Annotated in this window: 43 protein-coding genes and 1 pseudogene (1 of these 44 only partly in view); 36 read left to right on the top strand and 8 right to left on the bottom strand. The window is 70.2% G+C overall.

Annotated features, from left to right (window positions below):
* The 11 genes from ACSU1G_RS24210 to ACSU1G_RS24160 all read left to right on the top strand — a co-directional run.
* Positions 1-1,898, top strand: the 3' portion of a protein-coding gene (locus tag ACSU1G_RS24210; RefSeq protein ID WP_439282574.1) for a polyribonucleotide nucleotidyltransferase. It extends 379 nt beyond the left edge of the window; 1,898 of the gene's 2,277 nt are visible here — the last part of the coding sequence; its start codon lies beyond the left edge, outside the window; it ends in the stop codon at positions 1,896-1,898.
* A 152-nt stretch (positions 1,899-2,050) separates the two neighbouring features.
* The gene (locus tag ACSU1G_RS24205; RefSeq protein WP_439282573.1) at positions 2,051-2,539 is read left to right on the top strand and encodes a DUF2809 domain-containing protein; all 489 of its coding nucleotides are present in this window, start codon (positions 2,051-2,053) and stop codon (positions 2,537-2,539) included.
* Between the two features lie 10 nt (positions 2,540-2,549).
* Positions 2,550-3,863 (top strand): M16 family metallopeptidase, encoded by a 1,314-nt coding sequence (locus tag ACSU1G_RS24200; RefSeq protein ID WP_439282572.1) that lies wholly within the window; start codon positions 2,550-2,552, stop codon positions 3,861-3,863.
* A gap of 140 nt (positions 3,864-4,003) precedes the next feature.
* Positions 4,004-5,518, top strand: a complete 1,515-nt coding sequence (locus ACSU1G_RS24195; protein WP_439282571.1) for an alanine/glycine:cation symporter family protein — start codon at positions 4,004-4,006, stop codon at positions 5,516-5,518.
* 151 nt (positions 5,519-5,669) lie between these two features.
* Positions 5,670-9,392 carry a nitrate reductase subunit alpha gene (locus ACSU1G_RS24190; protein WP_439282570.1) on the top strand — a complete coding sequence of 1,241 codons (3,723 nt, stop codon included), beginning with the start codon at positions 5,670-5,672 and terminating at the stop codon, positions 9,390-9,392.
* Positions 9,392-11,131, top strand: coding sequence for a nitrate reductase subunit beta (narH, locus tag ACSU1G_RS24185; protein ID WP_439282569.1), 1,740 nt, complete (start codon positions 9,392-9,394; stop codon positions 11,129-11,131). Before ACSU1G_RS24190 ends, narH begins: the two co-directional genes overlap by 1 nt.
* The gene (gene narJ / locus ACSU1G_RS24180; protein ID WP_439282568.1) at positions 11,128-11,871 is read left to right on the top strand and encodes a nitrate reductase molybdenum cofactor assembly chaperone; all 744 of its coding nucleotides are present in this window, start codon (positions 11,128-11,130) and stop codon (positions 11,869-11,871) included. The genes narH and narJ overlap by 4 nt, the downstream gene beginning before the upstream one ends.
* Positions 11,858-12,646 carry a respiratory nitrate reductase subunit gamma gene (gene narI / locus ACSU1G_RS24175; protein ID WP_439282567.1) on the top strand — a complete coding sequence of 263 codons (789 nt, stop codon included), beginning with the start codon at positions 11,858-11,860 and terminating at the stop codon, positions 12,644-12,646. Before narJ ends, narI begins: the two co-directional genes overlap by 14 nt.
* An 11-nt stretch (positions 12,647-12,657) precedes the next feature.
* A complete protein-coding gene (locus tag ACSU1G_RS24170; RefSeq protein WP_439282566.1) occupies positions 12,658-13,923 on the top strand; it encodes an MFS transporter in 1,266 nt (421 codons plus the stop codon).
* Positions 13,924-13,933: 10 nt separating this feature from the next.
* A complete protein-coding gene (gene dapB, locus ACSU1G_RS24165) occupies positions 13,934-14,743 on the top strand; it encodes a 4-hydroxy-tetrahydrodipicolinate reductase (protein ID WP_439282565.1) in 810 nt (269 codons plus the stop codon).
* A 17-nt stretch (positions 14,744-14,760) separates the two neighbouring features.
* A complete protein-coding gene (locus tag ACSU1G_RS24160) occupies positions 14,761-15,204 on the top strand; it encodes a hypothetical protein (RefSeq protein ID WP_439282564.1) in 444 nt (147 codons plus the stop codon).
* 58 nt (positions 15,205-15,262) lie between these two features.
* On the opposite strand, the gene ACSU1G_RS24155 is transcribed toward ACSU1G_RS24160, so the two are convergent.
* Positions 15,263-16,486 carry a heparan-alpha-glucosaminide N-acetyltransferase domain-containing protein gene (locus tag ACSU1G_RS24155; protein WP_439282563.1) on the bottom strand — a complete coding sequence of 408 codons (1,224 nt, stop codon included), beginning with the start codon at positions 16,484-16,486 and terminating at the stop codon, positions 15,263-15,265.
* Positions 16,487-16,567: 81 nt separating this feature from the next.
* On the opposite strand from ACSU1G_RS24155, the gene dapA reads away from it, so the two are divergent.
* The 12 genes from dapA to dapF all read left to right on the top strand — a co-directional run bounded on the left by dapA (position 16,568) and on the right by dapF (position 29,786).
* Positions 16,568-17,479, top strand: coding sequence for a 4-hydroxy-tetrahydrodipicolinate synthase (gene dapA / locus ACSU1G_RS24150; RefSeq protein ID WP_439282562.1), 912 nt, complete (start codon positions 16,568-16,570; stop codon positions 17,477-17,479).
* Between the two features lie 14 nt (positions 17,480-17,493).
* Positions 17,494-19,179: a ribonuclease J gene (locus tag ACSU1G_RS24145; RefSeq protein WP_439282561.1), complete on the top strand. Its 1,686-nt coding sequence runs from the start codon at positions 17,494-17,496 to the stop codon at positions 19,177-19,179.
* 70 nt (positions 19,180-19,249) lie between these two features.
* Complete coding sequence (locus ACSU1G_RS24140; RefSeq protein ID WP_439282560.1) at positions 19,250-22,309, top strand: DNA translocase FtsK 4TM domain-containing protein; 3,060 nt, start codon at positions 19,250-19,252, stop codon at positions 22,307-22,309.
* A gap of 18 nt (positions 22,310-22,327) precedes the next feature.
* Positions 22,328-22,921: a CDP-alcohol phosphatidyltransferase family protein gene (locus tag ACSU1G_RS24135; RefSeq protein WP_439282559.1), complete on the top strand. Its 594-nt coding sequence runs from the start codon at positions 22,328-22,330 to the stop codon at positions 22,919-22,921.
* Positions 22,914-23,411 carry a CinA family protein gene (locus tag ACSU1G_RS24130; protein WP_439282558.1) on the top strand — a complete coding sequence of 166 codons (498 nt, stop codon included), beginning with the start codon at positions 22,914-22,916 and terminating at the stop codon, positions 23,409-23,411. The genes ACSU1G_RS24135 and ACSU1G_RS24130 overlap by 8 nt, the downstream gene beginning before the upstream one ends.
* Positions 23,412-23,640: 229 nt before the next feature.
* A complete protein-coding gene (locus tag ACSU1G_RS24125; RefSeq protein ID WP_439282557.1) occupies positions 23,641-24,093 on the top strand; it encodes a helix-turn-helix domain-containing protein in 453 nt (150 codons plus the stop codon).
* A 191-nt stretch (positions 24,094-24,284) separates the two neighbouring features.
* Positions 24,285-24,515: a DUF3046 domain-containing protein gene (locus ACSU1G_RS24120; protein WP_439282556.1), complete on the top strand. Its 231-nt coding sequence runs from the start codon at positions 24,285-24,287 to the stop codon at positions 24,513-24,515.
* A 219-nt stretch (positions 24,516-24,734) separates the two neighbouring features.
* Entirely contained in the window at positions 24,735-25,799 is a 1,065-nt protein-coding gene (gene recA / locus ACSU1G_RS24115) for a recombinase RecA (protein ID WP_439282555.1), read from the top strand.
* Entirely contained in the window at positions 25,799-26,362 is a 564-nt protein-coding gene (locus ACSU1G_RS24110) for a regulatory protein RecX (RefSeq protein WP_439282554.1), read from the top strand. Before recA ends, ACSU1G_RS24110 begins: the two co-directional genes overlap by 1 nt.
* A 9-nt stretch (positions 26,363-26,371) precedes the next feature.
* Entirely contained in the window at positions 26,372-27,886 is a 1,515-nt protein-coding gene (gene miaB, locus ACSU1G_RS24105) for a tRNA (N6-isopentenyl adenosine(37)-C2)-methylthiotransferase MiaB (protein ID WP_439282553.1), read from the top strand.
* 7 nt (positions 27,887-27,893) lie between these two features.
* Positions 27,894-28,823 (top strand): tRNA (adenosine(37)-N6)-dimethylallyltransferase MiaA, encoded by a 930-nt coding sequence (gene miaA / locus ACSU1G_RS24100; RefSeq protein ID WP_439282552.1) that lies wholly within the window; start codon positions 27,894-27,896, stop codon positions 28,821-28,823.
* 9 nt (positions 28,824-28,832) lie between these two features.
* The gene (dapF, locus tag ACSU1G_RS24095) at positions 28,833-29,786 is read left to right on the top strand and encodes a diaminopimelate epimerase (RefSeq protein WP_439282551.1); all 954 of its coding nucleotides are present in this window, start codon (positions 28,833-28,835) and stop codon (positions 29,784-29,786) included.
* Between the two features lie 4 nt (positions 29,787-29,790).
* Here the strand turns inward: dapF and ACSU1G_RS24090 are convergent, their stop codons facing one another.
* Positions 29,791-30,276 carry a hypothetical protein gene (locus ACSU1G_RS24090; protein ID WP_439282550.1) on the bottom strand — a complete coding sequence of 162 codons (486 nt, stop codon included), beginning with the start codon at positions 30,274-30,276 and terminating at the stop codon, positions 29,791-29,793.
* The gene (locus ACSU1G_RS24085; protein ID WP_439282670.1) at positions 30,273-30,902 is read right to left on the bottom strand and encodes a class I SAM-dependent methyltransferase; all 630 of its coding nucleotides are present in this window, start codon (positions 30,900-30,902) and stop codon (positions 30,273-30,275) included. The genes ACSU1G_RS24090 and ACSU1G_RS24085 overlap by 4 nt, the downstream gene beginning before the upstream one ends.
* A gap of 283 nt (positions 30,903-31,185) precedes the next feature.
* Between ACSU1G_RS24085 and hflX the strand changes: the two genes are divergently transcribed.
* Together hflX and ACSU1G_RS24075 are read left to right on the top strand one after the other, a co-directional pair.
* A complete protein-coding gene (gene hflX, locus ACSU1G_RS24080) occupies positions 31,186-32,733 on the top strand; it encodes a GTPase HflX (RefSeq protein WP_439282549.1) in 1,548 nt (515 codons plus the stop codon).
* Entirely contained in the window at positions 32,730-34,808 is a 2,079-nt protein-coding gene (locus tag ACSU1G_RS24075) for an ATP-dependent DNA helicase (RefSeq protein WP_439282548.1), read from the top strand. Before hflX ends, ACSU1G_RS24075 begins: the two co-directional genes overlap by 4 nt.
* Here ACSU1G_RS24075 and ACSU1G_RS24070 read toward each other — a convergent pair.
* Together ACSU1G_RS24070 and lexA are read right to left on the bottom strand one after the other, a co-directional pair.
* Complete coding sequence (locus ACSU1G_RS24070; RefSeq protein ID WP_439282547.1) at positions 34,805-35,713, bottom strand: hypothetical protein; 909 nt, start codon at positions 35,711-35,713, stop codon at positions 34,805-34,807. The genes ACSU1G_RS24075 and ACSU1G_RS24070 overlap by 4 nt on opposite strands.
* Before the next feature lie 4 nt (positions 35,714-35,717).
* Positions 35,718-36,452 (bottom strand): transcriptional repressor LexA, encoded by a 735-nt coding sequence (gene lexA, locus ACSU1G_RS24065; RefSeq protein WP_439282546.1) that lies wholly within the window; start codon positions 36,450-36,452, stop codon positions 35,718-35,720.
* A gap of 209 nt (positions 36,453-36,661) precedes the next feature.
* On the opposite strand from lexA, the gene ACSU1G_RS24060 reads away from it, so the two are divergent.
* From ACSU1G_RS24060 to ACSU1G_RS24020, 9 genes are all read left to right on the top strand, one after another.
* A complete protein-coding gene (locus ACSU1G_RS24060) occupies positions 36,662-37,021 on the top strand; it encodes a LysM peptidoglycan-binding domain-containing protein (protein WP_439282545.1) in 360 nt (119 codons plus the stop codon).
* Between the two features lie 95 nt (positions 37,022-37,116).
* Entirely contained in the window at positions 37,117-43,287 is a 6,171-nt protein-coding gene (locus ACSU1G_RS24055) for an Ig-like domain-containing protein (RefSeq protein WP_439282544.1), read from the top strand.
* Between the two features lie 69 nt (positions 43,288-43,356).
* A complete protein-coding gene (locus ACSU1G_RS24050; protein WP_439282543.1) occupies positions 43,357-44,475 on the top strand; it encodes a histidinol-phosphate transaminase in 1,119 nt (372 codons plus the stop codon).
* Between the two features lie 83 nt (positions 44,476-44,558).
* Positions 44,559-50,696, top strand: coding sequence for an Ig-like domain-containing protein (locus ACSU1G_RS24045; protein ID WP_439282542.1), 6,138 nt, complete (start codon positions 44,559-44,561; stop codon positions 50,694-50,696).
* Between the two features lie 55 nt (positions 50,697-50,751).
* On the top strand, positions 50,752-51,369 hold the full coding sequence (hisB, locus tag ACSU1G_RS24040) for an imidazoleglycerol-phosphate dehydratase HisB (protein WP_439282541.1): 618 nt from the start codon (positions 50,752-50,754) through the stop codon (positions 51,367-51,369).
* Positions 51,366-52,007 carry an imidazole glycerol phosphate synthase subunit HisH gene (gene hisH, locus ACSU1G_RS24035; RefSeq protein ID WP_439282540.1) on the top strand — a complete coding sequence of 214 codons (642 nt, stop codon included), beginning with the start codon at positions 51,366-51,368 and terminating at the stop codon, positions 52,005-52,007. The genes hisB and hisH overlap by 4 nt, the downstream gene beginning before the upstream one ends.
* Positions 52,007-52,162 (top strand): hypothetical protein, encoded by a 156-nt coding sequence (locus ACSU1G_RS24030; RefSeq protein ID WP_439282539.1) that lies wholly within the window; start codon positions 52,007-52,009, stop codon positions 52,160-52,162. The genes hisH and ACSU1G_RS24030 overlap by 1 nt, the downstream gene beginning before the upstream one ends.
* 30 nt (positions 52,163-52,192) lie before the next feature.
* Positions 52,193-52,984: a bifunctional 1-(5-phosphoribosyl)-5-((5-phosphoribosylamino)methylideneamino)imidazole-4-carboxamide isomerase/phosphoribosylanthranilate isomerase PriA gene (gene priA, locus ACSU1G_RS24025; protein ID WP_439282538.1), complete on the top strand. Its 792-nt coding sequence runs from the start codon at positions 52,193-52,195 to the stop codon at positions 52,982-52,984.
* Entirely contained in the window at positions 52,981-53,892 is a 912-nt protein-coding gene (locus tag ACSU1G_RS24020) for an SseB family protein (protein WP_439282537.1), read from the top strand. Before priA ends, ACSU1G_RS24020 begins: the two co-directional genes overlap by 4 nt.
* On the opposite strand, the gene ACSU1G_RS24015 is transcribed toward ACSU1G_RS24020, so the two are convergent.
* From ACSU1G_RS24015 to ACSU1G_RS24005, 3 genes are read right to left on the bottom strand one after another with little or no spacing between them, the layout of a single operon-like run.
* Positions 53,882-54,412: a MarR family winged helix-turn-helix transcriptional regulator gene (locus ACSU1G_RS24015; protein ID WP_439282536.1), complete on the bottom strand. Its 531-nt coding sequence runs from the start codon at positions 54,410-54,412 to the stop codon at positions 53,882-53,884. The genes ACSU1G_RS24020 and ACSU1G_RS24015 overlap by 11 nt on opposite strands.
* Positions 54,387-55,067, bottom strand: coding sequence for a CE1759 family FMN reductase (locus tag ACSU1G_RS24010; RefSeq protein WP_439282535.1), 681 nt, complete (start codon positions 55,065-55,067; stop codon positions 54,387-54,389). The genes ACSU1G_RS24015 and ACSU1G_RS24010 overlap by 26 nt, the downstream gene beginning before the upstream one ends.
* Positions 55,064-56,248: an LLM class flavin-dependent oxidoreductase gene (locus ACSU1G_RS24005; RefSeq protein ID WP_439282534.1), complete on the bottom strand. Its 1,185-nt coding sequence runs from the start codon at positions 56,246-56,248 to the stop codon at positions 55,064-55,066. The genes ACSU1G_RS24010 and ACSU1G_RS24005 overlap by 4 nt, the downstream gene beginning before the upstream one ends.
* A gap of 129 nt (positions 56,249-56,377) precedes the next feature.
* Between ACSU1G_RS24005 and ACSU1G_RS24000 the strand changes: the two genes are divergently transcribed.
* On the top strand, positions 56,378-56,950 hold the full coding sequence (locus ACSU1G_RS24000; protein ID WP_439282533.1) for an LURP-one-related/scramblase family protein: 573 nt from the start codon (positions 56,378-56,380) through the stop codon (positions 56,948-56,950).
* Positions 56,951-56,989: 39 nt separating this feature from the next.
* Positions 56,990-57,671 (top strand): annotated as a pseudogene (locus ACSU1G_RS23995) (MFS transporter); the annotation flags it as partial.

Below are 57,671 nucleotides of genomic sequence, written 5' to 3'. Positions count from 1 at the left end.
CGATCGCCCCGGACGAGGTCTATGACACGGTGGCCATCAACGCCGCCTCCATGTCCACCCAGCTCTCCGGCCTGCCCTTCTCCGGCCCGATCGGCGGCGTGCGCGTGGCCCTGATCGACGACGGCACCGGCAACCGCCAGTGGGTGGCCTTCCCGAAGCACTCCCAGCTGAAGAACGCCGTGTTCAACATGGCCGTGGCCGGCCGCGTGTCCGGTGACGACATCGCCGTGATGATGGTGGAGGCCGAGGCCACCCCGGACTCCTGGAACCTCATCAAGGAGCAGGGCGCCACCGCCCCGACCGAGGAGGTCGTGGCCGAAGGCCTCGAGGCCGCCAAGCCGTTCATCAAGGCCTTGTGCGAAGCCCAGGCCGACCTGGCCCAGCGCGCCGCCAAGGCACCCGTCGAGGTGCCGATCTTCAAGGACTTCGAGGACGATGTCTCCGAGGCCGTGGAGCAGTTCGCCGGCGCCCGCCTGCAGGAGATCTACTCGATCGCCGACAAGCAGGAGCGCCAGAACGCGGACGACGCCTACCGCACCGAAGTCCTCGACGCCCTGGCCGGCGAGGGCACCCAGTTCGAGCAGCGCCGCGGCGAGGTCTCCAAGGCCTACGGCGCCTCGACCAAGAAGGCCGTACGCCAGTCGATCCTGACCAGCCAGGTCCGCATCGACGGCCGTGGCCTGACGGACATCCGCAAGCTGACCGCCGAGGTGGAGGTCCTGCCGCGCGTCCACGGCTCCGCCATCTTCGAGCGCGGCGAGACCCAGATCATGGGCGTCACCACGCTGAACATGCTCAAGATGGAGCAGCAGATCGACTCGCTGGCTCCCGAGACGCGCAAGCGCTACATGCACCACTACAACTTCCCGCCGTACTCCGTGGGGGAGACCGGCCGCGTGGGCTCGCCCAAGCGCCGCGAGATCGGCCACGGTGCGCTGGCCGAGCGCGCGATCGTGCCGGTCCTGCCGTCCCGCGAGGAATTCCCCTACGCGATCCGCCAGGTCTCCGAGGCTCTGTCCTCCAACGGCTCCACCTCGATGGGTTCCGTCTGCGCCTCGACCCTGTCCATGCTCAACGCCGGCGTGCCGCTGAAGGCCGCCGTGGCCGGCATCGCCATGGGCCTGGTCTCGGACACCGTGGACGGCCAGACGCGCTACGCGGCGCTGACGGACATCCTGGGCGCCGAGGATGCCTTCGGTGACATGGACTTCAAGGTCGCCGGCACCTCCGAGTTCGTGACCGCGATCCAGCTGGACACCAAGCTGGACGGTATCCCGGCCTCCGTGCTGGCAGCCGCCTTGACCCAGGCCCGTGAGGCCCGCCTGCACATCCTGGGTGTCCTGAACGCCGCGATCGACGCCCCGGACGAGATGAGCGAGTACGCGCCGCGTATCATCGCCGTCAAGATCCCGGTGGACAAGATCGGTGCGGTCATCGGCCCGAAGGGTGCCATGATCAACCAGATCCAGGACGACACGGGTGCGGACATCTCCATCGAGGACGACGGCACCGTGCTGATCGGCGCCACCGAGGGCTCCTCGGCCGAGGCGGCCCGCTCCGCGATCAACGCCATCGCCAACCCGCAGGTCCCCGAGGTCGGTGAGCGCTACCTCGGCACCGTGGTGAAGCTGACCACCTTCGGCGCGTTCGTGTCCCTCACCCCGGGCAAGGACGGTCTGCTGCACATCTCCGAGCTGCGCAAGATCAACGACGGCAAGCGGGTCGAGGACGTCGAGGACGTCGTCGAGGTCGGCCAGAAGATCCAGGTCGAGATCACCAAGATCGACGACCGCGGCAAGCTGTCCCTGGCCCCCGTGGTCGCGGACGGTGGAGCTGAGGGTTCTGCCGACGCCGCCGAGTCCGAGGGCGGCAACGCCGAGGACACCGAGGAGAACTGATCTCCCGGTAGCCGCACCCCGGCGCTGAGCCCTCAGCGCCACTGCCGGTGGCCCGTACCTCAAGGTACGGGCCACCGGCCGTTTAACGGGCACTGTCGATCGGGCCCCGTTTAATGGGGCGGGTGAACCCCACCCCGTCGTCGCCTGTGCCTGTGCCTGTGCCTGGGCCTGGGCCTGCGCCGCACCCCACCACAGGCCGGAGCGCCTCCGGGCCGGGCCGACGTCGGGCCCTCACCCGGCGCTGGACCCGGCGGCTGACGCTGGCCGCCGCGGCCGTGGCGACCGTGGGCCTGGGCCTCGGCGTGCGCTCCCTGGCCGACGGCGCCTGGGCCGGCCCCGCGGGCGACGTCCTGTATGCGGTGCTGATCTACCTGCTGGTGGCGTGGGCCGTGCCCCGGTGGACTCCACGGACGGTGGCCGGGGTGGCCGTGGTGCTGTGCTGGCTCATCGAGCTGTTCCAGCTGACCGGGGTGCCCCTGCTGATGGCCGAAGCGTGGTGGCCCGCCCGGCTGGTCTTCGGTACGGGCTTCGCCGGGGCGGACCTGCTGTCCTACGCCGCCGGGTGCGCGGCCGCCGGGGCCGGGGACGCGGCCTGGACCCGGTGGACCCGGTGGACCCGGCAGACCCGGCGGCGCTGGTAGTTTCGGGAGCATGACCCCCACGCTCCCCATCCCTGCCGACTTCACCGGAACCATCCAGGACGCGGGCCACGGTTCCGTGGTCAGACGCTCGGTCCTGCCGGGCGGTGTCCGGGTGCTCACGGAGTCGATGCCGGATCAGCGCTCGGTGACGATCGGCTTCTGGGTCGCCGTGGGTTCACGCGATGAGGCGGAGGGCGGGTTCGGCTCCACCCACTTCCTGGAGCACCTGTTGTTCAAGGGCACCCCGCGGCGTTCGGCCATGGACATCGCCACGGCCTTCGACCGGGTGGGCGGCGAGTCCAACGCCTCCACGGCCAAGGAGTCCACGTGCTACCACGCCAGGGTGCTGGACACCGACCTGCCCATGGCCATCGACGTCATCACGGACATGGTGACCTCGGCGCTGATCGATGCCGGGGAGCTGGAGACCGAACGCGGGGTCATCCTCGAGGAACTGGCCATGGACGCGGACGACCCGATCGACGTGGCCCACGAGGCCCTCGCGGCGACCCTGCTGGTGGACCACCCCCTGGGCCGGCCCATCGGCGGCACCCCCGAGGCGATCAACGCCGTCACCAGGGACCGGGTCATGGACCACTACCGCCACTGGTACCGGCCGGACGAGCTCGTGGTGACGGCCGCCGGAGGGCTGGACCATGAGGAGGTCTGCCGCCTGGTCCTGGAGGCCTTGGGACGTTCCGGATGGGACCTTCCGGAGGGTTCGGCGCCGGCGCCCCGGCGCAGCCACCTCTACGCCGGGGCGGGGATCTCCGAAGGCGTGCACCCGATCGTGCGCCCGGTGGAACAGACCTCCGTCCTGGTGGGCGGGCGCTCCATGCACACCCTGGATCCCGATCGCTTCGCACTGGCCCTGATGAACTCCGCCCTGGGCGGGGGGATGAGCTCCCGGCTGTTCCAGGAGATCCGGGAGAAGCGGGGGCTGGCCTACAACACCTACTCGTTCCACGCCGGGTACTCGGACGCCGGATACTTCGGCCTGTACGCGGGCTGCTCCCCGCGGAAGGCCGCGACCGTGGCGGACCTGATGGTCGCCGAGCTCGAGCGGCTGGCCGACCACGGCCTGACGGAGGAGGAACTGGACCGTGCCCGCGGTCAGCTCTCCGGTGGCACCGTCCTGGGCCTGGAGGACACGGGGTCCCGGATGTCACGGCTGGGCCGCGCCGAGATGGTCACGGGGGAGTTCGTGGACCTGGACGGGGCGCTCGAACGTCTGCACGCCGTGACCGCCCAGAACGTGCAGGAGGTGGCCCGGCGGATGGCGGAGTCACCCCGGGCCACGGTGGTCGTCGGCCCGGAGGACTGAGGCGACACGGCGTGTTGGACCCGCTGTTGCTTGACTCGGGGTGATGCGTGCAACATTCTGGACGACGTCGGTCCGTCAGGGTCGAACTGTTGCCCGAGGGGTCGGGCGCCGCATCGTGATGAGAAGGACCGGACACCGCCATGGATCAACTGCAAGTCGTGCTGGACAACATCGGCTCCTTCGTCTGGGGGCCGTTCTTCCTCATCCCGCTGCTGCTGGGGACCGGCCTGTACCTGACGATCCGGCTGGGGTTCCTGCAGTTCCACAAGCTCATCCCGGCCCTGAACCTCGGCATCATCCGCCGCCGGGACCCGGACACCGAGGGGGACATCTCCCAGTTCCAGGCCCTCACCACGGCACTGGCGGCCACGGTGGGCACCGGCAACATCGTGGGTGTGGCCACCGCCATCGGCATCGGCGGGCCCGGTGCCCTGTTCTGGATGTGGGTCACGGGCCTGCTCGGCATGGCCTCCAAGTACTCGGAGGCCTACCTGGCCGTCCGGTTCCGCACCACGGACGAGGCCGGTGACAAGTCCGGTGGGCCCCAGTACTACCTGCAGAAGGCCATCAAGGGTCCGTTCGGGAAGATCCTGGCGCTGACCTTCGCGATCTTCGCGTTCATCGCCTCCTTCGGCATCGGCAACATGACCCAGGGCAACTCCATCGCCGCCAACGTGGAGGGTTCCTGGAACGTGGCCCCGTGGGTCACCGGGATCATCCTGATGGTCATGACCCTGCTGGTGTTGGTGGGCGGCATCAAGTCCATCGGCAGGGTCACCGCCGGGTTCGTCCCGGTCATGATCGTGTTCTACGTGGCGGCATCGCTCTACATCCTCATCGTCAACATCGTGGACATCCCCGCCGCCTTCGCCCTGATCTTCACAGACGCCTTCAGCGGCACCGCTGCCGTGGGCGGCTTCACCGGATCCATCCTCATCATCGCCATCCAGTACGGCGTGGCCCGCGGCATGTTCTCCAATGAGTCCGGTTTGGGCTCCGCCGCCATCGCCGCCGCCGCCGCGCAGACCTCCCACCCGGTCCGCCAGGGCCTGGTGTCCATGACCCAGACCTTCATCGACACCCTGATCGTGGTGACCTGCACCGGCCTGGTCATCATCACCACCGGTGCCTGGAACGTCATCGACGAGGCCACCGGCGAGCAGATCTCGGCCGCGTTGATGACCGGCGAGGCCTTCTCCCACGGCCTGCCGGGGCAGTGGGGCCACTGGATCGTCACCATCGGCCTGATCATGTTCGCCTTCTCCACGATCCTCGGGTGGTCCTACTACGGCGAGCGCAACGTCGAGCGCCTGTTCGGCCAGCGGCTGGTGATGCCGTACCGCGTGGTCTTCTCGATCGTGGTGTTCATCGGGTGCACCGTGCCGCTGTCCATCGTCTGGAGCTTCTCGGATGTCATGAACGGACTGATGGCCCTGCCGAACCTCATCGGTCTGCTGGTGTTGTCCGGGCTGATCGCCCGCGAGACGAAGCACTACCTCAAGCACGATCCCAAGCTCGTGGCCACCACGGCGGAGATCGAGGCGTTCATGGTGGAGCGGCCGGGATGGGCGGATTGGAAGTCCGGGAACGTGGTCGGCTCATCGCGCACGCACACCGGCCGCACCACGGTGCAGCACACCCACACGTCGGATTAGCACATAGTCATGGTCTGAAATACCTTCAAAGTGAAGTGGCAAGCCCCTCATCCTTTCGGACCTTGAACGGAAGGTAAAGGTCTCAGCCCCGGCGATGGATTCCTGATAAAAAGGTCTGCCGCCGGGGCTCTTTCCTGCTTACAGTGGAAGCATGGCGACCGCAGTCAAGCCCGGTCTAGACGGCCCGGCATCCCAGGCATTGCTCAACATCGGCAAGTTCTTCACCCGGTGGGACGAGACCAAGGACGGCCGAGCGGTCTTCCGCGAGGGTGGCCGGGACGGTGACTCCTTCTACCGCAACCGGTGGAGCCATGACAAGGTGGTCCGCTCCACCCACGGGGTGAACTGCACGGGCTCCTGTTCGTGGAAGGTGTACGTCAAGGACGGCATCATCACGTGGGAGGCGCAGGAGACGGACTACCCCTCCGTGGGCCCGGACAGCCCCGAGTACGAGCCACGCGGCTGCCCGCGCGGGGCCGCCTTCTCCTGGTACACGTACTCGCCCACCCGGGTGCGTTATCCCTATGTCCGCGGCACCCTGTTGGAGATGTTCCGGAAGGCCAAGCGGGAGTATGGCGGGGATGCGGTGCTGGCCTGGCAGTCCATCGTCAACGATCCCGTCCAGCGCCGTGCGTATCAGCAGGCCCGCGGCAAGGGCGGTCTGGTGAGGGCCTCGTGGCAGGAGTCCATCGAACTCTCCGCCGCCGCGCACGTCCACACGATCAAGACCTACGGCCCGGACCGCTGCTCGGGTTTCTCCCCTATCCCGGCCATGTCCATGGTGTCGCACGCCGCCGGGTCCCGGTTCATGAACCTCATCGGCGGGGTGATGAACAGCTTCTACGACTGGTACGCGGACCTGCCCGTCGCCAGCCCCCAGGTCTTTGGCGATCAGACCGATGTCCCCGAATCCGGCGACTGGTGGGACGCCACCTACCTGATGATGTGGGGATCCAATGTCCCCGTCACCCGCACCCCGGACGCCCACTGGATGGCCGAGGTCCGCTACCGCGGCACCAAGGTGGTCTCCGTCAGCCCCGACTATGCGGACAACACGAAGTTCGCCGACGAATGGCTGCCCGCCCAGGCCGGCACGGACGCCGCGCTGGCCATGTCCCTGGGCCACGTGGTGCTCAAGGAGAACTTCGTCGACCGGCGGGTGCCGTTCTTCGAGGACTACGTCACCCAGTTCACCGACCTGCCCTTCCTGGTCACCCTCGATGAGCGCGAGGACGGCACCGTGGTGCCCGGCAAGTTCCTCATGGCCGCGGATCTCGGCGGGTCCGAGGCCGAGGCGGCGGACCCCCAGTTCAAGACGGTCCTGCTGGACCGCGACGCCGGAACCCCGGTGGTGCCGCAGGGCTCGGTCGGGTTCCGGTACAACGACCAGGACGAGGGGCGGTGGAACCTGGACCTGCAGGGCGTCCGGCCCTCGGTGTCGATCGCGGACACCACCGGGTACGACGGCGGCGTCAGCCCCGTCGCGCTGCCCGCCTTCACCGATGCGGACGGCGCCGGCTCGGTGATCCACCGGGGCGTGCCGGTCACCGTGGTCGCGGGGCGGAAGGTCACCACCGTCTTCGACCTGATGCTCGCCCAGTACGGTGTGGGCCGTCCCGGACTGCCCGGCCAGTGGGCCTCCGGCTACGACGACCCGCTGACGCCCTACACGCCGGCCTGGCAGGAGGACATCACCTCCGTGCCGGCCGAGGCCGCCATCCGCACCGCCCGGGAGTTCGCGAAGAACGCCGAGGAGTCGGGCGGGCGGTCCATGATCATCCTCGGGGCCGGCATCTGCCAGTGGTACCACGGGGACGCCACCTACCGGGCGATCCTGGCCCTGCTGATGCTGTGCGGCTGTCAGGGCCGCAACGGCGGTGGCTGGGCCCACTACGTGGGCCAGGAGAAGGCCCGGCCCATCACCGGCTGGGCCACCATGGCGGGCGCGCTGGATTGGGTCCGTCCGCCGAGGTACATGATCGGCACCGCCTACTGGTACCTGCACACGGACCAGTTCCGTTCGGACGGCTACTCCTCGGACTCACTGCAGTCCCCGCTCGCCGAGGGACACCTGGCCGGCAAGCACACCGCAGACGTGATCGCCCAGTCCACCCGCATGGGGTGGATGCCGTTCTTCCCCCAGTTCACCCAGAACCCGCTGGACGTGGCCGATCAGGCCACGGCCGCCGTCGGGAACGGCGAAGCCGCCACGGAAGCCGAGTGGATCGCCGCACGGCTCAAAGACGAGACCCTGCAGATGGCGGTGGAGGACCCGGACGCCGAGGCGAACTGGCCGCGCACGCTGGTGCTGTGGCGCTCCAACCTGCTGGGCTCCTCGGCCAAGGGCGAGGAGTACTTCCTCAAGCACCTGCTCGGTACGCACCACAACGTGATGGGAACGGACCACGGCGAGTCCCGGCCGCAGGAGGTCGCCTGGCACGAGGAGGCACCGGAGGGCAAGCTGGACCTGCTCGTCTCGGCCGACTTCCGGATGACGAGTTCCACGTTGCTCTCCGACGTCGTGTTCCCGGCGGCCACCTGGTACGAGAAGCACGACCTCTCCTCCACGGACATGCACCCCTTCGTCCACGCCTTCACCCCGGCCATCACCCCTCCCTGGGAGGCCAAGACGGACTTCGAGCTGTTCCGCCTGCTGGCGGAGGAGTTCTCCCGGCAGTCGAAGACCCACCTGGGCGTCCGCCGGGACGTGGTGGCCACGGCCCTGCAGCATGACACCCCGGGGGAGATCGCCCAGCCGGGCGGGCACGCCCCCGACTGGAAGGGCACCGACCTGCCGGCGGTCCCGGGGAAGAACCTGCCGAACCTCAAGATCGTCGAGCGGGACTTCACGGCGGTGGGGGACCAGTTCGCCGCCATCGGGCCGCTGGCCGAGAAGCTGGGGCTGACCACCAAGAACGTCACCTTCGACGTCACCGAGCAGGTCGACCGGCTGGGTCGGATGCACGGGGTCTTCGATTCCGGCGCCGCGGCCGGGCGGCCTGCCATCGACACCGACGCGAAGATGGCCGAGGCGATCCTGATGTTCTCCGGGGCCACCAACGGCGAACTGGCCGTCCAGGGCTTCGAGACCTTGGAGAAGCGCACGGGCGTGCAGCTGGCCGACCTGGCCGCAGGCTCCGAGGAGAAGCGCATCTCCTTCGCCGACACCCAGGCCGCCCCCGTGCCCGTGATCACCTCCCCGGAGTGGTCGGGATCGGAGACCGGTGGACGCCGCTACGCCCCGTTCACGGTCAACATCGAGCGGCTCAAGCCCTTCCACACGCTCACCGGTCGTATGCACTTCCTGCTGGACCACGACTGGATGAAGGACATGGGGGAGATGCTGCCGACCTACCGGCCACCGCTGGACATGCACCGGCTCTTCGGTGAACCGAAACTGGGTGAGCGCGGGGAGCTGTCCATCTCATTGCGCTATCTCACCCCCCACAACAAGTGGTCCATCCACTCCGAATACCAGGACAACCTGTTCATGCTCTCGCTCTCGCGCGGCGGCACCAACGTGTGGATGAGCCCCCAGGACGCGGCACTGATCGAGGTGTCGGACAACGATTGGGTCGAATGCGTCAACAACAACGGCGTGTTCGTGGGCCGGGCCATCGTCAGCCACCGGATGCCCGAGGGCGTCGTGTACGTGCACCACGCCCAGGAACGGACCATCGACGTGCCGAAGTCCGAGGCCACGGGCCGGCGCGGCGGCATCCACAACTCGGTGACCCGCATCCTGGTCAAGCCCACGCACATGATCGGCGGCTACGCCCACCTGTCCTGGGCGTTCAACTATCTCGGCCCCACCGGCAACCAGCGGGACATCATCTCGATGGTCCGCAAGCGCTCCCAGGAGGTTCAGTACTGATGAGGATCATGGCACAGACCGCCATGGTGATGGCTCTCGACAAATGCATCGGGTGCCACACCTGTTCGGTCACCTGCAAACAGGCCTGGACCAATCGAGCCGGCACCGAGTACGTGTGGTTCAACAATGTGGAGACCCGCCCCGGGCAGGGCTATCCCCGCCGCTACGAGGACCAGGAGACCTGGAAGGGCGGCTGGGAGCTGAACAAGCGGGGCAACCTCAAGCTCAAGTCCGGCGGCCGGCTGTCCAAGATGTTTGGCCTGTTCGCCAGCCCGGTCCAGCCCAAGCTCGCGGACTACTACGAGCCGTGGACCTACGACTACCAGAACCTCATCAGCGCCCCGGCCGGGGACGATTTCCCGGTGGCGAGGCCGAAGTCCCTCATCACCGGCAAGGACACCAAGATCACCTGGTCCGCGAACTGGGACGACAACCTGGGCGGCACCACCGAGATGGGCCATCTGGACCCGATCGTGGAGAAGGTGCGCCGCGAGTCCGAGGACAGGATCAAGTTCGAGTTCGAGCAGACCTTCATGTTCTACCTGCCGCGGATCTGCGAGCACTGCCTGAACCCGTCCTGCATGGCCGCGTGCCCCTCCGGGGCCATCTACAAGCGCGAGGAGGACGGGATCGTGCTGGTGGACCAGGACCAGTGCCGAGGCTGGCGGCAATGCGTGACCGGCTGCCCCTACAAGAAGATCTACTACAACCACAAGTCCGGCAAGGCCGAGAAATGTACCTTCTGCTACCCGCGGGTGGAGGTGGGCATCCCCACCGTGTGCGCGGAGACCTGTGTGGGGCGGCTGCGGTACATCGGCATCTTCCTGTACGACGCCGACCGGGTCACCGAGGCCGCCTCCGTCCCCGACGAGCAGGACCTCTACGAGGCCCAACTCGATCTGATGATGGACCCGCACGACCCCGAGGTGATCGAGGCGGCCCGGGGGGAGGGCATCCCCGAGGACTGGCTGGAGGCGGCCCGGCGCTCGCCGGTGTACAAGCTGGCCAAGGAGATGCGGGTGGCCCTGCCCCTGCACCCCGAGTACCGGACCATGCCCATGGTCTGGTACGTCCCGCCACTGTCCCCGGTGGTGGACCTGCTCAAGGACCAAGGCCACGACGGCGAGGACGCGGACAACCTGTTCGGGGCCATCGATTCGCTGCGTATCCCGGTCGAGTACCTCGCGGAGCTGTTCACCGCCGGGGACACGCAACTGATCACCGGCGTGTTGCGCAAACTCGCGGCGATGCGCTCCTACATGCGGGACATCACCCTGGGCCGGGAGGCGGATGAGTCGATCGCCGAGGCCGTCGGCATGACCGGTTCCCAGGTGTACGAGATGTACCGCCTGATGGCGATCGCCAAGTACGAGGATCGCTACGTCATCCCCTCGGCCCACGTGGAGGACGCCCACAACCTGGAGGAGATGGGATGCTCCCTGGACGGGGACGGCGGTCCGGGCATGGGGCAGATGGGCGGGCTCGGGGAGGCGTCCGGCCGGCCGATGCCGATGGCACAGGAGAACTTCATGGCCCTGCAGGCGCGCCAGACCGCGGAGGACGCCACCGGCAACACCCAGCTCGCCGGGCGCGTCAACCTCCTCAACTGGGACGGCAACGGCAGCCCCGAGGGGTTGTTCCCCGGGCACCAGGCCCGCACCGCGCGGGACATCGGCCAGTTGGAGGAACCGGACAGCCCGGCCGACGGCACCACCACGCGCAGCGGGGAGACGGCATGAGGCTGCTCGAGAGACTCCTCGGCAAGGCCGGTCCCGGCTCGCTGGACCCGGGAGATTACCACGACCCGGACCCGTCCCGTAGTGCTGTGGTGCGTCAGGCGGGGGCCGTGCTGCTGTCCTATCCGGACGAGTCGATGGTGGCCCGGTTGGGACAGGTCCGGGAGGCGCTCGCGGAGGTCGGGGCGGACGTCGCCCTGGTGGACCCGCTCTACGAGTGGCTCAGCGCCCGCCCCCTGCACGAGGTCCAGGCGGAGTACGTCCAGGAGTTCGACCTCTCCCGGCGGCACAGCCTGCACCTGACCTACTGGACCGACGGGGACACCCGCCGCCGGGGAGAGGCGTTGGCCGCCTTCAAGGAGGTCTACCGGGCCGCCGGGTGCGCGCTGGATGATGCCGAACTGCCCGACTACCTGCCGCTCGTCCTCGAGTTCGCGGCCCGCGTGGACGCCGAGGCGGGGTACGACATGCTGCAGCGCTACCGGCCGTCCCTCGAACTGCTGCGACTGGCCCTGGACGACGACCAGCTGCCCCACTACGGCCTCATGGCGCTGATCTGTTCCACGCTGCCGGGTCCCTCCCCGCAGGACAAGAACGCCGTGCAGGCCATGGCCGGCTACGGACCACCCACCGAGACCGTCGGATTGGACCCCTCCGATCCGCGCCTGCTGCCCTTCACGCCAGCCGGCGGCGGCGGCTCGATGGACCCGATGAACGGAGAACCGGAACATGGACGGCGTTGAGATCGGCATTTGGGACATCCTGCTGTGGGGCGTGCTGCCCTATGTCGTGCTGGCCGTGGTGATCGGCGGGACCATCTGGCGCTACCGCTATGACCAGTTCGGCTGGACCACCCGGTCGAGTCAGCTGTACGAGTCCCGCCTGCTGCGGATCGCCTCGCCGCTGTTCCACTTCGGCATCCTGGCGGTGCTGGTGGGTCACATCGTCGGGCTGATCATCCCCAAGTCATGGACGGACACGTTCGGGGTCACCGAGGACATGTACCACGTGGGGGCCCTCGCGATCGGCGGGATCGCCGGGGTCGCCACCCTGCTCGGGATCGCCATGCTGATCTGGCGGCGGCGGACCACCGGCCCGGTCTTCATGGCCACCACCACCAATGACAAGTTCATGTACATCCTGCTGGTCGGCGCCATCCTGGCCGGCCTGGCCACCACGGTCATCTCTGTGTTCGACCACTCCATCACGAACTACCGCGAGACCGTCTCCCCGTGGTTCCGATCCATCTGGATCCTGCAGCCGGACGTGGCCGCCATGGCCGCGGCCGGGCTGTCCTTCAAGGTCCACGTGCTGTGGGCGCTGGGGCTGTTCATGGTCTGGCCCTTCACCCGTCTGGTCCACGCCTTCACCGCCCCGCTGCACTACTTCTTCCGCCCCTACATCGTCTACCGCTCCCGGGACCCGCACCGCAGCGGTCACGGGTCCACCCCGGCACGTCGCGGCTGGGACCCCATCGGCACCCCTGACCGAGAACGCACCGGCGGACGACGCCGCTAGGAGGAACCGTCATGGTCGCACCCACCCCATCCACCACCGAGTCCGGCCTCGTCCAGGGCCAGACCCGCAACCTGCTGCTGGCCACGCTGGCCTCCACGGTCGGGTTCTGGGCCTGGACGATGATCGGCCCGTTGGCCTCGCGCTACACCGAGGACATGGGGCTGACCTCAACCCAGAACGCCGTGTTGGTGGCGATGCCGATCCTCGTCGGCTCGATCGCCCGCGTACCGGTCGGGGTGATGACCGACCGCTACGGCGGCCGGATCATGTTCGCCGCGCTGCTCGGGGCCACCGCGCCGCTGGTGCTGATCACCGGCCTGGTCGGGATGATGAACGCCTACGTCCCGCTGCTGATCGTGGCCTTCTTCCTCGGGATCGCCGGTGCGGTCTTCGCGATCGGCATCCCCTTCGTCTCCGCGTGGTACCCGCCGCACCGCAAGGGTTTCGCCACCGGGATCTTCGGCGCCGGCATGGTCGGCACGGCCATCTCGGCCTTCGCCACCCCCCAGCTGGTGGCCGGGATCGGCTACCTCGCGACCCATATCCTCGTCGCCGTGGTGGTGGCCGTGGTCGCGCTGCTCTGTGGGATGTTCCTGCGCGAGTCGCCGTCCCGGGCGGGGATCACGCCCACGCCGGCGATCCCCAAGCTCAAGCGGGCCTTCTCCCAGCTGGTCACCTGGCAGCTGTGCTTCCTCTACGGCGTGGTGTTCGGGGCCTTCGTGGCCTTCTCCAACTACCTGCCGACGTACCTGGGCAACATCTACGACTACGCCGCCACCGAGGCCGGCTGGAGGACTGCCGGCTTCGCGGCGGCAGCCGTCGTCGCCCGCCCGATCGGCGGTATCCTGGCCGACCGGATCGGCCCCCGGACCGTCACCCTGGCCTCCTTCGCCGGCGCCGCGATCCTGGCCGTCGTCGTCGCCCTGCAGCCGGGACACGAACGCGTCTACGGCGCGGTGTTCCTGATCATGGCGCTCTTCCTGGGCCTGGGCACCGGCGGGGTGTTCGGTTGGGTCGGGCGGGCCGCCGATCCACGGGACGTCGGCACGATCGGGGGCATCATCGCCGCCGCCGGCGGTCTGGGAGGCTACTTCCCGCCGCTGGTCATGGGGGCCACGTACAACGCGGAACACAACAGCTACTTCGTGGGACTGATGCTGCTGGCCGCCTTCGCGGTGGTGGCACTGCTGCTGACCTTCACCGTGCGCAACGGGGGACGGGTGGATGAACGGGCGCCGGCGCGGGACCCGGCCTCGGCGGCGCGGCCCAGCACCTAAACTGGAGGGCATGACCTCGCCTGACCCCAGTACTGCCACCCACCCCGGCGCCGGCACCGGCACCAGCACCGAACCGATCCGCGTGGCCGTCCTCGGGGCCGGCGGCAAGATGGGCCGCTTCGCCGTCCGGACCGTGGCCGAGGCCCCGGACCTGGAGCTGGTGGCCGAGCTCAGCTCCGCCGACCCGCTGCAGAAGGTGCTCGACGCCGGCGCGAGCCACCTGCTGGACCTCACGGTCCCGCAGGTCTCGCCCGAGAACGTCGCCTTCGCCGTGGAGCACGGGCTGCACGCCGTGGTGGGGACCTCCGGCTGGTCGGCCGAGCGGCGCGCCACACTACAGGAGCAGCTGGCGCAGCACCCGGACGTGGGGGTGCTGATCGCCCCCAACTTCTCGCTCGGCTCCGTGCTGGCCAGCGCCTTCGCCGCCCAGGCCGCCAGACACTTCCCCTCGGTGGAGATCATCGAGATGCACCACCCGGACAAGGTGGACGCCCCGTCAGGCACCGCCGTGCGCACCGCGGGACTGATCGCGGACGCCCGGGCCGAGGCCGGCGTCGGCCCCTCCCCGGACGCGACCACCCATGATCCGGACGGTGCCCGCGGGGCCCTGGTGGACGGCATCCGGGTGCACGCGGTACGACTGCGCGGCCTGGAGGCCCACCAGGAGGTTCTGCTGGGCGGCCCGGGGGAGCAGCTCGTGTTCCGGCACGATGCCTTCGACCGGGGCGCCTACATGCCCGGGGTGCTGCTGGGGCTGCGGACCGTGGCCTCCCGCCCCGGGCTGGCCTACGGGCTCGACGCCTACCTGGATCTCGGCTGAAGCGGGGGATGGATCAGATGAGAAACAAAATCGGTGTGGCCGCGATCGTGGCCCTCATGCTGCTGTTCGCCGTGCTGGCGATCGGTTCCGCCCTCTCCTTCCTGCAGGCCCCCCAGGTCATCGCCAAGGTCCTCGGTGTGGCCGTGCTGGGCGTCGTGGTGGTGGGCCTGTGGACCTTGTGGCGGGAGCTGCGCTTCGGGATGGCCATGCAGAGGATGGGACGGACCTTGGAGGCCGAGGACGGGCTGCCGGCGGATGACCTGCCGCGCTCGCCGGCCGGAAGGATCGACCGCGCCGCCGCGGACGCCCAGTTCGCCACCTTCCGTGGCGAGGCCGAGGCGGCGCCGCAGGACTGGCGCTCCTGGTACCGGCTCTCGCTCGGGTATGACGCCTCCGGAGACCGTTCCCGGGCCCGCAAGGCCATGCGGGACGCGGTGCGGCTGTACGCCGACGCGTCCTGAGCTGGGGCGGTGCTGATCCCGACGCCCCCTGAGAAGGCACTGGACTGATCTGGACTGATCAGGGGCGCGGCCCGGCCAGCGTTCCGGACACCTGGCCCAAGGCCCACTCCAGCGGTCCGCGCCGTTCCAAGCCGCGGAAGAGGGTCCCCGCCAGCAGGCACCCCACCCAGTAGGCGATGAGTAGGCCGGTCCGCGGCCAGGCCGCCGTGGCCGACTCGAAGACGTCCAAGGCCACGAGGTGGCCCACGTACAGCGTGAGGGGCAGGGCCCCGGCACCGATCAGCGGCATCAGCGGCCAGACCAGCAGCCCGCGGGCCACCTGGGTGGCCAGCAGGCACACCCCCAGCACCAGGGCCGAGGTGCCGCAGGTCAGCACCAGGTCCAAGGGCGCCCCGGAGTGCGGCGTGGCCAGGGTGAACCACACCGGCAGATGTTGGACCTGTTCGGTGGACAGGCTGGCCCCCGTCAGCAGCTCGGCGGCCAGAGCCCGGCTGCCGGCGCCCGTCCCGGTGGCCAGCGTCTCGGCCACCCCCGGGAGGGACTGCAGGCCGCGGGAGAGCAGGAACGCCGCCGCGGCCACCGCGGCGCCGCCCGCCGCCAGCAGCCCCGCCACCGGCAGCCGGTCCAGCCGCAGCCGCCCCAGGAACAGCCCGAACAGCACGTAGCCCAGCCACTGCAGCACGGGGTAGTACCCCGTGAACAGCAGATCCCAGGTCAGCAGACCGGGGCGGGCGAAGAGGTCCATCAACGTGGGGTTGGACCACAACCGCCAGCCGTCCAGGTACGCGGCGCCGCCGAGTGCCGACTGCATCCCCACGGAGAGCAGGCTGGCGGCCACGGGGGCGAGCAGGATCCAGCCGGCCGCCCAGCCGGCCAGGGCACGCGCCCCGAGGTGCAGGAACGGCAGGGCCGCCAGGAACAGCACGGCGTAGTGGGCCAGGATGACGGCCACGTTCATGTCCAGGGATCCGCAGGCGAGACCGAGCAGGAGGATCAGCAGCGCACGCAGGGCCACCCGCCGGCGGTCCCACCCGAGGCGTGGGCCCCGGTGGGGTGCGGCGCGTGACCCCGCGCCGCCGGTGAGCAACGCCAGCCCGACGCCGGCCAGGGTGGCGAACAGGGCCGAGGACTTGCCGGCGAACACCAGCCCGACGACGGTCGGCTCGGTCCCCTCCGCGGTGACGAGCACCATCAGGTGGGTGGCGATCATGCCTAGCAGGGCCAGACCCCGTGCCGCGTCCACCCCGGGGATGCGGCGTTTGACCCGTGGATTCTGTGCCATGGGCCACTCCTCGCCTGTGGACTCGATGACCGGCCTGTGCCGGTCCGTACCGCAGGCCATTCTCGCAGGTAGTCTGGCCCCATGATCGAGACCTCTGCCGCGCGCCCTGAGACCACTTTCGGCACCGTCGTCCCCGCCATGGTGACGCCGTTCACCCAGGACGGCAGCCTGGACCTGGAGGCCGCCCAGTCGCTCGCCAACCACCTTGTGGACGAGGGGGCGGACGGGCTGGTGATCACCGGCACCACGGGGGAGACCTCGACCCTGCTGGACGAGGAGAACATCGCGATGTTCGAGGCCGTCGTGGAGGCGGTGGGCCACCGGGCCAAGGTCATCGCCGGCACCGGCATGAATGACACGGCGCACTCGATGCACCTGTCCCAGCTGGCCGCCAAGACCGGCGTGGATGGGCTGCTGCTGGTCACCCCGTACTACAACAAGCCCAACCAGGCCGGCATCCGGGCCCACTTCGAGACCATCGCCTCCGCCACGGACCTGCCCGTGATGCTCTATGACATCCCGGGGCGTTCGGTCATGCCGATCAACCCGGACACCCTCATCGCCCTGGCGGAGCACCCGAACATCGTCGGGCTCAAGGACGCCAAGGGTGACTTCCAGTCCACCACCCTCGTGGCCGCCCAGACGGACCTGGAGATCTACTCCGGCGAGGACTCCCTGACCATGCCACTGATGACCCTGGGGGCCGTGGGCGTGGTCTCCGTGACCGCGCACGTGGCCACCCGGCTGTACCGGCAGCTGGTGGACGCCATGAACGCCGGCGACCTCGCCGCGGCACGCCAGGCGCACTTCCGGCTGGACCCGTACCAGCGCGCCGTGATGACGCACATCCAGGGGGCCGTCTCCTCCAAGCTGATCCTGCACTGGCAGGGACTGCTGCCGTCCCCGGCGGTCCGGCTGCCCCTCGTGCAGGCCACCGGGGAGGAGGAGGCCATCATCCGCGCTGACCTCGCGGAAGCCGGATTGACCGTCTAGAAGGGACCGAACCCATGGCCTCAGCGGCCCGTCTGTCCACCCCGCCCGCGCTGCAGCCGGGCACCTGCCGGATCGTCCCCCTCGGAGGACTTGGGGAGGTGGGGCGCAACATGACCGTCTTCGAGCTGGACGGCAAGATCCTCATCGTGGACTGCGGGGTGCTGTTCCCGGAGGAGTACCAGCCGGGCGTCGACCTGATCCTGCCGGACTTCAGCTACCTCGAGGGCCGCCTGCAGGACGTGGTCGGCCTGGTGCTGACCCACGGCCACGAGGACCACATCGGTGCGGTGCCGTACCTGTTGCGGCTGAAGCCGGACATCCCGCTGGTCGGCTCCACCCTGACCCTGGCCCTGATCGAGGCCAAGCTGGAGGAGCACCGCATCCGGCCCCTCACCCTCACCGTCGCCGAGGGGGACACCGAGCACCTCGGCCCCTTCGCGTGTGAGTTCGTGGCGGTCAACCACTCCATCCCGGATGCCCTGGCCGTGGCCCTCAAGACCAGTGCCGGCACCATCCTGCACACGGGTGACTTCAAGATGGACCAGCTGCCGCTGGACGGGCGCATCACCGACCTGCGCGCCTTCGCCCGCCTCGGTGAGGAGGGCGTGGACCTGTTCCTCACCGACTCCACCAACGCGGAGGTCCCCGGCTTCACCACCACGGAGAAGGAGATCGGGCCGGTCCTGGAGTCCCTCATGGCGCGCGCCTCCCAGCGCGTGATCGTGGCCTCCTTCGCCTCGCACGTGCACCGCATCCAGCAGGTCCTGGACGCCGCGCAGGCCCACGGCCGCAAGGTCTGCTTCGTGGGACGCTCCATGGTCCGGAACATGGGGATCGCGGCCAAGCTGGGGTACCTGGACGTGCCGGAGGGCCTCCTGGTGGACCTCAAGCAGGTGGACCAGCTGCCGGGTGAGCAGGTGGTGCTGATGTGCACCGGATCCCAGGGGGAGCCCATGGCTGCGCTGTCCCGGATGGCCAACGGGGACCACCGCGTCCAGCTGGAGGCCGGGGACCTCGTCATCCTGGCCTCGTCCCTCATCCCCGGCAACGAGACCTCCGTCTTCCGGGTGGTCAACGGCCTGATGAGGCTCGGCGCGGACGTGGTGCACAAGGGCATGGCCCAGGTCCACGTCTCCGGCCATGCCTCCGAGGGCGAGCTGCTCTACTGCTACAACATCGTCAAGCCCACCTTTGTCATGCCCGTCCACGGCGAGACCCGTCACCTGATCGCCAACGGCCGGATCGCCCGGTCCACCGGGGTGCCGGCCGAGAACGTACTGCTCGCCGAGGACGGTTCCGTGGTGGACCTCAAGGACGGGGTGGCCCGTGTGGTGGGCCAGGTCGAGTGCGGCCTCGTCTACGTGGACGGCTCCTCGGTCGGCGAGATCACGGACGTGGACCTCAAGGACCGCCGGGTGCTGGGCGAGGAGGGCTTCATCTCCATCATCTCCGTGGTCAACCGCCAGACCGGGACGATCGTCTCCGGCCCGGACATCCATGCCCGCGGCGTGGCGGAGGACGATTCGGTGTTCGACGACGTCAAGCCCAAGATCGCCCGTGCGCTCCAGGAGGCGGTGCAGTCCAACGCGGACCACACCACCCATCAGCTGCAGCAGGTGGTCCGGCGCGTCATCGGCACCTGGGTCAACCGCACGCTGCGCCGCCGTCCGATGATCGTCCCGGTGGTCCTGGAGGTCTGAGGCCGGGCCGGGCCGCGGGAACCTGTGTTGATCCCGGCCCGCGCGGCCACCGGACGGTACCCTACGGAACATGGCGACCCGTACTTCCCCGACGCGTTCGCAGTCCACCCGCTCCTCGAGTTCCGCCGCCCGCAAGGGTCCGGCGCCGAAGACCGGGACGTCGACTGCGCGTAGACGCACCGCGCCCGAGCCCGCACCCGAGCCGCAGGGCAACCTGTTCGTGCGCGCGCTGCGCGGGTTCTGGATGGCTCTGGCCACACCCCTCGGCGCCGGGGTACGCAAGGTCGGCCGCGACGTGCGGATCGAGCCCAAGGACCGCCGGGACGGCACCGGGTTCTTCCTCGTGGTCCTCGCCCTGGTCATCGGCTCCGTCGAGTGGTGGGGCCTGCGCGGCACGCCGGGCTACGGCACCGTGGTCCACCAGGTCGCCGCCGGCACGCTGGGCTGGGCCGCCCTGTTGTTCCCCGCCGTGCTGCTGGTGGTGGCCGTGAGGTACTTCCGCACGCCCCAGGAGCACCGGGACAACGGCCGCATCTCCATCGGCCTGCTGACCCTGACCGTCGGAGCCGCGGGCATCGCGCACCTGGTGGCCGGTCTGCCCACCGTGTCCGAGTCCTTTGATGAACTGCTGGCCGGCGGCGGGGTCGTGGGCTACCTCGCCACCACCCCGTTGGCCTCCCTGCTCACCCCGTGGCCGGTCTGGGCCCTGATGGTGGTCCTGGTGCTCTTCGGCCTGCTGGTGGTCACGGCCACGCCCGTGGGCCAGATCCCGCAGCGCCTGCAGGACGCCTACGCCTGGCTCACCGGCCAGCCCGACGGCGGCGCGGTCACCGAACGCCCGGAGCGCACGGGCCGCTCGGCGCGGGCCCACCGGGACGGGGACCCGGACCACGACCAGTCCTACCTGACCGAGCACGAGCGCAAGCGCCACGAGAAGAGCCCTTCGAAGGACGGCCCGAAGCGCAAGCGCAGGGGACTCAAGCTCTTCGGCCGCGACGAGGACCAGCCGACCGAGGCGCTGGACCGTGACGGCGAGCCCCTCACGGCCACAGAGGCCTACGAGACCGCCGTGATCGACGATGTCGAGCCGGACCCCTCGGCCCAGGCCGCCTCCGCCGCCACCCCGGCCGAGGCCTCCGGCCCGGCGGTCCCCCCGGGGGTTCGGCGCCCGACCGCCGGGGAACTGGCGATCGCCCGCGTCAAGGAGGCGGCCGGCGTCGGGACCGCCACGGCCCCGTCCTCCGAGGCGGCCGAGAACGCGGCCGGTCCCGCGACGGAACCGATCGGCACCGTTCCCGGTGCTGCCGCCGTGCCGGCGGCTGTTCGCGCCACCCCGGTCGCCCGGCCGGCGGAGATGCCGCCCATGCCGGCCCGCTCCGAGCAGCTGCACCTCGGCGGGGACATCACCTACACCCTGCCCGAATCCTCGCTGTTGCCCTCCGGGCCCCCGCATAAGGACCGCACCGAGGCCAACGACGCCGTGGTGGCCGCCCTGACCTCCACCCTGCAGCAGTTCAAGGTGGACGCCGAGGTCACCGGCTTCTCGCGTGGCCCGACCGTCACCCGGTATGAGATCGAGCTGTCACCGGGCACCAAGGTGGAGAAGGTCACGGCGCTGTCCAAGAACATCTCCTATGCCGTGGCGTCCTCGGACGTGCGCATCCTCTCGCCGATCCCGGGCAAGTCCGCGATCGGCATCGAGATCCCGAACGCGGACAAGGAGGTCGTGGCGCTGGGGGACGTGCTGCGCTCGAACGCCGCGCGCAAGACGGACCACCCCATGGTGATGGGCGTCGGCAAGGACGTGGAGGGCGGCTTCGTCATGGCCAACCTCGCCAAGATGCCGCACATGCTCGTGGCCGGGGCCACGGGTGCCGGTAAGTCCTCGTTCGTGAACTCGATGATCACCTCGATCCTGATGCGCTCCACCCCGGACGAGGTCCGCATGGTCATGGTGGACCCCAAGCGCGTGGAACTCACCGCCTACGAGGGGGTGCCGCACCTGGTCACCCCCATCATCACGAGCCCGAAGAAGGCCGCCGAGGCTCTGCAGTGGGTGGTCCGCGAGATGGACACCCGTTATGACGACCTCGCGGCCTTCGGCTACAAGCACGTGGACGACTTCAACAAGGCGATCCGCGCCGGCAAGGTGACCCTGCCACCGGACTCCAAACGCGTGCTCAAGCCCTACCCGTACCTGCTGGTGATCGTGGATGAGCTGGCGGACCTCATGATGGTCGCCCCCCGGGACGTGGAGGACGCGATCGTGCGCATCACCCAGCTGGCACGTGCGGCCGGCATCCACCTGGTGCTGGCCACCCAGCGGCCCTCCGTGGACGTGGTGACGGGCCTGATCAAGGCCAACGTGCCCTCCCGGATGGCCTTCGCCACCTCCTCCGTGACCGACTCCCGCGTGGTCCTGGACCAGCCGGGCGCGGAGAAGCTGCTCGGTCAGGGCGACGCGCTGTTCCTGCCGATGGGCAAGTCCAAACCCATGCGCGTGCAGGGTGCCTGGGTCAACGAGTCCGAGATCCACGCCGTGGTGGAGCACGTCAAGACCCAGATGTCGGCCCAGTATCGCCAGGACGTGGTGCCGGAGAAGGTCGAGAAGGTCATCGACGAGGACATCGGCGATGACATGGACCTGCTGCTGCAGGCCACCGAGCTCGTGGTGACCACCCAGTTCGGCTCCACCTCCATGCTGCAGCGCAAGCTGCGCGTCGGCTTCGCCAAGGCCGGCCGGCTGATGGACCTGATGGAGTCCCGTGGTGTGGTGGGGGCCTCCGAGGGGTCCAAGGCCCGCGACGTGCTGGTCCGGCCGGATGACCTGCCGGCACTGCTGTCCACCATCCGTGGTGACACCCCACCGGCGGCGGCGCCCAGCGAGGACGCGCCCGAGGCCTATGCCGAGGATGTGGTGCACGCGGAGATCCCGGAACAGGCCGGATCGAGGCCGTCTGACCAGGAGCTCGTGCGCGGCTCCCTGCCGGAGGATGACGGCACCGGGCCCGGCGGCTACGGCCGCGACCTGGTGGCTGATGACCTGGCCGGGCGCACTGTCGCGGACGAGTGGGACGACGGCGAGGACGAGGCCGGATCCGAGGACGCGTGGCACCTGACCGGCCGGTGAGAACCGTAGACTGCCGCCATGAGTGAGAACTGGAACCTGCCGAACATCCTGACGGGACTTCGGATCGTGATGGTCCCGTTCTTCATCTGGGTGCTCGTGGCCGGGGGCCCCCTCGGCGAGGACTCGCTGGTGTTGCGCTGGGTGGCCTTCGCCCTGTTCGCCGTGGCCATCTACACGGACAAGCTGGACGGGGACATCGCCCGGGCCCGCGGCCTGGTGACCAGCTTCGGCAAGATCGCCGACCCCATCGCGGACAAGCTGCTCACGGGGGCCGCCTTCGTGGTGCTGTCCCTGCTGGGCGAGCTGTGGTGGTGGGTGACCGCGCTGATCCTCATCCGGGAGTGGGGCATCACCCTGATGCGCCTGCTGGTGCTGAAATACGGCGTGATGCCCGCCTCCAAGGGCGGCAAGCTCAAGACCGTGCTCCAGGCCGGCGCCCTGCTGGCCCTGTTGGCCCCGCTGGGCGCCGTGGTCGGGGACTGGTGGCTGTATGTCGGCTTCACGCTCATGGCGGCCGCACTGGCCGTCACCCTGGTCACCGGCGTCGACTACGTGGTCAAGGCCGTCCAGCTGCGCCGATCGGCCCGGGCGGGCGAACCGAGCCGTGACTGAGCCGAGCGCGCCGCGGGACCTGCCGGCCGCCGTCGTCCACGGCCTGCTCCGCCGCGGGCTCACGGTGGCCACCGCGGAATCCCTGACGGCCGGGATGCTGGCGGGAACCCTGGCGGAGGTGCCCGGCGCCTCCGGAACCCTGCAGGGCGGGGTCATCGCCTACCAGAACCACGTCAAGCAGACCCTGCTGGGCGTGGACGCGGAGCTGTTGGCACGCCACGGGGCCGTGCACCCGGAGGTGGCCCGGCAGATGGCCGAGGGCGCGCGGCGGGCGACCGGGGCCGACGTGGGCCTGGCGACCACCGGCGTGGCCGGACCGGAGCCGCACCAGGGTCAGCCGGTCGGCACGGTGTATGTGGGTCTGGCCGGCCTGGACCGAGAGGCCGGGGGATCGGAGGCCGTGCTGCTGCGACTGGACGGGGACCGTCAGGAGGTCCGCCGGGCCACGGTCCTGAGGACCCTGCAGGCCATCCTGGACCGGTGGGCCTGAGGCGTCCATGACGTCGGATTCCCCGGTCCTGAGGACACCGTGCCGCAGGGGGCCGGTTTTCGGTAGGCTGGGGACTCAGGACCCGGTCGGCTGAGGCCAGCTGGGAATCAACTGGGAAGACGGCGTGCAGGTCATCGGCCTGGGAACAAAACCCCGACCGAACGTGGTTGTACAGAGTAGTTGGCCTCACCGGCCATTCTCAGGACCCATTCAGGAGAAGACAGTAGACATGATGAAGCATCCGGTCACCATCCACGGCATCACCCGTTGGCTGGAGACCGGTGACCACGTTTCCACCGCAACCCTCGAGACCAAGGAGCACGCCGTGCCAGTCCTCCGTCAGGAAATAGGAGACGTCCTGCGTGACGTCCGCCAGCGGCAGCGTCGCACGCTCCGTGAGGTCTCCCACCATGCCCGCGTCTCCCTCGGATACCTGTCCGAGGTCGAGCGGGGTCAGAAGGAGGCCTCCTCGGAGCTGCTCTCCTCCATCTGCAGCGCGCTGAACGTGCCGATGTCCCTCATGCTCCGCGAGGTCTCGGACCGCATCGCCCTGCAGGAGGGCGTGCACATCCCGGACACCGTTCCGGCCGACCTGGAGAGTTCCTTCGCCGCCGAGGAGCTCGTGGCCCACATCCCGGACGAGGTCCCGGGCGAGTTCGGCCAGCTGGCCGGCAGCCGCTGAGCAGTCAGCAAGACCAGCACCAGGATCAATCACAGCGATCAGCATCACGACGGCACGGGCCGCAGACCACTCGGTCTGCGGCCCGACTGCCGTCCAGGGCCGGTGCCGCGTCCCGGTGCGGGAACGTCCGACAGCGGTTCGCGAGGGGTTGAGGAGTTCGGAAAAGGTTTGGGAAAGAGGAGGATGGTTCCATGAAGATCAGTGATTTCCGGCGCCTCATGGACGATGAGTTCGGCCCCGGCAACGCCGGGGTCATCGCGACGTCCCTCGTGCTGCCGACCCTGCAGGTGACGGCCGAGCAGGCGCTCGAGACCGGCACCGAACCGAAGCGGGTGTGGCGGGACGTCTGTGATCTGCAGGGTGTCCCGGAGTCACGCCGACTGGGCCGGGACATCCCCGTGAAGGACGGGGCGGGGGAGTGAAATCGGGACACGCCGCACCGCCGGTGGCCCCATTCTTCGAAAACATCTTCGAACCGCTGTAGGCTCCTCCACAGGACATCCTCCGGGGCAGTTTCCGGGCCTGTCATCCACAGCATGAACGGCGTACCGCTAACGCGTCCGAGGCGTCACGTAGGTTCGTCAGGAAAGCACGGGAACGGCCGACCGGCCGCCCTCCACCAGCACACCTAGGGGTGAATCATGGCGTCAGCCACAGACCGCAGCAAGGCTCTGGAAGCCGCACTGGCCCAGATCGACAAGCAGTACGGCAAGGGATCGGTGATGCGTCTGGGGGACGAGGTCCGGGTCCCCATGGAGGTGATCCCCACCGGGTCCGTGGGCCTGGACGTGGCCTTGGGCATCGGCGGCCTGCCCCGCGGCCGTGTCGTGGAGATCTACGGTCCGGAGTCCTCCGGTAAGACCACCGTGGCCTTGCACGCCGTGGCCAATGCCCAGCGCAACGGCGGGATCGCCGCTTTCATCGACGCCGAGCACGCCCTGGACCCGGAGTACGCCAAGAAGCTCGGTGTGGACACGGACAACCTGTTGGTCTCGCAGCCGGACACCGGTGAGCAGGCCCTCGAGATCATGGACATGCTGATCGGGTCCGGCTCACTGGACATCATCGTCATCGACTCCGTGGCCGCACTCGTGCCCCGCGCCGAGATCGAGGGGGAGATGGGTGACAGCCACGTCGGCCTGCAGGCCCGGCTGATGTCCCAGGCCCTGCGGAAGATCACCGGCCGGCTGGCCCAGAGCAAGACCACCGCCATCTTCATCAACCAGCTGCGCGAGAAGATCGGCGTGTTCTTCGGCAGCCCCGAGACCACCACCGGTGGCAAGGCCCTGAAGTTCTACGCCTCGGTCCGTATCGACGTCCGCCGCATCGAGACCCTCAAGGAGGGTGGGGTGCCCGTCGGCAACCGGACCCGGGCCAAGATCGTCAAGAACAAGATGGCCCCGCCCTTCAAGCAGGCCGAGTTCGACATCATCTACGGCGAGGGCATCTCCCGTCAGGGTGCGCTCATCGACATGGGCGTGGACGAGGGCTTCGTGAAGAAGTCCGGCGCCTGGTTCACCTATGACGGCGACCAGCTCGGCCAGGGCAAGGAGAATGCCCGCCGGTTCCTCAAGGACAATCCGGACCTGGCCGACGAGATCGAGACCCGTATCCTCGAGAAGCTCGGCATCGGCGTGGTCCCCGAGGACCAGGCCGAGGACGGCGAGCCGCAGCTGCGCGCCGTCTCGGGCAACACACCGGCCTGATGATGTCCCGCCACCTCCGTGCGGTCCCGGATGCCCCCGAGGGCCTCGCGGAGGACCAGGATCCGGCCGCCGCGGAGGTGGCCCGGACCATCGTGCTGCGCCAGCTCACGGGGTCTCCGAAGTCCCGCCGGCAGCTCGAGGAGAAGCTGGCTGAGAAGGAGATCCCCGAGGACGTGGCCACCGCCGTCCTGGACCGGATGGAGGACGTCCGGCTCGTGGATGACACCGCGTACGCGGAGAACTTCGTGCGCACCCGGCAGCGCACCAAAGGTCTGGCCCGCGGCGCCCTGCGCCGGGAACTGGCGCAGAAGGGCGTCAACCGTGAGGCGGCTGAAGAGGCACTGGCGACCATCAGCGAGGACACTGAGCGTGAGGCCGCTGTGGAGCTCATCGAACGCAGGCTGCGCGGCCGCCCGGTGCCGGACGGGGCGGACCTCGAGTCGCGCGCCGAACGGGACAAGGCGATCCGCCGACTGGCGGGGATGCTCGCCCGGAAGGGCTACCCGCCGTCGATGGCGCTCGGCGTGGTGAAGGATGTGCTGGACGGGATCGAGCACGACTAGAATGCTGCGGTGACTTCCGTGCCCCAGAGACTTGACGACCGGACCTACCAGGTCCGCACCTTCGGCTGCCAGATGAACGTGCACGACTCCGAACGGATCTCCGGACTGTTGGAGGACGCGGGCTACGTGCAGGCCTCGGAGACTTCCGAGCCGGACCTCGTGGTGTTCAACACCTGCGCGGTCCGCGAGAACGCCGACAACAAGCTCTACGGCAACCTCGGCAACCTGCGCGCCGTCAAGGACGGCCACCCCGGGATGCAGATCGCCGTGGGCGGCTGCCTGGCCCAGAAGGACCAGAAGACGATCCTGGACAAGGCCCCGTGGGTGGACGTCGTGTTCGGCACCCACAACATCGGCTCCCTGCCGGTGCTGCTGGATCGTTCCCGGCACAACCAGCAGGCCGAGCTGGAGATCCTGGAGTCCCTCGAGACCTTCCCCTCCACCCTGCCCACCAAGCGTGACTCCGCCTCCTCGGGCTGGGTGTCCATCTCGGTGGGCTGCAACAACACATGCACGTTCTGCATCGTCCCGGCCCTGCGCGGCAAGGAGAAGGACCGCCGCCCCGGGGACATCCTCGCGGAGGTGCAGGCCCTGGTGGACGCGGGAGCCGTGGAGGTCACCCTCCTGGGCCAGAACGTGAACACCTACGGCGTGGAGTTCGGGGACCGGGGCGCCTTCGCCAAGCTGCTGCGCGCCTGCGGGGAGATCGTGGGACTGGAACGCGTCCGTTTCACCAGTCCCCACCCGGCCTCCTTCACAGAAGACGTCATCGAGGCCATGGCCGAGACGCCCAATGTCATGCCCCAGCTGCACATGCCCCTGCAGTCCGGCTCCGACAAGGTGCTCAAGGACATGCGGCGTTCCTACCGTTCCAAGAAGTTCCTGAGGATCCTGGACACCGTGCGCGAGAGGATGCCCCACGCGGCCATCACCACGGACATCATCGTGGGCTTCCCCGGGGAGACCGAGGAGGACTTCCAGGACACCCTGCGCGTGGTCGAGGCCTCGCGCTTTTCCTCCGCCTACACCTTCCAGTACTCCATCCGCCCGGGCACCCCGGCCGGGGAGATGGAGGACCAGGTCCCCAAGGCGATCGTCCAGGAGCGTTTCGAACGGCTCACCGCCCTGCAGGACCGCATCAGTGCCGAGGAGTCCGCACTGCGCGTGGGCACCCGGCAGGAACTGCTGGTCACCCAGCAGGCGGGCTCCAAGGACGCCGCCACCGGCCGTCTCGCCGGGCGGGCCCCGGACCACCGCCTCGTGCACTTCAGCGTGCCGGACGGTGCCGAGACACCGCGCCCCGGTGATTTCGTGACGGTCACCGTGACCGAGTCCCATCCGTACTTCCTCATCGCCGACCCCACCCCGGGCGATCCCGAGGGCTACGTGGTGCGCCGTTCGCGCTCCGGAGACGCGTGGGACCTGGCGCAGGCGGCCTCCTGCGGGGTGCCCGCGCCGGGCGCAGCCGGCGGGACCACCGGCGTCGGGGTGAGCCTGGGCATGCCCACCCTGCGCCCGGCATGACCACCCCATGACCACCGGGGGAGGGGACGGCGGGCACCCGCCGGTGCTGGCCGTCGTCGGGCCCACCGGCACCGGGAAGTCCGAGCTGGCCCTGGGGCTGGCGGAACGCCTCGGCGGGGAGATCGTCAACGCGGACGCCCTGCAGTTCTACCGCGGCATGGACATCGGCACCGCCAAGGTGCCCGAGGCCGGCCGACGGGGGATCCCGCACCACCTCCTCGACATCCTGGACGTGACCGAGGACGCCTCCGTGGCCGACTTCCAGGGGCAGGTCCGCGCCGTGATCGAGGAGATCCAGTCCCGCGGGCGGCGCCCGGTGCTTGTGGGCGGCTCGGGACTCTATGTCCGGGCGGCCCTGGACCACCTCGAGTTCCCTCCCACGGACCCGGAGGTGCGGGCCCGCTTCGAGGAGCTGGGAGCGGAGATCGGTCTCGACGGTCTGCGGGCGGAACTGGCCCGGGTGGACCCGGACGGTGCGGCGCGGCTGGCAGACGCCCGGAGGATGGTCCGGGCCTTGGAGGTCCACCGGATCACGGGCCGCACCTTCAGCTCCTTCATGCCGCAGCGGCATTACCTGCGGCCCACCGTGCAGATCGGCCTGGACCTGGACCGGACGGTGCTCCACGAGCGGCTGCACGCCCGCGTGCTCGCGATGTCCGAGGCGGGGCTGCTGGACGAGGTGCGGGCCCTGGACGCTGCGGGCCTGAGGCGCGGCCGGACGGCCGCCCGCGCCATCGGCTATGCCCAGTTCCTCGCCGTGCTGGACGGCGAGTCAGCCCTCGAGACGGCCCTGGAGGACACCGCCACGGCGACCCGGCGCTTCGCCCGGCGCCAGCTCACCTGGTTCCGGGCCGATCCGCGCATCAGCTGGTTCAACGCTGCGGCCCCCGGGCTGGCAGACGCGGTGGTGGCGGATCGACAGCTGGGGCGACTCTAGACTGGAGCCATGACCCTGCCGATCGCCCGGGACCTTGACCGCCTGCGCACCGCGCTCGACCAATTGTCCGGACAGGCCTACACCAAAGGCCACGGCACCGGCAACGACTTCGTGCTCGTCCCCGACCTCGACGGTGAGACGGAACTGTCCCCGGACCACGTCGAGGCCTTGTGCGACCGTCACCTCGGGGTGGGGGCGGACGGCCTGATCCGGGTCGTGAAGTCAACGCACCTCATCGAGGGACGGGACCTGCTCGCGGCGCACCCCGAGGCCGTCTGGTTCATGGACTACCGGAACGCCGACGGCTCCATCGCCCAGACCTGCGGCAACGGGATCCGTGTCTTCGTGCACTACCTCCTCACCCGCGGGCTCGTTCAGCTGGCACCGGGGCAGGGGCTGGCCGTCGGCACCCGCGCCGGCCTGCGCACGGTGACCCGGCTCGAGGACGGGTACTCCGTGGACATGGGTCCGTGGTCCTACCTGGACCCCGAACTGGCCGAGGAACGTGCCTCGGACTCGCTCGTGTTGGCCGCGGGGCTGGCGGATCCCCGTCCCGCTCTGAGCCTGTCCCTGGGCAACCCCCACACCGTGGTGGCGCTGTCCGAGGAGGCGGACCTGCAGGCGCTGGACCTGACGAAGACCCCGAGCGTGGATCCGGTGCCGCCCCGCGGCAGCAACGTGGAGTTCGTGGTTCCCGCCGATCCGCTGTTCCACGAGGGAGTGGGCCGCGTGCGGATGCGCGTGCACGAGCGGGGCGTGGGGGAGACCCAGTCCTGTGGCACCGGGGCCTGCGCCGCCGCCACCGCGGTCCGGCTCTGGGCCGGCGATCAGGACGCGCTGCGGTGGAGCGTGGGTGTTCCGGGGGGCACCCTGGGCGTCGAGTTCGTCCCGCAGGCCGATGGCTCCGAACGGGTCATCCTCTCCGGGCCGGCCGTGCTGGTCTTTGACGGCACGGTGGTGTGACGGTTCACCCGGGCTGTGAGCCGCCCATCGGATACTCATACACGGTCTCGGGTTCCGTGGTCAGCTCCAACCGGATGACGGCCGCTGCCGCCAGATCGGCGGGGACCGGCAGGTCCCATTCCTGGGCAGCCCAGTCGGCGGCGCAGGCCTGCCCGGCCCCACCGCCGAGGTCGACCAGGACCCGGTAGGCACCGTCCGGGTCCACGGCGTCCTCGACCACCCTCGGGAAGCAAGCGGTGGAGGAGCTGCCGAAGGTCGTCACCGTCAGGGTGCCGTGATCCGTCCACGCCAGAAACGGTGCGTAGGACTCGCCGGGCTCACCAGGCGCCGCCTCCACGGTGTGCTCAGCCGGGTCGACGTGCACCGTGGTGGCCGAATCCTGCACCGCCGAGCCATGGCCCGTTCCCGTACATGCGGCGAGTGAACCGGCCAGCACCAGGACCCCCGTCAGCGCCAGGACGGCCCGGCACCCCTGCAATCCATGTGTCATGCAGTCAGTATGCGGTCCACCTGCAGGATGCGGAATCCCTTCTCGGTGCCGAAGCGTGAGGCTGTGAACTCGTCGGGATGGCGGTCCTGGAGCGCCGCGGTGAGCCACGGCAGCAGCGAGTCGGCGCCGAGGTTCTTCTGCACCACCAGGAACGCGCGCCCACCCGGGGCCAGCCGCGGCAACCACTGCAGCAGGATGGAGTGCAACGCCTCCTTGCCCACACGGATGGGGGGATTGGACCAGATCAGGTCGAAGGTGCGGTCGGTCGGCACCTCATCAGGGCGGTACACCGTGATGTTCGCCAGCCCCAGCGCTGTGGCGTTGTCCCGGCACAGCTGGGCCGCGCGGTCGTTGACCTCGACGGCGGACACCTCCGCCGCGGGGCTGCTCAGCCCCAGCGTGAGGGCCAGGGGGCCCCACCCGCAGCCGATATCCAGGAAGGTACCGGAGTCCGGCGGCTCGGGCACCGTGCGCAGCATGGCGGCGGTACCCTTGTCGATCCCGTCGGGCGAGAAGATGTGGTTGGCGGTCTCGACCGAGACGGTGCGTCCGGCGAGGGAGACCTCGAGCCGGCGCCGGTGTTCGGGGCCGACCGGCTCGGCAGAGAAGTAGTGTGCGGAATCCATCACGGCCTGATGCTACTTGACACCGCGCCTATACTGGATGCTATGTGGATTCTCCAGCGCTGATAATGGACCTTGCCCTCCCCGCCCGTGCGGGTCGAGGCGTCCTCAGACAGCACCCCATCCCCGTAGTACCTGACTACCTCCGCGCACCCTCGCGCGCTTTCACGAAGCACGAAGGAGGCCCATCGTGGCCCCGACCCCACCTGTCCACAGGAGTTCTCAGAACCCCACCGGCAGCGCCGCCAGCGATTATCATAGAGACCACGCACCTTCCAAGGAGACCATGACCGAGAATCCCCAGCACGGGAACCACCACACGGCCGGACCGGACGAGACCCAGATCCAGGGCGTGATCGACCGGATCCTCGCCGCGGACGATGCCAGCGCCGCCAAGAACACCCCCGGGTCCGGACGGGCCCAGGCCCTGTCCGAGGGTGGCGACGGGCACACGGACGCGGATGGCGAACAGTTCGACCTCGCCGAGCGTCAGGCCCTCCGGCGCGTCAAGGGGCTGAACACCGAGCTCGAGGACATGTCCGAGGTCGAATACCGGCAGCTGCGCCTGGAACGCGTCGTGCTGGCAGGACTGCTGATGGAGGGCACCGCACAGGATGCCGAGAACTCCCTCCGCGAGCTGGCGGCCCTCGCCGAGACGGCCGGTTCGGAGGTCTTGGACGGCATCATCCAGCGGCGCCACCTGCCGGATCCGGCGACCTACCTGGGTAAGGGCAAGGCCGAGGAACTACGCGGGATCGTCGCCATGACCGGCGCGGACACCGTGATCATCGATTCCGAGCTCGCTCCCTCCCAGCGTCGCGCGCTGGAGGACGTGGTGCGGGTGAAGGTCATCGACCGGACGGCGTTGATCCTGGACATCTTCGCCCAGCACGCGCAGTCCCGCGAGGGACGCGCCCAGGTGGAGCTGGCGCAGCTCGAATACCTGCTGCCGCGCCTCCGCGGTTGGGGAGAGTCCATGTCCCGCCAGGCCGGTGGCCGCGCCGCCGGTGGTGAGGGGATCGGCTCGCGCGGCCCCGGCGAGACCAAGATCGAGCTGGACCGCCGTCGCATCCGCACCCGGATGGCCAAGCTGCGCCGCGAGATCACCGCCATGAAGCCGGCTCGGGAGACCAAGCGGGCCAACCGGCGTCGCAACCGGGTGCCCTCCGTGGCGATCGCCGGGTACACCAACGCCGGCAAGTCCTCGCTGCTCAACCGCCTGACCCATGCCGGCGTGCTGGTGGAGAACGCACTGTTCGCCACCCTGGATCCCACCGTGCGCAAGTCCGTCACCCCGGACGGCATCGGCTACACCCTCTCGGACACGGTCGGATTCGTGCGCTCCCTGCCCACCGAGCTCGTCGAGGCCTTCCGCTCCACCCTGGAGGAGGTGGGTGACGCGGATGTCATCCTGCACGTGGTGGATGTCTCGCACCCGGACCCCGAGGGCCAGATCGCCGCGGTCCGGTCCGTGCTGGCCGACGTGGACGCACGCCGGATCCCGGAGATCATCGTGCTGAACAAGGCGGACGCCGCAGACCCCCTCTCGGTGGCGAGGCTACGCCAGCGCGAACCACGTTCCGTGGTGATCTCGGCCCGCACCGGAGAGGGGATTACGGAGCTGGAACGCGCCATCTCGGACGCGATCCCGCGGCCGAACGTGGCACTGGACCTGCTCATCCCGTTCACGGACGGGGACGTGGTCTCGCGGTTGCACTCGCCGGACGCCGACATCATCTCGGAGACCTACGAGGCCGAGGGCACGCGGATGCGCGTGCTGGTCCGGGAGGACATCGCCGAATACCTGCGCCGTTTCGCGGTGGACGGAGCATGACCCAGACGGTTCAGGACACCGGGAGCCAGGAAGCGGCCGAGCCCCGCTCCGACGCCGAGCGAGAGGCATTGCGGCTGCTGGACGCTGTCGTGGAGGCGACCGGCGGTCAGCGCCGCGAGGGCCAACGGCGCATGGTGGTGGAGGTGGCCAGGTCTCTGGAGACCGGCCGACACCTCCTGGTCCAGGCCGGTACCGGCACGGGCAAGTCGTTGGCGTATCTGGTGCCGGCGCTGCAACACGCGTTGGAGGCGGAGCGTCCAGTGGTGGTGGCCACCGCCACGCTGGCACTGCAATCCCAGATCATGCGCCGCGATGCCCCGAGACTGCTGGAGGCGTTGGCGGATGAACTGCCACGACCCATGGACGTGGCGCTGGTCAAGGGCCGGTCCAACTACGTGTGTCGGCACAAGCTCGACGGCGGTTTCCCCGAGGAGGAGGGCCAGACGCTGTTCGGGCTCGCCGACGACGGCGAGATGGTGGCCGGCTCGGACGGCAACCCGACGAGTCCCCTGGGACGGGAGGTGCTCCGCCTGCGGGAGTGGGCGGAGGACACCGAGACGGGGGACCGGGATGACCTGGACCCCGGGGTCACCGACCGTGCCTGGCGGCAGGTGTCCGTGTCTGCGGTGGACTGTCTCGGGGCGCAGAAGTGCCCGATGGCGGCCGAGTGCTTCTCTGAGAGGGCACGCTCCGAGGCTGGCGAGGCGGATGTGGTCGTCACCAACCACGCCATGCTCGCCATCAGCGCCTTCGAGGGCCTGGCCGTGCTGCCCGAGTTCGATGCCGTGGTGGTGGATGAGGCCCACGAGCTACAGGACCGGGTGACCGGTGCGGTCACCGGTCAGCTGTCCGGCGCCATCGTCCAGGCGGCCGCCTCCTCCGCCCGCAAGCACACCGCGGTCGCCGTCGAACCGCTCATGCAGGCCGGTGTCGGGCTGGACGCCGCCTTCACCGCGACCCCCACCGGACTGATCCCGCGAGGCCCGGACGAGGTCCAACTCAGTGCCCTCAGCGCCGTCCGCGATGCAGCGCGGCAGGCACTGAGCGACTCCAAGCCCAGCGGCGGTTCCGACTCCTCCGCGGACGGTGGGCGGCAGATGGCCCGCTCCCGGCTGCAGGAGGTCCTGGAGGTGGCCGAGCGGATGCTGGAGACCGTCCCGGAGACCAGCCACCCCGAGGTCCTCTGGGCGTCCAGGCCGGGACACTTCGAACCCGGGGCGGGCTGGATTCCCGGGGACGAGACCGCGCCGCCCGTGCTCTACGTGGCGCCGCTGTCCGTGGCGGGAAAGCTCCGGGAGGGTCTCTTCGGCCAGGCCACCACCGTCATGACCTCGGCGACGTTGGCCATCGGCGACTCCTTTCAGCCGGTCGCGGGGGCGGTGGGCCTCCTGGGGGAGAGCGCTCCCCGCTGGACGGCCCTGGACGTGGGCAGCCCCTTCGACTACGCCCGGCAGGGCGTGCTCTATGTAGCCCGGCACCTGCCGAAACCGGGACGGTCCGCCTCGCCGGAGAGTTACGAGGAGTTGGAGCAGTTGCTGCGCGCCTCCGGTGGCGGTGCCCTGTGCCTGTTCTCCTCCAAGCGCGCCGCTGAGGACGCCGCGGCGGAGATGAGGACGAGGCTGGGGCCGAACCCCACCATCCTGTGCCAGGGGGACACCACGCTGACGGCGCTCGTGCGGCAGTTCGCCACGGAACCGGACACCTGTCTGTTCGGGACGATGAGCCTGTGGCAGGGAGTGGACGTTCCCGGCGCCGCCTGCCGACTGGTGGTCATCGACCGGATCCCCTTCCCCCGGCCGGACGATCCCCTGGCGACCGCGCGGTCCCGGGACATCAGCCGCCACGGGGGCAACGGCTTCATGGCCGTCTCCGCCTCCCACGCGGCAGTACGGCTGGCCCAGGGCGCCGGGCGTCTGATCCGGACGGCCACGGACCGGGGCGTGGTGGCCGTGCTGGACTCACGGCTGGCCACTGAACGCTATGGATCGTTCCTGCGTTCCACCCTGCCGGAATTCTGGCCCACCACCGATCCGGCCGTGGTGCGCGGCGTGCTGGAGCGGCTGAACACGGCCTAAGGAGCGAGGATCTCCAAGGCCTCCACCGTCCGCAGACCCCGCCACTCGAGTCCCTGCGCCGGACACCACGCCGGCCAGTCCACGGTCCACCCTCCGTCGGCCTGTTGCCCCGCGGCCAGCCAGCGGCGACCCTGGGCCACCACCTCATCGGGCGCGAGCCGGGCCGGCAGATCGGTGGGGAACGGGAGTGACCACGGGTTGTGGAGCAGATCAATCGCGTGGATCCTCTCGTCCTGCGCGCCGCCCGCAACGTGGAGCGCGCCCTCGGCCTGCAGCCGGGTGCTCAGCCGGCTGAGCACCGGGTGGGTCGACGGGTCCCGGGTGCTCTCGGCCGACAGGAAGCGCACGGCATACTTCGCCTCGTAGGCGGGCAGGTCGTGGTCCGGCGGCTGCCGGCGGTCGCCGAACCGGGCCAGGTGCAGCCGGCACCACTCGGCGGCGGCCTCAGCCCAGCCACCCTCGAACCCGGTCAGTAAGGCGGCCGCGGAGAATCCGTAGGTCAGGTGGGAGCCGCCGGGGGTGGACTGCACCCACGGGGCATGCGGCCACCCGAGGGAGGGCTCCGTGACGAACGGGACGGAACCGTCCACCGCAGAGAGCGAGGCCACCCACTCCAGTCCCGAACGGACCCAGGGATGGTCGGGCAGGTCCCACGAGGCCAGCAGATCGAGGGCGGTCAAGGTGGACAGGAACTCGCTGTGTGGCGAACGCACGTCCGGCTCCAAGCCGTGTCCGAAGCCGCCATCCGGATTGCGGTAGGCCCCCAGTGCGGCCAGGACGCCGTCGACCCCGCCGCCATGTAGTGCCAGGTTGATCCGGCGGCGCTCCAGCAGGCGCCCGTGGGTCACCACGAACTCCTCCGCATCCGCCGCCCGGACGCCCGGGGGGAAGGGGCGGCGGTTCACGGTCTCAGAGTGCCCGGAGGACGGTGACGACCTTGCCCATGATGGTGGCCGCGTCACCGAGGATGGGCTCATAGGCCGAGTTCTGGGGCAGCAGCCACGTGTGACCGTCGCGCTGCCGGAAGGTCTTCACCGTGGCCTCGTCACCCAGGAGGGCCGCCACGATGTCCCCGTTGTGGGCGTTGTTCTGCTGGCGCACCACCACCCAGTCGCCGTCGCAGATCGCGGCGTCCACCATGGAGTCACCGGACACCTTGAGCATGAACAACTCGCCTTCGCCCGTGAGCTGGCGGGGCAGTGTCATGACGTCCTCGACCTGCTGGTCGGCCAGGATCGGCCCACCCGCCGCAATCCGGCCCACGAGGGGCACCGGGACGGCGTTGCCCTCCGCGGCGCCCGTATGCAAGGTGGCCACGGGGGCCGCCGGCGCCTCGCGGACGTGGGAGACCACCTCGGCCGTGAGCGGCGAGCCGTTCTCGTCGAGCAGGACCTCCATGGCCCGCGGGCGGCCCGGATCCTTCCGGATGTAGCCCAGCTTCTCCAGCTGGCCCAGTTGGTGGGTGACCGAGGAGAGCGAGGCCAGGCCCGCGGCATCCCCGATCTCCCGCATGGAGGGCGGATAGCCGCGATCCGCGATGGCCGTGCGGATCGACGCGAGGATGGTGCGCTGCCGCGGGGTCAGGGGTCGGGCGTCCGTGACGTGGTGCGGGTCCGGTGCTGGGGTGGGATTCCGGGGGGCCATTCGACCATCCGTTCTTATCGTGTCCGTCGGTCCGGGTGGACTGCTTCCAGGGTGATCACTGGTTCAAACGGTACCGGAATCAGGGGGTCGATTCAAAGATATGTTCGAATTATTCTTGGCGTGTTTCGAACAGGCGTGCTAGACATGGTGTCGAAGCACTCGAACACACGTTCTACGGCCCGGAGGTCCGGGCGGAGAGGCAGAAGAGCATGAGCACTGCAGCATCACGACAGATCCGTCCCGCCGGCTCTGCCGGATTCCACCTGAACCGCCGTGGCCGTTTTCTTTTCGTCGGCATTCCCGTCCTGGTGCTGGCGGTCCTGGCCGCTGCGGCCGCCGTCTTCTTCGGGCTCAACGGCATGGCGCCGGCCGCGGCGTCGGACGAGCGGCCCGTCGGCACCGTGAGGTCCGTGACCGTGGACTACGGGGACACCCTGTGGACCATCGCCGGCCGGTCCGCGCCAGAGGCCTCCCGCAACGAGACCATCCTGCGCATCGGTGAGCTCAACAGTCTGGACGGCGCTGATCTCCAGCCGGGGCAGGTCCTGTTCGTACCCACCGCCGGATGACCGCCGGCGCCTGAGCTGCCGGTACTCTGGAGAGGGTCCGTCGAGTGGCGGCCCGTCAGCACCACGGGGGCAGCATGGGGATCGATCGGCGGCGCATGAGGCGAGCGACCGCTCCCGTCGCCTTCTCCGCGATCGGCGCCCTGGTGGCCACCGGAGCCCTCCTGTACCCCGGATTCAACACCGCTGACCTCGACCTGCACGATGCCGGGATCTGGGTCACGCATCATAGCGGCGGATACGTGGGCCACCTCAACCACGAGTCGCACATTTTGGACGGCGGATTCCGGCCCCCCGTAGAAGACGTCCAGCTCCACCAGCAGGGAGCCACCGCTCTGATGCTGGACCCCGCATCGGGGGCGCTGACCGGCGTCGACACCGCATCCATGGCTTCCGGTGACCAGGTCATGGCACCGGCGACCCAGGACTTCGCCCTGGGTGGAGGGATCATCTCCGTGAGCAACCCCGAGGAGGGGACGGTCTTCGCGGGGACGGCGGACCCGGCTCCGCAGTGGCCCACCGAGGAACCCCTCTACGAAGCCGAGGGCGCGGTCGCCTCGACCACCTCGATGACCGGCGAGGTGCTGGTCGCCGACCTCGACTCCGAGGAGATCATCCGTTTCGGTGCGGAGGACGGCGGTCCGGCGTCCTCGCTGGTGGAAACCCGCCGTGAGGCACTGGACGGACTGTCGGGGCTGACGGATCCGCAGGTCGTGGCGGTGGGGGATCGTGCCGTGGTGGTGGACTCCGAGTCGGGAACGGTGAGCTGGCCGGGCCGGACCATCCAGGACGGGCGTCTGGTGGGTGCGGTGCCCCAACCGGCCGGCCCCGCGTCTGACCAGATCGCCCTGTCCACCGCGCGGGAACTCCTGACGGTCGAGCTGTCCGACGGTCAGATCCGCTCCCTTCCCCTGGTGCCTCCGGAGGATCCCTCGGCGGGATCCACCTCCTCTGCGGGATCCACCTCCTCTGCGGGATCCACCTCCCCGGGAGCCTCGGCGGAGGCGGGCGCCACGGCCCCCGTGCGGGTCGGCGAGTGCTTCCACGCTGCCTCGGCGGTGACGGGTCACTACCTGCAGGACTGCGCGGGTGAGGCCCAGGACCAGATCGTGCCGATCCCGGACCTGAGCGGGGGCTCGCAGTTGGTCTTCCGGGTCAACCGTGACCAGGTGGTGCTCAACGACACGGAGTCCGGCACCAGCTGGATGGTCCTGGACCAGATGAAGGTCGTGGCCAACTGGGAGGATCTCGAACCGCCGAAGGGCGAGGGCGAGGAGAAGGAAGAGGAGTCTGACGAGGTCACCCAGGAGACGGCGCTGCCCGAGCGGCAGGAGGAGAACCGTCCGCCGGTGGCCGTGGATGACAGCTACGGGGTCCGCCCGGGCCGGACCACCCAACTGCCGGTCCTGTTCAACGACTCGGATCCCGACGGTGATGTCCTGATCGCCTCGCTGGACAGTGAGCAGCCGTCCGTGGGCACGGTGCAGGAGATCATCGACGGGATCGGGTTGCAGATCGTCGTCCCGGAGTCTGCCGGCGGGCGGGCCGAGATCACCTACGTGGCGGACGACGGTCGAGGTGGTACCGATGCGGCGCAGGTCTCCCTGCGGGTGGTCCCGGACAGCGAGAACACCGCCCCGAGGCAGGAGCGGACGTTGGTGCTGCGGGTGCCGGCCGGCGAGTCCGTGACGAGCCAGGTCCTGACCGACTGGATCGATCCCGACGGGGACGATCTCCAGCTCGTGGGGGCACTGGCCGAGGAACCGGACTCGGTGCGGACCAGGCCGGACGGCACCCTGACCTTCCAGGACAATACGGGTGAGGCCGGCCGGAAGGAGCTTGCGGTCACGGTCTCCGACGGCCGCGAGTCCACCTCCGGCACGGTCCAGGTCGAGGTCCTCGAACGGGGCTCGATCCACCCGCCGATCACCCAGGCCGATCACGTCACCGTGCCGGCCGGGCAGGACATCACGTTCTCCCCCCTGCAGAACGACACCGACCCGCTCGGTGGCCAGCTCAGGCTGGCCCACGTGGGACCCGTTCCGAACGCGGAGCTGGACTATTCCACCGCCGGCGGATCGGTGACGTGGTACTCGGAGACCCCCGGCACGTACTACGTGGAGTACCTGGCGGCCAATGACTACGATTCGGCCCCCGGCCTGATCCGCGTGGACGTCCTCGAACCGGAGGACGGGGCTGGCCTGCCGGTCGCCGTCCGGGACATCGCCCTGGTGCCGGCCGGCGGGCAGACGCTGGTCAATGTCCTGGGCAACGACACCGATCCCAGCGGTGGTGTCCTCGTGGTGCAGGGGGTGGGGGAGGCGACCACTGAATCCGGTGCCCTGGCGCCTGTGAAGATGGCGGTCGAGGACCTGAACCATATCCGGGTCGTGGACACCGGCGGCATGACCGGGCCCGCCACCTTCACCTATCTGGTCTCCAACGCGGAGGGCACCTCCGAGGGTGAGGTGACGGTGATCCCGCTGCCCGAACCCGAGGTCATGCAGCCTCCCGTGGCCGTCGCGGACGCGGCCACCGTACGCGTGGGTGACGTGGTGACCGTCGACGTCCTGGCCAACGACTCCCACCCCCACCAGGAGCAGCTCACCCTGGTCCCCACACTGGACCGTCAGGCGGCGGAGGGGAAGGGCATCGGCTTCACCTCCGACGGCAAGGTCCGCTTCCGGGCCGGCGATGACCCCGGACGGGTCACCCTGGCCTATACGGTCCGGGCCCCGGATGGGCAGGAGGCCTCGGCCACCGTGGACCTCACCGTCGCGCCGATGGACCGGGAGGCCAACAACCCACCGGTGCCCTCCTCGGTCTCCGCCCGCGTGCTGGTCGGTGAGTCCGTGGTGGTCCCCATCCCGCTGGACGGCATCGACCCGGACGGCGATTCCGTGACGCTGCAGGGGGTGCAGTCCCCGCCGAGTCAGGGGTCCGTCCGGATGGAGAAGGGGCAGCTGATCTACACGGCCTCGGATGCGGCCACGGGCTCTGACTCCTTCACCTATGCGGTGGCCGACCGGCTGGGCGCACAGGCCACGGGCACCGCGACCATCGGGATCGCCGAACCACTCAACACGAACCATCCGCCGGTGGCCCTCGACGATTCCGTGGAGGTGCGGCCGGGCCGGACCTTCACCACCAACGTGCTGGCCAATGACGCGGATCCGGACGGGGATCAGGTGACGCTCGTGAACGGCCGGTTCACCGCCAGCCAGCCCGAGGTGCCCGTGGACATCGTGGACGGGAGGGTCCGGGTGGTGACCCCGGAGACCGAGGGCTTCCTGAACATCGGCTACACCATCACGGATCCGGCCGGGGCCACGGACACGGCGAACCTCTCGATCCGCGTCGACCAGGAGGCGCCGCTGATGCCGCCCGTCGCCCGCGACGACCTGGTGGGGGCGGAGGAGATCAACGGCCGTGAGCAGGTCTCCGTCTCGGTGTTGGACAACGATGAGGACCCGGACGGCGCCGTGGAGGACCTGGAGCTGGCCCTCGATGAGGCCGCCACGGCGGCCGGCGCCCGGGTGGACGGCAACCACCTGGTCATTCCCGTCCAGGACGCGGCACAGGTCCTCATGTACACCCTCACCGACATCGACGGGGGCATCGGCCGGGCCTTCGTCTTCGTGCCCGGCCATGACCACCGCGCACCGTGGTTGACCACCAGCGAACCGCTGCGCGTCATGGCGGGCGAGGAGCTTCGGGTCGACCTCACGGATCACATCGGCGTGCGGGAGGGCCGGACGCCGCGCCTCACGGGGGACTCCGCCGCCTCGGCCACCCCGGCCTCGGCCGCCTTCACGGTCTCCTCAGCCACGGAGGTCCGCTTCACGGCCCCGGCGGACTACGCCGGGAGCGCCTCGGTCAACGTCACCGTCACGGACGGCGAGAGTGGATCGGACCCCAACGGCCTGGTCTCCACCCTGTCCATCCCCGTCCGGGTGGAGCCGCGCCCGGAGGAGAACAACCCGCCCACCGCCCGGTCCAGCTCGATGCAGATCGAACAGGGCGGGGAGGCGGTCACCCTGGACCTGGCCCCCCTGGCCACGGACGCCGATGGCGACGAGCTCACCTTCACCCGGGGTCAGGTCGGCGGCGAGTTCGCGGCCGAGCTGGCGGGGACCGAGCTGACCGTCACACCCTCCACGAACGCGGAGCGCGGCACCACCGGCACCGTGGCGTTCTCCGTGAGCGACGGCGAGGCGGATCCCGTCTCGGCGCAGATCACCGTCGACATCGTCGGCACCTCCCGGGAACTGCCACGCGCGCTGGACGACTCCGTCCCGGAGGCCCGGTCCGGCGAACCGGTCACGGTCAACGTGCTCGAGAACGACGTCAACCCCTTCGAGGGTGAGGGACCGCTGACCGTGACCGGGGCGCAGGTGACCATCGGGACGGGCACGGCCACCACGGACGGCACCACCGTGACGGTCGCCCCGGGGGCGGACTACTCGGGGCGGATGCAGGTGGCCTACACGATCCAGGACATCACCGACGATCCGAGCCGCGAGGTCCAGGGGAACATCACGGTGGTGGTCAAGGACCGCCCGGGTGTCCCCGGCGTGCCCCGGATCGAGTCCGTGGGAGACCAGACGGTGGAACTGTCCTGGGCCGCCCCGCCGGACAACGGCGACCCCATCACCGGCTACACCGTCACAGACACCTCGACCGGCCGGACCCAGGGGTGCGCCTCGACGGCGTGTTCGCTCTCGGACCTCACGAATGCCGTGGAACACCGGTTCACCGTCACGGCCACCAACTCCGTGGGCGAGTCCGATCCCTCGGGCAGCTCGGCCCCCGCCATCCCGGACGTGCGTCCGGAGCAGCCCGGCCCGCCCAGCGCTGAGGCAGGAGACGGTGTGGTGGCCGTGCAGTGGACGCCGCCGGAGAACCGCGGCTCGGCGATCACCGACTACCGCGTGCAGATGACCCCGGCTCCGGCCGGCGGCAGCCTGCGTTCGGCCGGTGCCGGCACGTCCCTGAGTTGGGACGGACTGAGCAACGGCATGGCCTATCAGTTCCGCATCCAGGCCGTGAACCAGGCCGAGGAGCCCTCCGAATGGTCCGCCTGGTCCGTCGCCGCGACGCCGGCCGGCAAGCCCTTCGCCCCCGGCACCCCGCGTGCGGTGCGGGACGAGTCCGCGGTCGACGGCGGGGTGGTCCGGGTGTCCTGGGCGGCGGCGGATGACAACGGTGCGGCCCTGAAGAACTACACCGTCACGGCGCACGGGGGTGGCTCGTCCCAGTCGCAGTCCGTGGCCCCGGGGGCCACCTCCCTGAACTGGTCGGGCCTGGGGAAGTCCACGGCCTACTCCTTCTCAGTGGTGGCCACGAACGCGAAGGGTGCCTCGCCGTCGTCGGGCCGGTCCGCCACCGTGACGCCCTACGGGCGGCCCGGAGCCGTCAGCGGACTCACCACCCAGGCGACCGGGTCCGACCGGCAGCTGAAGATCTCCTTCTCCGGGGCGGCTAGCAACGGCTCGCCGGTGACCTACCAGTACAACCTCGGCGGCGGCTGGTCCAGTCTGGGGTCCGCCACCTCGGACACCATCACGGTCCCCGCCAACGGCAGCAGCTACCAGCTCACGGTGCGGGCCACGAACGCTGCGGGCTCCGGGACGTCCCAGACGGTGGCCACCGGCGTGGCGTACGGCCCCTTCGTCATGCCCACCCTCCGGGCCACGCCGCAACAGGGGAGCGTGAAGTTCACCTGGAGCCCGACCAACACCTCGACCATCGGCAACGGACGGTCCGTCACGGTCACGCCGAAGGTCAACTCCTCCACGGTGGACAACAGCGGCTCGCACACCACGGCACGGACCCGCGCCGCGACCAAATACACGATGACCCTGACCGTCTGTGTCACCGGGACCTCCAGCTGTGAGACCGTGACCACGTCCGCCACCTCTCAGGCGATCCCGGATCCCAGCGTGAGCATCTCCCGTGGCGGCAGTGCCGCGAACTTCGCCCGGTGCGCTACGGGCGAGTTCACGGACTGCTGGCTGACCAACAAGACCTTCTCCAACTTCGACCCGGGCACCACGATCAACTACACGTGTACCGCGATCGGATCATCCAGCACCGACCGTCCCGGGGAGATCTTCAACTTCGGTGACTACACCGTCACCGTTGACTCCACCGGGTCGGCCACCCAGAACAACACGAACTGCATCGCCCACGACGGCCACCGGCAGATCTGGCTGGATCTGACGAGCCACGGCATCGAGTCCAACCGGATCCAGGGGCCCGGGGACTAGTCCTTGCGTGGCAGGTCGCCGGCCGACATGCGGAGGCGTGGGCCGGGGTGACGGCCTAGGCTGTCTCGGGTGAGTACCACGGATTCCCAGTCATCCCCTGAGGCGTTGGCGGCCCTGCCCCTGCGCGAGAACCTGCGGGGGCTGAGCCCCTACGGCGCGCCCCAGCTGGACGTGCCCGTCACCCTGAACACCAACGAGAACACCCATCCGGTGCCCGAGGAGGTGGTGCACGCGATCACCGCCTCGGTGGCCGCGGCCGCCGGGTCGCTGAACCGGTACCCGGACCGTGAGTTCACCGAGCTGCGCAAGCGGCTGGCGGAGTACCTGGGGCACGGACTCTCGGAGACGCAGCTGTGGGCCGCCAACGGATCCAATGAGATCCTGCAACAGCTGCTGCAGGCCTTCGGCGGCCCCGGACGCACCGTGATGGGATTCCCGCCCACCTACTCCATGTACCCGCTGCTGGCCGCCGGCACGGACACCGCCTACCTGGCCGGGGTACGGGGCGAGGACTTCTCCCTGACCGCAGAGTCCGCCGCGGCCCAGGTCGCCGAGCACCGCCCGAACCTGGTGCTGCTGTGCTCGCCGAACAACCCCACCGGCACGGCCCTGGGGCTGGACGTCGTGGAAGCCGTCTACCAGGCGACCGAGGCCTACCAGGGCATCGTGATCGTGGATGAGGCCTACGCCGAGTTCGCCCTCGCCGGCACCGGATCCGCGCTCGCGCTGCTCCCCGGCAGGCCGCGCCTGGTGGTCACCCGCACCATGTCCAAGGCCTTCGCCCTGGCCGGTGCCCGGCTCGGCTACCTCGCGGCCGCCCCCGAGGTCAGCGATGCCCTGCGGCTGGTCCGCCTGCCCTATCACCTCTCCGCCGTCTCCCAGGCCACGGCCAACGCCGCCCTGCAGCACTATGACGTGCTGCTGGAGACCGTGGAGGACATCAAGGCCCAGCGGGACCGGATCGTGGAGGGGCTGCGCGGCATGGGCCTGAGCCCGGCCGTCTCGGACTCGAACTTCGTGTTCTTCGGCGGGCTGGAGGACGCCCACGCCACCTGGCAGGGCCTGCTGGACCACGGCGTGCTGGTGCGGGACGTCGGCATCGCCCACCACCTGCGCGTCACCGCCGGCACCGAGGCGGAGACCACCGCGTTCCTCGACGCGCTGCGAGAGGTCCTGGGCGGCATCTGACGCCGGAGTGCCACCCCTATACTTGACCCGGGTGTCCGGCTCCGCGGGAGAGTCCGGCCCATTCTGAGTCGAGGTGGATCGCGGTGGCGCAGCGGGGCTGGAGGTCTGTCCGGACCCCGGTGGCCTTCTCGGCCGTGGGGGCCGTCGTGGCCACCGGCGCCTTCCTCTACCCCGGGTTCGAGACCGCCGAGGTCGACCTGCACGACGGCGGCATCTGGGTGACCTATGACGAGGGCGGATACCTCGGTCACCTCAACTATGACTCCTCCACCCTGGACGGCGGCCTCAAGCCACCCGTGGAGCAGTACGACCTGCACCAGCAGGACGGCACGGTGCTCATGCTCGACCCCGCGTCCGGGGCCCTGACGGGAATCGACGTCACCGCCATGGCCGTGGGCGATCAGGTCATGATGCCCGCCACCGACGGGTTCGCGCTGGGCGGCGGGGTGGTGTCAGCGAGCAACCCCCAGGAGGGCACCGTGTTCGCCGGCACCGTGGACCCGGCTCCCCAGGTCTCCGCCGAAGACCCCCTCTACGAGTCGGAGGGGGCGGTGGCCTCCACCACCACCCTGGACGGCCACACCCTGGTCGCCGATCTCCACGAGGGGACCGTGCACCGGTTCGAAGCCCCCGAGAGGGCGGGCGGAGCCTTCTCGGAGGCCGACCGGCAGGACGTAGAGGGCCTCCGGGAGATGTCCGAGCCCACCGTGACCGCCGTGGGTGAGGTGGCCGTCGTCGTGGATTCCGCCGCCGGCCGGTTGGCGTGGCCGGGCGGCGCCGCCCAGGACAACCGTCTCGTCGGGGCCGTGCCCCAGCCCCCGGGCCCGGCGGCAGACCGGGTCGCCCTGGCCACCGGCCGGGACCTGCTCTCCGTAGATCTGGGCAGCGGCGAGGTCACCTCCCTGCAGCTGGCCGACCCGGCGGACCCCGGTGCCGGATCCTCCCAGCCGGCCGGAGTCACCGCGGCCGCCGGCGCCACGGCGCCGGTGCGGGTGGGCGACTGTGTCCACGCCGCCTCCGCGCAGACCGGCCACTACCTGCGCGACTGTGAGGGCGAGGGGCAGGACCAGATCGTGCCCCTGCCGCAGTTCCAGTCCGGCGGCGAACTGGTCTTCCGGGTGAACCGGGACCGGGTGGTGCTCAATGACACCGGCGCCGGCACCACGTGGATGGTCCTCGAGCAGATGAGGGTGGTGTCCAACTGGGAGGACCTGGAGCCGCCGAAGGGTGAGGGGGACGAGCAGGAGGAGGAATCGGACGAGGTCACCCAGCAGACCGTCCTGCCGGACCGGCAGGAGGAGAACCGACCGCCCGTGGCCGTGGACGACACCTTCGGGGTCCGGGCGGGGCGGACCACCCAGCTGCCCGTGCTGTTCAACGACTCTGACCCGGATGGTGACGTGCTCACGGCACGTCTGGACGGGGACCAGCCGGGGGTGGGCACCGTCCAGCGCATCCTCGACGGTGTGGGGATGCAGGTCGTGGTGCCGGAGTCCGCCAGCGGCTCGGAGGAGATCTCCTACGTGGCTGATGACGGCCGGGGTGGGACCGACACCGCGCAGATCCAGCTGCGGGTGGTGCCGGAGTCCCAGAACGGCGCCCCCACCCAGGAGCGCATCCCGGTGCTGCGCGTGCCGGCCGGTGAGTCCGTGACCGCGCAGGTCCTGACGGACTGGCTGGACCCGGACGGTGATGACCTGCAGCTCACCGGAGCGGCCGCCGACGACCCGGACAGCGTCCGGACCCGCCCCGACGGCGAGCTGACCTTCCAGGACAACACCGGCGAGCCGGGGACCCGCGAGATCCAGGTCACCGTCTCCGACGGCCGGGAGGCCACCACCGGCAAGGTCAACGTGGAGGTGATGGAACGCGGCGGCATCCAACCACCGGTGACCCAGGCGGACCACGTGACCATCCGGGCCGGCCAGGAGGGGACACTGCACCCCTTGGAGAATGACGAGGACCCGATCGGTGGGCAGCTGCGACTGGCGTACGTGGGCAGCCTGCCCGAGCTGGAGGTCTCCTACAGCACCACGGCCGGGACCGTCCAGATCGCCGGGCAGGCGCCGGGGACGTACTACCTCGAGTATGTGGCCGCCAACGAGTTCGATTCCGCGCCCGGACTGATCCGGGTGGACGTGCTGGCCGAGGAGGAGGACGCCGGCCTGCCGGTGGCCGTCCGGGATACCGCCCTGCTGCCGGCCGGCGGGGACGTCCTGGTCAACGTGCTGGGCAACGACACCGACCCCTCGGGCGGCCTGCTGGTGGTCCAGGGGGTCGAGGGCGTCGAGTCCTCGGGGGGCCAGTCCCCGCCCGTGACCGTCGCCGTCGAGGATTTCCACCACGTCCGGGTGGTGGACAGCGGGGGGCTGAGCGCCCCGGTGACCTTCAGCTACCGGGTGGCCAACGCCCACGGTACGTCCATCGGCGAGGTCACGGTGGTCCCGCTGCCCGCCCCCGAGGTCCTCCAGCCGCCCGTGGCCGTGGCGGACTCCGCCACCGTCCGCGTCGGGGACATCATCACCGTGGACGTCCTGGCGAATGACATCCACCCCAACCAGGAGGAGCTCACCCTGGCGCCGGACCTGGTGGAGGGCCCCGGCGAGGGGCAGGGCCGGGCCTTCGTCTCGGACGGACGGCTGAGGTTCCGGGCCGGTCACGAGGCCGGCCGGGTCAGCGTCTCCTACGAGGTCGTCGGCCCGGATGGCCAGAGGGCCGCCGCCCCGGTGGAGTTCACGGTCACGCCCATGGACCGTGCCGCGAACAACCCGCCCGTGCCGCCGAGCGTCCAGGTCCGGGTCCTGGCCGGCAACGCGGTCACCGTGCCCTTCGACCTCCACGGCGTGGACCCGGACGGGGACTCGGTGACCCTGGTGGGCGTGCAATCACCCCCGGTCCAGGGCTCGGTGCGGATGGAGGAGGGCCGGCTCGTGTACACGGCCACCGACACCGCGGCGGGCACGGACACCTTCACCTACCAGGTCGTCGACCGGCTGGGAGCCACCGCCACCGGAACCGTCTCCGTCGGGATCGCCCAGCCCTCCGCCACGAACCACCCGCCGGTGGCCCTCGACGACTCCGTGGCGGTCCGGCCCGGCCGGACCTTCACCACCAACGTGCTGGTCAACGACGCCGATCCGGACGGGGACCCCGTCGCCCTGGTGCAGGGCGGTTTCCAGTCCTCGGTGCCCGAGACGGCGGTAGAGATCGTCGACGGCCTCGTGCGGGTCACGGCCCCGGAACAGGCCGGCCACGTGAACCTGCAGTACACCGCCGCCGATCCCGCGGGGGCCACGGACACCGCGAACCTCTCCATCACGGTGGACCCGGAGGCGCCCCTGATGCCACCGATCGCCCGGGACGACTCGGTCGGCGTGGAGCAGATCGCGGACCGGGAGCAGGTCGCCGTCCCGGTACTCGAGAACGACGAGGACCCGGACGGCGCCGTCGGTGACCTCGAGATCTCCCTCGATCCGGCCACCGAGGAGGCCGGGGCGCGCGTCCAGGACGACCAGATCGTGGTCCCCGTGGCCCAGGACGCCCAGACGCTGATGTACACGGTGACCGACGTGGACGGTGGCACCGGCCATGCCTTCATCCTCATCCCGGGCCAGGATGCCAGGGCCCCGTGGCTGACCACCGCGGAACCCCTCGAGGTGATGGCGGGGGAGCCGCTGCGGGTGGACCTGAGGGACCACATCGGTGTCCGGGACGGCCGGACCCCGAGGCTGAACGGCGACGACGCCGCGACGGCGGCGCCGGCCTCCGCCCGTCTGGACATCGACTCGGCCACCGAGATCGTCTTCACCGCTGACGAGGCCTACTCCGGGGGCGCCTCGGTCAACGTCACCGTGACGGACGGTGAGGGTGGAGGTGACCCGAACGGGCTCGTCTCCACGCTCTCCCTCCCCGTCACGGTGACCCCGCGGCCGGAACAGAACAGCCCACCTTCGGTCCAGTCCAGCTCCCTGGAGGTGGAGCAGGGCGGGGACCCGGTCCACCTGGACCTGGCACCGCTGGTCCGCGATCCGGATGGCGACGAGCTCACCCTCGCGCTGGGCGAGGCCACCGGCGAGATCAGCGCGGACCTGGACGGGACCGTGCTGACGGTGATCCCCTCGACCAATGCCGAGCGGGGCTCCTCCGGGGCGGTGCGCTTCACCGCCACCGACGGCTCCTCGGACCCGGTGCCGGCGGAGATCTCCGTGAGTGTGGTGGGCACCTCCCGCCCTGCCCCCCGGGCGCTGGACGACCAGGTGCCGGAGGGGCGGGCCGGCGAGCCGGTCACGGTGGACGTGCTGGCCAATGACGTGAATCCGTTCGCCGAGGAGGGCCCCCTGACGGTCATCTCCGCTGCCGCGACCACCGGATCCGGGACGGCCGAGACGGACGGCGCCACGGTCACCATCACCCCGGACGCGGACTACTCGGGACGGATGCAGGTCACCTACGGGATCGAGGACATCACCGGTGACCCGATGCGTCAGGCGCAGGGCACCATCACCGTGGTGGTCAAGGCCGCCCCCGGCGCCCCCGGGGTCCCGCGGGTCGAAGGGGTCGAGGACGGCGAGGTCTCATTGTCCTGGGCCGCGCCCCCGGACAACGGCGCGCCGATCACCGGTTACACGGTGACGGACACGACGACGGGCTCCACCCAGGACTGCGCCGCCACCTCCTGCACGGTCACCGGGCTGGCCAATGCGGTCGAGCACCGCTTCTCGGTCACGGCCGCCAACGAGGTGGGCGATTCGGATCCCTCCGGCACCTCGGCCCCCGCGATCCCGGACGTCCGTCCGGAGATGCCGGTGGCCCCCACCCCGACCGCCGGGGACGGCGTGGTGGATCTGACCTGGACGACCCCGCAGAACCGGGGTTCGGCGATCACCGAGTACCGGGTGCAGGTCTCCCCGGCACTGGGCGGGTCCACCACGCGCACCACCGGGGCGGGGACCACCCTGCGCTGGGACGGGCTGGGCAACGGCGTGCCCTACCGGTTCCGGATCCAGGCGGTCAACCAGGCGGAGGAACCCTCCGAGTGGTCCGGCTGGTCCACCGACGCGATCCCGGCCGGCAAGCCGCTCACACCGGGGACCCCCTCGGCGGTCAAGGACGAGTCCGTGGTCAGCGGCGGCGTGGTGCGGCTCGCGTGGTCCGCGGCGGACGACAACGGGGCGTCCCTGACGGGCTACACCGTGCGCGCCCACGCCGGCGGGTCGGTCGTCGAAACCCAGAAGGTGGCCGCCGGCAACACGTCGTATTCCTGGTCCGGACTGGACAAGTCCACGTCGTACACCTTCACGGTGGTGGCCCACAACATCAAGGGCGATTCCCCGGCGTCGGGCGCCTCCGCGGCGGTGACCCCCTTCGGTCGTCCCGGTGCGATCACCGGTCTGAGCACTTCGGCCACCGGCACCGACCGCGCGTTGACGATCTCCTTCAGCGGCGCCGCCAGCAACGGCTCACCCGTGAGCTATGAGTACTCCCTCGGCGGAGGGTGGGCCAGCCTCGGGTCCAGCACCTCCGGGACCATCACGGTCCCGGCCAACGGCACCAGCTACCCGCTGACGGTACGGGCCAAGAACGCGGCCGGGGTGGGCACCTCCCAGAAGGTCTCCACGGCCAACGCCTACGGGCCGCTGAAGCCGCCGGCCGTCACGGCCACGGCGAGCCAGGGCCGCGTCGCGTTCTCCTGGGGCACCAACACGGCCACCGCCGGCAACGGGCGCAACGCCACTATGACCACCACCCTCAACGGCCGGCAGATCCAGAACAGCGGCTCGCACACCACCGAGTGGGTCCGCCCGGCCACGGGCTACACCCTGGAGGTGACGGTGTGCGCCGGCGGTGACTGCGCCAGCTCAGAACGCAAGGCCACCTCTCAACGGGTGCCCGACCCCACGACCAGTCTCGCCCTCGGGGCGGCTTTCGGGGACCCGGAGGCCTGCGGCGGCGACAGCGCCTTCAAGAACTGCCACTACTCGGTGCTCAACGCCCGCGGCTTCGAACCCCACCAGGCCGTGACCGGCGGCACCTGCCGGGGCATCAGGGCCGAGGACGGCCGGGAGACCTCCTGGTATCCGGGCGATGTGGACTTCATCGCGGATGCACAGGGCCGGCTCGTGAACGGCAACGTCGGGTGCCAGCCGCACGATGCCCTCTCGGCGGTGTGGATCGAGATCGGCGGTACGGTGACCAACCGCATCCACGCCCCGTGGCGCTGAGCACCGGTAGACTGGACCACCGGATCCCCACCCACCCACACTAGGAGTTGCCACCATGGGCGCAGAGCTGATCTCCGGCCGCAGGGCACGGATGCAGCGGACCACGTCCGAGTCCGATGTCTACCTCGAGATGGACCTGGACGGAACCGGGACCTCGGAGATCTCCACCGGCGTGCCGTTCTACGACCACATGCTCACCGCCCTGTCCAAGCACTCCCAGATCGACCTGACGGTGCGGGCCACGGGGGACACCCACATCGACGTGCACCACACGGTGGAGGACGTGGCCATCACCCTCGGCGAGGTGCTCAAGACGGCGCTGGGGGACAAGGCGGGCATCCGCCGCTTCGGCGAGGCCTCGGTGCCGCTGGACGAGGCGCTGGCGCGCGCCGTCGTCGACGTCTCCGGCCGTCCGTACCTGGTCCACGAGGGTGAGCCCGAAGGCCAGCAGTACCACCTGATCGGCGGGCACTTCACCGGCTCCATGACCCGCCACGTCTTCGAGTCCATCACGTACCACGCGTCCATCTGCCTGCACATGGACGTGGTCCGCGGCCGGGACCCGCACCACATCGTGGAATCCCAGTTCAAGGCCTTCGCCCGCGCCCTGCGCGCCGCGGTGGAGGACGATCCGAGGGTGACCGGCGTGCCGTCCACGAAGGGCGCCCTGTGACGGGTTCCCGCCCGAGGATCGCCGTCCTGGACTACGGCTCCGGCAACACCCACTCCGCCGTCCGTGCGTTGCAGCGTGCCGGGGCGGACGCCGAGCTGACCGCGGACGCGGACACCGTCATGAACGCGGACGGGCTCGTGGTCCCCGGCGTGGGCGCCTTCGCCTCGGTGATGGCCGCCCTGCAGAAGATCGGTGCGACCCGCTGGATCGGCCGCCGGGTGGCCGGTGGCCGTCCCGTGCTCGGGATCTGCGTGGGCCACCAGATCCTGTTCGACGCCGGGGTGGAGCACGGGGTGCGCACCCAGGGCATGGGCGAGTGGCCCGGCGTGGTGGAGGCCCTGCCGGCGAGGATCGTCCCGCACATGGGCTGGAACACCGTGAGTCCGGCGGCCGGCTCGCAGCTGTTCCGCGGGATCGAGGACGAGCGCTTCTACTTTGTGCACTCCTACGGCGTGCTGGACTGGAGCTTCGAGGCCACCCATCAGGCCATGAACCCGCCGCAGGTCACCTGGTCCCACCACGGGGCCGACTTCATCGCCGCCGTGGAGAACGGCCCGCTGTCCGCCACCCAGTTCCACCCGGAGAAGTCCGGGGACGCCGGCATGCAGCTGCTCACCAACTGGTTGGAGACCCTGTAATGCCGTACTGGACCACTCTGCTGATCGCCCTGGGCGGGCTACTGCTCGGCGGCGCCTACTCCCTGCGCAAGCAGGAGTTCCCGCTCTGGCTGCAGATCGGCTTCGTCCTGTGCGCCGTGATGGCCATCCTGGCCGGCATTCTGCTGGCTCTGTAATTTCGTTTCCGCACCCGAGAGGACCCCTTGATGACCCAGAAGAAGCTTGAGCTGTTGCCCGCCGTTGATGTCCAGGACGGTCAGGCCGTGCGCCTGGTCCAGGGCGAGGCCGGCTCCGCCACCGGATACGGCGACCCGCTGGAGGCCGCCCTGGCCTGGCAGCAGGCCGGTGCCGAGTGGATCCACCTCGTGGATCTGGACGCCGCCTTCGGTCGCGGTGACAACCGTGAGGTCATGTCCCGCGTGGTCACCGAGCTGGGCGTGAAGATCGAGCTCTCCGGCGGGATCCGGGATGACGCCTCCCTGGAGAATGCCCTGTCCATGGGCGCCGCGCGGGTGAACCTGGGCACCGCCGCCCTGGAGGACCCGGAGTGGACGGCGCGGGTCATCGAGCGCTACGGCGAGCAGGTCGCCGTCGGGCTGGACGTGCGCGGCACCACGCTGGCCGCCCGCGGCTGGACGAAGGAGGGCGGGGACCTCTGGGAGGTGCTGGCCCGCCTCGAGGAGGCCGGCTGCCCCCGCTACGTGGTCACGGACGTCACCAAGGACGGCACCCTGAAGGGCCCGAACACCGAGCTGCTGGCCGAGGTCGCCACCCGGACCGCCCAGCCCGTGATCGCCTCCGGCGGCATCTCCTCGCTGGAGGACATCGCCGCGCTGTACGCGATGGTCGGCGTCGGCTCCGCAGACGGGATCGTCGGAGTGGAGGGAGCCATCATGGGCAAGGCCCTCTACGCCGGGCGCTTCACCCTCGAGCAGGCCCTGGCCGTGGCCAGCGGTGCGAGCATCGAGCAGGCGGTGGCGGAGCACCCCGCACCGTGACGGAACGGCACCTCCCCGGGCACATCCAGGCGGCCATCAACCGGAACCTGCAGCGGCAGCCGCCGCAACAACAGCGGGACGACGCCGGCCGCCCGGCCGACTCCGCGGGCGTCGCTTGGGAGGGCCGGGACCTCTCCGGCGGCGGGATCGACGGCTCGGCGAACCCGCTGCACGCCTTCGACGCCGACGACGGCACGGCGGACCCCGCCTGGGGCGCCGTGCTGGACCGGCTGGCCGCGGGTGAGGCGGGGGAGCCCGAGGTGGTGGACACCCTGTCCCGGATGCGGGTGTTCGCCGCGGTGGTGCCGACCGTGGCGGAGCACGACGAGCACGGCGGCGACAAGGAGGCCGACGTCGCGATCGTGACGCTCAAGGCCCCGGACGGCCGCACCGCCCTGCCCGTGTTCACGAACGTCCCGGCGTTGACCGCCTGGCATCCGCAGGCGAGGCCCGTGGCCACCTGGATGCCGCGGGCCTGCCTGTCCGCCGTGGACGAGGGCGCCGAACTCGTGGTGGTGGACCCCGCCGCCGAACGCACCTTCGTGGTGCGCCGGCCCGCCGTGTGGGCACTGGCCCAGCAGCAGACCTGGACCCCCTCCTATGCCGACGAGGTGCTGGCCGGCGAGCTGGCCTCCGTCGTGGACCTGGTCCCGGGGCTACAGCGGATCGGGCTGGCGCCCGGATCCGGCGTGGCCTCCCGCACCGCCACCGGTGCCGTGCTGCCCGGCGGGGGATCCGGGCCGGAGCTGGCGCTCGTGGCTTATCCGGATGACGCCCTGACCGCGGCGGCCCAGGAGGGGGACGAGTCCGGGCTGCGGCTGATGGCCGCCACCCTGCAGCAGGTCTTGGCCGAGGTGCCGTCCCTGGCCCAGAAGGCCGACTCCGTGGAGATCACCGTCAGCCGTTGACGGGCCCCGGTGCGCCGTTCGGGCCTGCCTCGAGCCCCCGCCCCAACCGGGAGAACACGCGCAACAGCGTCTCGGCTTCTCTGGGCTGAAGCCGGTCGAGGAACAGGTCCTGGACCTGGCGCGAATGCAGGGCCGCGGCCTTGCGGAACAGATGCCGGCCGGCGTCGGTGATCACGGCCTCCGCCCCGCGCCGGTCCGCGGCCGCGGCGCAGCGCTCCACCAGCCCGCGCTGTTCCAAGGTCTTGACCTGGTAGGTGACGCGGGACGGGGAGAAGACCATCAGCCGGGCCAGCTCGCCCATCCGCATCCGGCCCGCCGGGGCCTCGGAGAGCAGCAGCAGCAGGTTGTAGTCGGCCAGGTGCAGGTCCGCCCCGTCCTTGAGCGTGCGGTCCAGGCGGTCCTGCAACAGGGCGGTGGCCTCGAAGTAGGCCCGCCACGCCTGCCGCGGCAGCCCGGCCTCGGTACCGCCCGGCACGGCCGTCCGGGACCAGGCGTCAGTATCCACGGAGGAGCTGGTCAAAGGGGATCACCTCCAGCGGTTTGGCCTCCCCGGACTGCCGGCGTGGACGGGCCGGCAGCCGGCCGACCACGGAGGCCAGGTCCTCGCCGGCGGCGTCGATCCGGTGCTGCAGCGGCGTGGTGCGCGCCGATGCCTGGCCGCCGGTGACCTCACCCCAGTCGTCCGAGGCGGCGTAGACGGAGGAGGAGAGGACTTTGGTGCGCAGGTAGCTGAACAGCGGTCGAAGCGCCGAGTCGATCATCAGGGAGTGTCGCGGCGTGCCGCCGGTGGCACCGAGCAGCACGGGCACCCCGCGCAGGGCGTCGTTGTCCACGAGGTCCCAGAAGGCCTTGAACAGCCCCGAGTAGCTGGCCTTGAAGGTGGGGGAGACGGTGACGACGGCGTCGGCCTGCTCCACCTCGTCCAGAGCCGCCTGCAGGGCGGCGGGCCGGGCGGTGTTCACCGTGGCCTCGGCGATCTCGGTGGCCAGCAGCCGGATCTCCACGAGGTGGACGTGGGGGACGATCCCCTCGGCCGAGAGCTGATCGGCGGCCGCCTGGGCCATCCGGTGCGCCAGCTGTGTGGAGGAGGAGGGATCCCCCAGGCCGCCGGAGACCACCACGATGTGGCGGGCCTGCGGCGTGAAGGGGTCGGTGGTCTCGGGGGAGAGGCTCACTTCGCCTCCTCCTGTGATTCTTCCTGAGCGGCCTGTGCGGCGCGTTCCTGCGCGTCCTTGTAGGCCTGCGAACCCTCGGTGCCGCCGGGGACGGGGGCCTCGCCGCGACGGGCCCGCTCCACCAGGAACTCGTGGGTGGGTGCCTCGGGAACATCCGCGGGCTTGAGGGCTGCGAACTCCTGGCGCAGCACCGGCAGGACTTCTTCGCCCATGAGGTCGAGCTGCTGGAGCACCACGTCGGTGGGCAGGCCGGCGTGGTCCATGAGGAACATCTGGCGCTGGTAGTCGCCCACCCAGTCCCGGAACTCGAGCGTGCGCTCGATGACCTGCTGGGGGGAGCCCACGGTCAGCGGGGTCATCTTGGTGAACTGCTCCAGGGACGGGCCGTGGCCGTACACCGGGGCGTTGTCGAAGTACGGGCGGAACGCCTTGACGGCGTCCTGCGAGTTCTTGGCCATGAAGGCCTGGCCGCCGAGGCCCACGTAGGCCTGGTGGGCCTTGCCGTGGCCGTAGTACTCGTAGCGCTGGCGGTAGAGCTGCACCATCTGGATGATGTGCTCCTTGTTCCAGAAGATGTTGTTGTGGAAGAACCCGTCACCGTAGTAGGCGGCCTGCTCGGCGATCTCCGCGGAGCGGATGGAGCCGTGCCACACGAAGGGGGCCACGCCGTCCAGCGGCTGCGGGGTCAGGGTGAAGTCCTGCAGCGGGGTGCGGAACCGGCCCTGCCAGTCGATGTTCTCCTCGTGCCACAGGCGGTAGAGCAGGTGGTAGTTCTCCACGGCCAGCGGGATGCCTTGGCGGATGTCCTTGCCGAACCAGGGGTAGACGGGGCCGGTGTTGCCGCGGCCCATCGTCAGGTCCAGGCGACCGTCCGCCAGGTGCTGCAGGTACGAGTAGTCCTCGGCCAGACGCACCGGGTCCATGGTGGTGATCAGGGTGGTGGCGGTGGAGAGGATGAGCTTCTCGGTCTGCGCGGCGAGGAAGGCCAGCAGCGTGGGCGGGTTGCCGGGGGCCACGAACGGCGGGTTGTGGTGCTGGCCGGTGGCGAAGACCTCGAAGCCGGCCTGCTCGGCGTGCTTGGCGATCCTGACGGTGTCCTTGATGCGCTGGTGCTCGGTGGGGGCGGTGCCGTTGGTGGGGTCGGTGGTGATGTCGCCGATGGTGAAGATGCCGAACTGCATGGGGGTGACTCCTGGTCTGCCGGGGAGGGTGGCCTCGATGAAAGTATTGCAAATTTGAATCACCTAGTCCAACGGCGGGGTGCCGCGGAGTATTCCCGGTGTGTTCCCGCCTGCGGCAGACTGGGGTCCATGCCCAGCACCAACGCCCTCGAGACCACGGATCTGCTGGTGATGCAGCAGGTCACCGGCTTCCTGTCCAACGACTTCGCACTGGAGGACTCCGAGGGCCGGGTGGTCGCCCACGGGCACACCCGGGGTTCGGCGGCCTCCCGGATCTTCGGTGGCAACCGGCAGTTCGAGATCACGGACCTGGACGGGACGCCCCTGTTCCACGTCCACGACCCCATGACCCTGGGGCGGGACCGCTACCGGGTGACCGATCCGCAGGGTGGGCCGATCGCCGATCTCCTCCAAAGGATGACCTTCTTGCGCACCTCGGTGCAGATCTCCGTGGTGGACGGCACCGAGCTGGTCTTGGACGGGAACCTGAGGGGCATGGACTTCCGGCTCACCGCGGGCGGCACGGCCGTGGCCACCGTCAACCGGAAGTGGGCCGGACTCGGCCAGGCGCTGATGGGCCGCAGCCGCTATGGGCTGTCCCTGGACCCCGGGATGCCCGGGCTGGTGCGCTACGCCGTGATCGGTTCCGTGATCGCCCTGGACCTGATCCGGGCGAAACAGAGCCGCCGGAACAACGACTGAGCCGCCACCGCTGGGGCTACGCCCGGGTAACCTGATCACGTGGACTTCGCCGCCTACGGACACCTGCTGCGGGACACCCGCATCCGCCGGGTGCTCGGTGTCGGCTTCATCGCCCGGTTCCCCAACGCCGCCACCGGCATCATCCTCACCCTGCACGTGGCCGTCACCCTGGACCAGGGCTACGGGGCCGCCGGGCTGGCGGTGGCCGCCATGACCCTGGGGATGGCCGTGGGGTCCCCGTGGCGCGGCCGACTGGTGGACCGGGTGGGCCTGCGGCGTGCACTGATCCCCTCCGTGGTGAGCCTGGGGATCGTCTGGACGGCCGTGCCGTTCCTGGACTTCCCGTGGCTGCTGATCGGCGCCTTCCTCGGTGGGCTGTTCGCCCTGCCCGTGTTCTCCGTGGTGCGCCAGTCCATCGGCGTGCTCACCCACGGGCCGCGGCGGGAGACGGCCTTCGCCCTGGACTCGATCATCACCGAGACCATCTTCATGATCGGCCCCGCCCTCGGGGCGGTGGTGGCCACCAGCTGGTCGAGTGCCTGGGGGCTGGCGATCGTGGGCTGGTCCGCCGTGGCCGCCGGGCTGTACCTGATGTGGTTCAACCCGCCCACCCGCTCCTCCCAGCTGGGCACCTTCCTGGCCCGGCCCGGCACGGAGCGCGAGTACTCGGCCCAGGAGGACCTGCAGCGGGCCGTGGACGGGGGCGGTCCTAAGGGTCCAG

This window comes from Microbacterium sp. A93 (assembly GCF_051842835.1).
This window is presented reverse-complemented; position numbering and strand designations above follow the sequence as displayed.

Coding starts and splice junctions, on each gene's coding strand:
- ACSU1G_RS24200 (WP_439282572.1), top strand. CDS start 2,550: ATGACCCCCACGCTCCCCATCCCTGCCGACTTCACCGGAACCATCCAG.
- ACSU1G_RS24195 (WP_439282571.1), top strand. CDS start 4,004: ATGGATCAACTGCAAGTCGTGCTGGACAACATCGGCTCCTTCGTCTGG.
- ACSU1G_RS24190 (WP_439282570.1), top strand. CDS start 5,670: ATGGCGACCGCAGTCAAGCCCGGTCTAGACGGCCCGGCATCCCAGGCA.
- narH (WP_439282569.1), top strand. CDS start 9,392: ATGAGGATCATGGCACAGACCGCCATGGTGATGGCTCTCGACAAATGC.
- narJ (WP_439282568.1), top strand. CDS start 11,128: ATGAGGCTGCTCGAGAGACTCCTCGGCAAGGCCGGTCCCGGCTCGCTG.
- narI (WP_439282567.1), top strand. CDS start 11,858: ATGGACGGCGTTGAGATCGGCATTTGGGACATCCTGCTGTGGGGCGTG.
- ACSU1G_RS24170 (WP_439282566.1), top strand. CDS start 12,658: ATGGTCGCACCCACCCCATCCACCACCGAGTCCGGCCTCGTCCAGGGC.
- dapB (WP_439282565.1), top strand. CDS start 13,934: ATGACCTCGCCTGACCCCAGTACTGCCACCCACCCCGGCGCCGGCACC.
- ACSU1G_RS24160 (WP_439282564.1), top strand. CDS start 14,761: ATGAGAAACAAAATCGGTGTGGCCGCGATCGTGGCCCTCATGCTGCTG.
- ACSU1G_RS24155 (WP_439282563.1), bottom strand. CDS start 16,486: ATGGCACAGAATCCACGGGTCAAACGCCGCATCCCCGGGGTGGACGCG.
- dapA (WP_439282562.1), top strand. CDS start 16,568: ATGATCGAGACCTCTGCCGCGCGCCCTGAGACCACTTTCGGCACCGTC.
- ACSU1G_RS24145 (WP_439282561.1), top strand. CDS start 17,494: ATGGCCTCAGCGGCCCGTCTGTCCACCCCGCCCGCGCTGCAGCCGGGC.
- ACSU1G_RS24140 (WP_439282560.1), top strand. CDS start 19,250: ATGGCGACCCGTACTTCCCCGACGCGTTCGCAGTCCACCCGCTCCTCG.
- ACSU1G_RS24135 (WP_439282559.1), top strand. CDS start 22,328: ATGAGTGAGAACTGGAACCTGCCGAACATCCTGACGGGACTTCGGATC.
- ACSU1G_RS24125 (WP_439282557.1), top strand. CDS start 23,641: ATGATGAAGCATCCGGTCACCATCCACGGCATCACCCGTTGGCTGGAG.
- ACSU1G_RS24120 (WP_439282556.1), top strand. CDS start 24,285: ATGAAGATCAGTGATTTCCGGCGCCTCATGGACGATGAGTTCGGCCCC.
- recA (WP_439282555.1), top strand. CDS start 24,735: ATGGCGTCAGCCACAGACCGCAGCAAGGCTCTGGAAGCCGCACTGGCC.
- ACSU1G_RS24110 (WP_439282554.1), top strand. CDS start 25,799: ATGATGTCCCGCCACCTCCGTGCGGTCCCGGATGCCCCCGAGGGCCTC.
- miaA (WP_439282552.1), top strand. CDS start 27,894: ATGACCACCGGGGGAGGGGACGGCGGGCACCCGCCGGTGCTGGCCGTC.
- dapF (WP_439282551.1), top strand. CDS start 28,833: ATGACCCTGCCGATCGCCCGGGACCTTGACCGCCTGCGCACCGCGCTC.
- ACSU1G_RS24090 (WP_439282550.1), bottom strand. CDS start 30,276: ATGACACATGGATTGCAGGGGTGCCGGGCCGTCCTGGCGCTGACGGGG.
- ACSU1G_RS24085 (WP_439282670.1), bottom strand. CDS start 30,902: ATGGATTCCGCACACTACTTCTCTGCCGAGCCGGTCGGCCCCGAACAC.
- hflX (WP_439282549.1), top strand. CDS start 31,186: ATGACCGAGAATCCCCAGCACGGGAACCACCACACGGCCGGACCGGAC.
- ACSU1G_RS24075 (WP_439282548.1), top strand. CDS start 32,730: ATGACCCAGACGGTTCAGGACACCGGGAGCCAGGAAGCGGCCGAGCCC.
- lexA (WP_439282546.1), bottom strand. CDS start 36,452: ATGGCCCCCCGGAATCCCACCCCAGCACCGGACCCGCACCACGTCACG.
- ACSU1G_RS24060 (WP_439282545.1), top strand. CDS start 36,662: ATGAGCACTGCAGCATCACGACAGATCCGTCCCGCCGGCTCTGCCGGA.
- ACSU1G_RS24055 (WP_439282544.1), top strand. CDS start 37,117: ATGAGGCGAGCGACCGCTCCCGTCGCCTTCTCCGCGATCGGCGCCCTG.
- hisB (WP_439282541.1), top strand. CDS start 50,752: ATGGGCGCAGAGCTGATCTCCGGCCGCAGGGCACGGATGCAGCGGACC.
- ACSU1G_RS24030 (WP_439282539.1), top strand. CDS start 52,007: ATGCCGTACTGGACCACTCTGCTGATCGCCCTGGGCGGGCTACTGCTC.
- priA (WP_439282538.1), top strand. CDS start 52,193: ATGACCCAGAAGAAGCTTGAGCTGTTGCCCGCCGTTGATGTCCAGGAC.
- ACSU1G_RS24005 (WP_439282534.1), bottom strand. CDS start 56,248: ATGCAGTTCGGCATCTTCACCATCGGCGACATCACCACCGACCCCACC.
- ACSU1G_RS24000 (WP_439282533.1), top strand. CDS start 56,378: ATGCCCAGCACCAACGCCCTCGAGACCACGGATCTGCTGGTGATGCAG.